Here is a 55,287-nt window from a genome sequence, read left to right as displayed (position 1 = left end):
ATCAACTTCCCGAGCCCGGACGGCGTCTACATGCACGACACGCCGCAGCAGAGCCTGTTCGGCAAGATGATGCGCTTCGATTCCTCGGGCTGCGTGCGCGTGCAGAACGTGCGCGACCTCGTCACCTGGATCCTGCGCGATACCCCCGGTTGGGACCGCCAGCATTTCGAGGCGACCATCAAGACCGGTGAGAACACGCCTGTGCAGGTCGTCAACCCGGTGCCGGTCCACTTCCTCTATCTGTCGGCATGGTCGACAGGACCTGGCGTTGTGCAGTTCCGCGACGACGTCTACGCACTCGATGGCGCCAGCGAACTGCAGATCACATCTTCGCTATAAATATTTGATATAATTAACAAAAGGCCGCCTGAAAGGCGGCCTTTTTTGTTGCGCCGCTCTGGCTGGTCTCGGCCTATATGAGCCGCTGGTTCACCAGCCTCGCCACCGCTTGGGTGCGGTTGACGGCGCCCAGCTTTGCGCCGTGCATTGTCGACATGGAAGCGCACCGTCGCCTGGGCGACGCCGAGGATCACCGAGATTTCCCAGTCGGTCTTGCCCTCGGCGACAAGCGCCAGGGGCGGCAGGAGTGGAAATAGCGGGGTTCAGGGTCGCTCTGCCGCAATCCGGCCAGCAAATTTCGCGCCGCAAACGTGGCGAGGCCAAAACAACTGTGTTAATGGCGCGGCAATGCGTGTCGCCCAGAACTGAGCAGCGGTTTTGGGGCAGCGATATGCATAGGTAAATTGCCCCGAACCGGAGGATTTTCAGGCCATGGCAACTGTAGCGGCAGCGTCGAACAAATTCGAGTCCTTCTTCGAAACCACGCTTGCCGATGCCGATCCGGATATTTTCGGCGCCCTCCGCAACGAGCTCGGCCGCCAGCGCCATGAGATCGAGCTGATCGCGTCGGAAAACATCGTTTCGCGCGCGGTGCTCGAGGCGCAAGGGTCGATCATGACCAACAAATATGCCGAGGGTTATCCGGGCAAGCGCTACTATGGCGGCTGCCAGTTCGTCGATGTCGCGGAAGAACTCGCCATCGAGCGCGCCAAAAAGCTGTTCGGCTGCAACTTCGCCAATGTCCAGCCGAATTCCGGCAGTCAGATGAACCAGGCGGTCTTCCTGGCGCTGCTTCAGCCCGGCGACACCTTCATGGGTCTCGATTTGAATTCCGGCGGCCACCTGACCCACGGCTCGCCCGTCAACATGAGCGGTAAATGGTTCAAGGTCGTCTCCTATGGCGTGCGCAGGGAAGACCATCTGCTCGACATGGATGCCATCGAGAAGACCGCGCATGAGACCAAGCCGAAGCTGATCCTGGCCGGCGGCACCGCCTATTCGCGCGTCTGGGACTGGAAGCGTTTTCGCGAGATTGCCGACGCGGTCGGCGCCTATCTGATGGTCGACATGGCCCACATCGCGGGCCTCGTCGCCGGCGGTGTGCATCCCTCGCCATTGCCGCATGCTCATGTCGTCACGACCACCACGCACAAGTCGTTGCGCGGCCCGCGCGGCGGCATGATCCTGTGCAATGACGAGGACATCGCCAAGAAGATGAACTCGGCGGTGTTCCCCGGCCTGCAGGGCGGCCCGCTGATGCATGTCATCGCCGCCAAGGCGGTTGCCTTCGGCGAAGCGCTGAAGCCGAGCTTCAAGGTGTACGCCGAGAGCGTTGCCGCCAACGCCAAGGCGCTGGCGTCGAGCCTCCAGGAAACCGGCCTCGATATCGTCTCCGGCGGCACTGACAACCATCTGATGCTGGTCGACCTCAGGCCCAAGAACGCCACCGGCAAGCGGGCCGAGGCGGCGCTCGGCCGCGCCAACATCACCTGCAACAAGAACGGCATCCCGTTCGATCCGGAAAAGCCTTTCGTCACCTCGGGTGTTCGCCTTGGTACGCCGGCCGGCACCACGCGCGGCTTCGGCCAGGCCGAATTCCGCGAGATCGGCAAGCTGATCGCCGAAGTTCTGGACGGACTGAAGGTTGCCAATTCAGACGAGGGCAATGCGGCTGTGGAGGCGGCGGTGAAGGCCAAGGTCGTGGCGCTGACCGATCGTTTCCCGCTCTATCCCTATCTCGGTTGACCGCACTCCGCGCGTCGTCTTTATATCCCGCGCTCCGCGCCGCTCCCGTTCGGGCGGCGCGGCCTACTGGAGATTTGATTGATGCGTGTGTACCGTCCTGCCATTCTGGCCCTCTTCGGCTCGCTTGCCGCTTTCACTGTGTCGGTCGCGTTTGCCCAGGAGCAGACGCAACCGAGCACGGATATGCCGGCGACCACCACCTTTGGCAGGTGGACCACCATCATCGATGCGCTCGATACCGGCCAGGATTCGCATAAGACCTGCGCCGCCTCTACCGCCTTTCTCGATGGCAGCGGCAATGCGGGCACGCTGACGCTTTCGATCTCGACCGGCGACGCCCTGCCGCCCGACGCCTATCCGGCCATCATGATCACGGTCGCCAACAAGGAGCTGCCGACGGGCAAGAAGATCGCGGCGACATTCGGCGACCCCGGCGTCAAGGTTTCCGCGACGGTCTATTCCAATGATGCCGCCGGCCGCCCGAGCTGGACGGTCGACAACCAGGCCAAGACCAGCCTCGCGCTGCTGCGTGCCATGCGCCAGGTCATCTCGCTCGATGTGACGTTCGGCAAGCAAACTGTCGCCAGCATCCCGATGGATGGCTTCACCAAGGCCTACCGCAACCTCGGAACATCCTGCGGCTTCCCGACCAAGGACGTCGCGCCCTGACCTATCTGGCGCGGCTGGCAATTTTCCTCGCGCCTCGCTATCTCTGAGGGAGCGAGCGGTCTTTGCCGAACCTTTGCCCGTCCCGGCAAAAACCTCTAAGCCTCTCGTCTAAAGCATGATCCCGAAAAGTGGGAACCGGTTTTCGGAAAAGATCATGCTCAACAAAGAGATAGATCAGGATACCGATTCGGTCATTCAACCAAACGTCATCCTGATCTAGCCAGAATCGCCAACCCGAAGGCTCTCCATGCGCTGTCCCTATTGCCAGTCCGAAGATACGCAGGTGAAGGATTCGCGCCCCGCCGAGGATGGCGCGGCGATCCGCCGGCGGCGCGTCTGCCCCGATTGCGGTGGCCGTTTCACCACCTTCGAACGCGTCCAGTTGCGCGACCTCGTGGTGGTGAAGAAGTCCGGCCGCAAAGTGCCGTTCGACCGCGACAAGCTCTTGCGCTCGGTCGAGATTGCGGTGCGCAAGCGCAATGTCGATCCCGAACGCATCGACCGCGCGGTGACCGGCATCGTGCGCCAGCTCGAAAGCTCCGGCGAGACGGAAATCGCCTCGGGCGAGGTCGGCCGTCTCGTCATGGAGGCGCTGAAGTCGCTCGACGACGTGGCCTATGTCCGCTTCGCCTCGGTCTATCGCAACTTCCGCGAGGCCAAGGATTTCCATGACGTGCTGGGGGAACTCAAAGGTGACGAGCTCAAGGGCGACGAGCTGAAGAGCGAAGAGGACGCCGGCTGAGCATGGCAGCGCCTGGCAAAGCTGAACAGGAAGCTCTCGATCGTCGTTTCATGGCGGCAGCGCTGCGGCTGTCGCGCAGAAATGCCGGCCGCACCTCGACCAACCCTTCGGTCGGCACGATCATCGTGCGCGATGACGGCGCCGGACCGATGATCGTCGGCACCGGCGTCACCGCCGTCGGCGGCCGGCCGCATGCCGAGACCGAAGCGCTGGCTGAGGCGGGCGAGCTCGCGCGCGGCGCTACGGCTTACGTCACTCTCGAGCCCTGCGCCCATCATGGCCGCACCCCGCCTTGCGCCAATGCGCTGGTCAATGCCGGCGTGGCGCGGGTGGTGGGCGCTGCCAGCGATCCCGATCCGCGCGTTTCCGGCAAGGGCTACGCCATCCTGCGCGCCGCCGGTATCGAGGTGGTCGAAAAGGTGCTGGCCGCGCAAGCCGCCGAGCAGATGGCCGGCTATCTCACTCGATCGCTGAAAAAGCGTCCGGAAGTGATTCTGAAGCTTGCGCTTTCCAGCGACGGCAAGATCGGCATGCATGGCGCCGGCCAGGTTACGATCACCGGCGATATTGCACGCCGCGAAGTCTATCTGATGCGGGCCGAGGCCGACGCCATACTGGTCGGCATCGGCACGGCGCTGGAGGATGATCCGGCGCTTACCGTGCGGCTGCCGGGGCTGGAGAACCGCTCGCCGGCGCGCATCGTGCTCGACCGCCAGATCCGGCTGCCGGAAGCCTCGAAGCTGGTCTCCGGCATCGACCGGGTGCCGCTCTATATCGCCGCCTGCCTGGAGGCCGACCCGTTGCGGCGGTCGGTGCTGGAGCGTGCCGGCGTGCGCTTCATCGGCACCGAAACCCATGAAGGCGGGGTGGCTCTGCCGGAACTGCTTGAGGATCTCGGCGCGCTCGGCATGGCCAGCGTTCTGGTCGAAGGCGGCGCCAAAGTGGCCAGCGCCTTTCTCGCCGAGGGACTGGTCGACCGCATCGTGCTGTTCCAGGGGCCGGAGGCGATCGGCGAGGACGGCATTGCATCGCCCATCGACGCCGACCATATCCCGGCAGGGTTCCGCAAGTTGCGCGAGATGCGCTTCGGCGAAGACGGCTATGCCGAATGGATACGACCATGATCCCAAAAAGCGGGAACCGGTTTTTGGGAAAGATCATGGTCAAACCGAAACATAGAGATTTCTGATGTTTACCGGGATTGTTACGGATGTCGGCACCGTCGCCTCGGTGCGGCCGCTTAGGGAAGGGGTGGGCCTGCGCATCGACACCGCATACGACCCGCAAGGCATCGCCATCGGCGCGTCGATCTCCTGCGGCGGTGTCTGCCTGACGGTGACGGCGCTGCCCGACAGCGGCTCGAATGCGCGCTGGTTCGAGGTCGAGGCCTGGGAAGAGGCGCTTCGGCTGACGACAGCAATGGGCTGGAAATCCGGTACCCGGATCAATCTGGAGCGGGCGCTGAAGATTGGCGACGAACTCGGCGGTCACATCGTCTCCGGCCATGTCGATGGCATGGCCGAGATCGTCGAACGCAAGGACGAGGGCGACGCCGTGCGCTTTACGCTCGAGGCGCCGCGCGAACTGGCGAAATTCATAGCGCCCAAAGGCTCGGTCGCGCTCGACGGCACCTCGCTCACCGTCAACAAGGTCGAGGGCACCCGCTTCGACGTGCTGTTGATCCACCATTCGCTGACCGTCACCACCTGGGGCGAGCGCAAGGTCGGCGACCGCGTCAACCTCGAGATCGACACAATGGCCCGCTACGCCGCGCGCCTGGTCGAGGCGGCGAAAGAGGGTTTATAGCGTTCAGGCGGCTTCAGCTGGCTGATGGGGCGTTGACTGCAAATTGCGCAGAGAAAGCCCTGATATAAGCGGGCCGGGCTTCTCCGCGCGCGACATAGGCAGCCAGGTTTTGATATTCGTCCAGGATGCCTGACATTCTCAGCCGCAGCAGCACAGATACCATCAACAAATCGCCCGCGCTGAACGCACCATCGAGCCAGTCGGCGGCGCCCAAATGAGCCGAAAGCTTGTCCAGCGGGGCGCGAACACGGTCCTTTACCAGGGGCAAGCGCTCCCTGCTCCAGGGCTTGTCGGCTTCGAATATCCTTGCCGTCGTCAGTTCGAGGATCGGCGGCTCGACAGTGTTGAGGGCGGCAAACATCCACGTGATGGCGCGCGCCCGCGCATCGCGATCCCCAGGCAGCAGCCCCGCATGCTGCTCGCCAAGATGAAAGACGATCGAGCCGGTCTCGAACAGGCGGAGGGAACCTTCCTCATAGGTGGGGATCTGGCCGAAGGGATGGATGGCCAGATGGTCAGGCCCCTTCATCCCCGCGAAGGACATGAGACGAACCTCATAGGGCTGCCCCACCTCTTCGAGCGCCCAGCGGACGCGCGTATCGCGTGCCAGTCCCTTGCCGCCATCGGGTGATCGTTCAAAGGCCGTGATGGTGATTGTCATCGTATCCGTTTCCTTGCCTGGGCGAATTTCTTGCGTCTCCTATCGTTAAGACGAACAAGCCTCGCAAAAGTCGACATCGGTCCTGAACTATTTCATTGCCGGGCGCAGTTCGCGAATGCCCGCACCCGAGGTGGAGGCAGCACGGAAATTGGTCTGGCCCTTCGGACAAAGCTTGCGAATGCGGCCGCTTCGGCCTAAGTCACCGGCGACCCCCGGAGACATTTATGGCTGGCACATCCCAACACGGCAAAGCGTTCATCCGCCCGAAGAAGAAGGCCCACCTTCTGATCATCGAGGCACGTTTCCATGACGATCTTGCCGACGCGCTGCTCGACGGCGCGACGAACGCACTCGACGAAGCCGGCGCGACCTATGACGTAGTCACCGTTCCCGGTTCGCTGGAAATTCCAGCCGTGATCACTTTTGCGCTCGACGGCATGGGCGAGGGCGGCAAGGACTATGACGGCTTTGTCGCGCTCGGCACCATCATCCGTGGCGACACCTATCACTTCGATATCGTCGCCAATGAATCGAGCCGTGCGCTGATGGATCTGTCGGTGCAGGAAGCGATCCCGATCGGCAACGGCATCCTGACGACCGAGAATGATGCGCAGGCCTGGACGCGCGCCAAGCGCACGGAAGGCGACAAGGGCGGCTTTGCCGCGCGCGCGGCACTCACCATGATCGCGCTCAAAGAGCAACTGGGAGCGCAATCGTGAGCGAACCCGCTTCGCCCGGTCCGCGCCATGCCAACAAGCGTGGCGCTGCCCGTCTGGCCGCCGTGCAGGCGCTTTACCAGATGGACGTGGCCGGCAGCGGCGTCTTCGAGATCACGGCGGAATACGAGGCGTTCCGGCTTGGCAAGGAAGTCGACGGCGCGCTTTACCGCGAGGCCGACGCGCAATGGTTTCGCGCCATCCTGACCGGCGTCGTCGAGAACCAGAAGACCATCGATCCGATCATCCGCCAGGCGCTGACCGAGGACTGGCCGCTATCAAGGCTCGATTCGACGCTGCGCGCCATCCTGCGCGCCGGCGTCTACGAACTGATGAAGCGCGACGACGTGCCGGTGGCCGTCATCGTTTCGGAATATGTCGACATCGCCAAGGCCTTCTACGAGGAAGACGAGCCGAAGCTGACCAATGCCGTGCTCGATCGCGTATCGCGCCGGGTGCGCGGCGAGGGGCGCGGCAAGGACGCCGTATGACTGTCGCCGCCGGGACCGCAAGGGACGCGCGCCGCACCGCGATCATCCTGGCGACATCGCAGGCAATCATCGGTTCGGCAGCACCGATCGCCATTTCGATGGGCGGGTTGGCCGGCCAATATCTGCTGGCTGCCGACAAGTCGCTGGCGACGGCGCCGATCACCGGTTTCAATGTCGGCGTGGCGCTCGGCGCGTTGCCGGCCGCCGCCATCATTCGCGGTCTCGGCCAGCGCGGCGGCTTCATGAGCGGAACGATCGTCACCGCACTCGGCGGGCTGATCGCCACGTTGGCGCTGTTCCAGGCCAGCTTCTGGCTGTTCGCTTTCGCGCTGCTGGTGATCGGCGTCGGCGGCGCCTTCGTCCAGCAATTCCGCTTCGCCGCCGCCGATAACGCACCGCCCGAATTCAAGGCGCGCGCCATTTCCTTCGTGCTGGCCGGCGGCGTCATCACCGCCATACTCGGGCCGCAGATCGTCATCTTCACCCGCGAATTGCTGGCGCCCGTGATGTTTGCCGGATCCTTCGTGGCTATCCCGGTGCTGGCTGCGGTCGGCGCCATTATCCTGTCGTTCCTTCGCATCCCGGCCAAGGCCGCCGGCCACGCCGAAGTTGCGTACAGCGACGCTCGGCCGCTATCCGACATCGTCACCCGACCGCGCTTCGTCGCGGCGCTGTTCTGCGCCGTCGGCAGCTACGCGCTGATGAGCTTCGTCATGACCGGCGCGCCGTTGGCCATGGTCGGCTGCGGCCTGTCGACCGATGACGCCACGCTCGGCATTTCCTGGCACGTGATGGCGATGTTTGCGCCGAGTTTCTTCACCGGCTCGTTGATCCATCGCTTCGGCGCCGAACGCGTCGTCGCCACCGGCCTGGTGCTGCTCGTCGGTTGCGCCGCGGTGGCGTTGTCTGGCCTGCATCTGTGGCAGTTCTGGACGGCGCTGATCCTGCTTGGTCTCGGCTGGAATTTCGCCTTCATCGGCGCCACTTCAATGGTCGCCGACAGCTACCACCCCTCCGAAAAAAGCAAGGTGCAGGGCTTCCACGATTTCGTCCTGTTCGGCTCCGTCGCTTTCGCCTCGCTGATGTCGGGCGCGGTCTACAATGCCTGGGGCTGGGAGATGCTGAATTGGCTCGTCTTCCCGGTCGTCGCACTGTGCTTCGTGGCGCTGGGTGCGCTCAGGCTGACCGGATTGCGCAAAGCCGGCGCCCGAGATCGTCTTGCTTGACACGGCCTGTCAGCATGGCGCCGGCGCGAAATCGCGGCGACGGCACAAAATTATTGCGTCTTTGCCCGTTGTTATGAAACCGTGTGCCCCGACGGAGCGTTGAAGCCATGCTCATATGCGGCCACCGCATTCCGGTTCAAAGCAAGGGATTTCACAATGTTTTCAGTCAAGGTTCTGGCCAGTGCGGCATTGGCGCTCGGCATCACAGCGGCTTCCGCCAACGCCCAGGTGGTCGTTTCCTCGAAGATCGACACCGAGGGCGGCGTCCTCGGCAACATCATCCAGCTGGTGCTGAACGCCAACAACATCAAGACCACCGACCGCATCCAGCTCGGCGGCACGCCCGTGGTGCGCAAGGCGATCACCGCCGGCGAGATCGACATCTATCCCGAATACACCGGCAACGCCGCCTTCTTCTTCGAGAAGGCCGATGATCCGGTCTGGAAGGATGCCGCCAAGGCCTATGAGACCGCCAAGAAGCTCGACTACGACGCCAACAAGATCGTCTGGCTGTCGCCGTCGCCGGCCAACAACACCTGGGCGATCGCGCTGCGCAAGGAGGTTGCCGAGACCAATAAGCTGGCGACGCTCTCCGATTTCGGCAAATACGTCGCGGGTGGGGGCAAGGTGGTTTTGGCCGCCTCGGCCGAATTCGTCAATTCGGCGGCAGCCCTGCCGGCCTTCCAGACCACATATGGCTTCACGCTGAAGCCCGACCAGTTGATCACGCTGTCGGGCGGCGACACCGCGGCGACCATTGGCGCGGCCGCCAACCAGACCAACGGCGCCAACGCCGCCATGGTCTACGGCACCGATGGCGGTATCGCGCCGTCCGGCCTGGTCGTGCTCGACGACGACAAGGGCGTGCAGCCGGTCTACCAGCCGGCGCCGATCATCCGTGAAGCCGTGCTGAAGGAGCACCCCGAGATCGAGACGCTGCTCAAGCCGGTCTTCGCCAAGCTCGACCTCGTCACGCTGCAGGATCTCAACGGCCGCGTCCAGATCGGCGGCGAGCCGGTCAAGGGCGTCGCCGAGGACTTCCTGAAGAAGAACGGGTTCTTGAAGTAGTCAGCGCGTAGCTCATAGTGACACCGGTGCAAGGCGCTCCGCTCTGGAAGCTGCTGATCTCCCCCTTTGCGGGGGAGATGTCCGGCAGGACAGAGGGGGGTGCTGTCCCGCTGACACCTCAAGCCATCACAGCTGCGCACTTTGATAGGGTTGCTTCCGAACGAACCGACGGTCGAAAGCTGGCAATCCTTCACACCCCCCTCTGGCCTGCCGGCCATCTCCCCCGCAAGGGGGGAGATTGGCTCTTACGCCGACCTGCGCCAATCGCCTCTCATGAGGGGCATTCATGACCCTTCGTTTCGACAAACTCGGCGTCGTCATCGCGGCGATCGTTGCCTATGCGGCGTTCTTCGCCTCGTTCGCCACCTTCCGCGCCAACCGCATCGTGCCGGGCGAGGCGCGCTCGATCTTCGAAGCGCTGCCGCCGACGATCGGGCCGCTGCTGCTGGCGATCGTCGTCGTGGCCGCGATCATTGCCTTGCTGAAAACCCCGCTGGTCCTGCGCTTGGCGGCGAGCGTGGTGGCGCTTGTTGCCCTTGCCATCCTGATCGGCGTTGCCGGCACCTTCCTCACGCCGGCGGGCAACACCTTCGCCCGCATCTCGCCGGCCTCCGGCTTCTGGCTGCTGATCTTCGCCTTCACGCTGCTTCTGGCCGACGTGCTGACCAGGCTCAACCTGTCGCCCTTGGCCCGCGTCGGCGTGCTTGTCATTGCCGCACTCGCCATCGGCTTGCTGTTGATCTCAGGGCGGTGGGATAGCCTGTCGATCCTCAAGGAATATGGCAACCGCGCCGACAGTTTCTGGGCCGAAGGCTCCAAGCACGTCACGCTGGCGCTGGGCTCGCTGGCGGCCGCGGTGATCGTCGGCTTGCCGCTCGGCATTCTGTGCCATCGCGTCGAACGGTTGCGGGCCGGCGTGCTCAATGTGCTCAACATCGTCCAGACCATTCCCTCGATCGCGCTATTCGGCCTGCTGATCGCGCCGCTCGGCTGGGTGGCCGCGCATGTTCCAGGTGCTGCGGCGCTCGGTATCAGAGGCATCGGCACCGCGCCGGCTTTCGTCGCTCTGTTCCTCTATTCGCTGCTGCCGGTGGTGGCCAACACGGTGGTTGGGCTCGCCGGCGTGCCGCGTGCCGCCAACGATGCCGCGCGCGGCATGGGCATGACCGACCGCCAGCGTCTGTTCGGCGTCGAGTTCCCGCTGGCCTTTCCGGTCATCCTCACCGGCATCCGCATCGTCCTGGTGCAGAACATCGGCCTTGCCACCATTGCAGCGCTGATCGGCGGCGGCGGCTTCGGCGTGTTCGTGTTCCAGGGCGTCGGCCAGACGGCGATGGATTTGGTGCTGCTCGGCGCCGTGCCGACGGTGGCGCTGGCCTTCGCCGCGGCCATCATCCTCGACGCAGTGATCGAAATGACCGCCACCAAGCGCAGGGTTGAAACGGCATGATCGAGATCGAAGGCATTACCAAGCGCTATGACGCAACGACCGTGGTCGACGACGTCTCGATGGTCATCGAGCCGCGCACGGTTTGCGTCATCGTCGGCACCTCCGGCTCCGGCAAGACGACGCTGCTGCGGATGATCAACCGGCTGGTCGAGCCGACCGCTGGTGTGATCAAGCTCGACGGCAACGACAACCGCTCGCTGCCGGGCTACGAGCTGCGCCGCAGCATCGGCTACGCCATCCAGGGCCACGGCCTGTTCCCGCACCGAACGGTGGCGCAGAACATCGCCACAGTGCCAGTGCTGCTAGGCTGGGACAAGGACCGCATCAAGGCTCGCGTCGACGAGCTGATGACGCTCTACCAGCTCGACCCTCAGGCCTATGGCCCGCGCTATCCGCACGAACTGTCCGGCGGCCAGCAGCAGCGCGTCGGCGTCGCCCGTGCGCTCGCTGCCGAGCCCAATGTGCTTCTGATGGACGAGCCGTTCGGCGCGCTCGACCCGATCATTCGCACCAAGGCGCAGGAAGATTTGCTGGCGATCCAGAAACGCTTCGGCACCACCATCATCCTCGTCACCCACGACATGGAAGAGGCGGTGCATATGGGCGACAAGATCGCCGTCATGGATGCCGGCAAGCTGGTGCAATACGCCAAGCCGGAAGAGATCCTGGCTAGGCCCGCCAGTGCCTTCGTCGAAACCCTGGTCGGCGCCAGTGAAAAGCCGTTCCGGCTGCTCTCGCTCGGCCGCGTGCGCGACGCCGTGGAGAAGGGCACCGCCGAAGGCGAGGCGATCCCCGGTGACGCCAGCCAGCGCGACGCGCTGGCGGAGCTTCTGTGGTCGGGCCGACCGGCGCTGCCGGTCAAGGGCGACGACGGCAAGCCGCTCGGCCGCGTCACCGTCGACGGGCTGGTCAAGCGCGCGGCGAGGCCGGCATGAAAGCCTGGCTGCCTTCACTGCTCAGGCTTGCCCTGGTGGTGCTGCTCATAGCCTTCGTCACCAATCCCGGGTGGTTCGAGCCGCTGCTGAAGCCGCTGACCGAAAACAATGCGCCGGCGATCTACAATCAGGGCAGCCTGCTGACGCTGACGCTGCTGCATCTCAGGACGGTGCTGATCGCTACTGTAGCCGCCACCATCGTCGCGGTTGCGCTTGCCATCCTGGTCACCAGACCGGCCGGCGCCGAGTTCCTGCCGCTGTCGCGCAGCCTGGTCAATATCGGCCAGACCTTCCCGCCAGTGGCGGTGCTGGCGCTGGCTGTGCCCGCCGTCGGTTTCGGCGAGAAGCCGACGCTGATCGCACTGTTCCTCTACGGCCTGCTGCCAATCTTCGAGAACGCGCTCACCGGGCTGACGACGCTGCCGGGCAATGTCATGGAGGCTGCGCGCGGCGCCGGCATGACCGGCTGGCAAAGGCTGATCAAGGTCGAACTGCCGCTCAGCGCTCCGATCATTCTGGGTGGTATCAGGCTGTCGGTGGTGATCAGCCTGGCCACCGCGACGATCGGCTCGACGGTTGCCGCCAAGACGCTGGGCGAGGTGATCATCGCCGGCCTGTTGTCCAACAACCTCGCCTTCGTCCTGCAAGGCGGCCTGATCGTCGCTGCCCTTGCAGTGCTGATCTATGACGGCCTGTCGGCCATCGAGCGCTACACCGCGCGCCGCATGGGGCAGGAGACCGGCGAGTGATTTGCGGCCAGGCCGCACGCCACGGTTGACTGACGCTGCGTCATTTCAATCGATCTAATAGCAGGGCGGCGGCGACCGGACTGTTCTGGTCTAACCCTTTTGGCTGAAAGCCGGGCAAAAACCGAACAATATCTTGACGTTCCGAGCCCTGTTTCGCATACACCGCTGCGAAGGACGGATTCCGCCTAGGCTTTATCCGCTCCCCGCACCAACGGCCCAGGGAGGGGTTCTTTTGGGCCACCAATCGAGGAAAATTCGGCAATGACCATCCTATACGCCGTCATCGCCTGCGGTTTGCTTTCAGTGCTCTACGCCATCTGGGCGACACGATCGGTCCTCGCGTCCGATCAGGGCAACGCACGCATGCAGGAAATCTCCGCCGCCATCCGCGAAGGCGCGCAGGCCTATCTGGCGCGCCAGTACACCACCATCGCCATTGTCGGCGTGGTCGTGCTCATTCTCGCCTGGTGGCTGCTTTCGATCACCGCAGCGGTCGGCTTCCTGATCGGCGCCGTGCTCTCGGGCGCTGCCGGCTTCATCGGCATGCACGTCTCGGTGCGCGCCAATGTGCGCACCGCGCAGGCAGCGTCCAACAGCCTTGCCGCCGGCCTCGACATCGCCTTCAAGTCGGGCGCCATCACCGGCATGCTGGTGGCGGGCCTCGCGCTGCTCGGCGTCTCGATCTACTACTTGATCCTGACCGGCCCCATGGGCCTGCAGCCCAATGACCGCATCGTCATCGACTCGCTGGTCTCGCTCGGCTTCGGCGCTTCGCTGATCTCGATCTTCGCCCGTCTCGGCGGCGGCATCTTCACCAAGGGCGCCGACGTCGGCGGCGATCTCGTCGGCAAGGTCGAAGCCGGTATTCCCGAAGACGATCCGCGCAACCCGGCCACCATCGCCGACAATGTCGGCGACAATGTCGGTGACTGCGCCGGCATGGCCGCCGACCTGTTCGAAACCTATGCGGTGACGGTCGTCGCCACCATGGTTCTCAGCGCCATCTTCTTCGGCGGCACGGCGGTTCTCGGTGCTACGATGCTTTATCCGCTGGCCATCTGCGGCGCCTGCATCCTGACCTCGATCGTCGGCACCTTCTTCGTCAAGCTAGGTTCCAACGGCTCGATCATGGGCGCGCTCTACAAGGGCCTGATCGTCACCGGCCTGCTGTCGATCGCCGGCCTCGCCGTCGCCACTTCGGTATGCCTCGGCTGGGGCGAGATCGGCACCGTTGCCGGCATGGCCATCACCGGCAAGAACCTGTTCATCTGCGGCCTGATCGGCCTCGTGGTGACCGGCCTCATCGTGGTGATCACCGAATACTACACCGGGACCAACAAGCGCCCGGTGAACTCGATCGCCCAGGCTTCGGTGACCGGTCACGGCACCAACGTCATCCAGGGCCTCGCGGTCTCGCTGGAATCGACCGCGCTGCCGGCCATCGTCATCGTCGGCGGCATCATCTCGACCTACCAGCTTGCCGGCCTCTACGGCACGGCGATCGCGGTCACCACCATGCTCGGCCTTGCCGGCATGATTGTCGCGCTCGACGCTTTCGGCCCGGTCACCGACAATGCCGGCGGCATTGCCGAAATGGCCGGCCTGCCCAAGGAAGTACGCCACTCCACCGACGCGCTCGACGCTGTCGGCAACACCACTAAGGCGGTGACCAAGGGCTATGCCATCGGCTCCGCCGGCCTCGGCGCGCTGGTGCTGTTTGCCGCCTATTCGAACGATTTGAAGTTCTTTGCCGAGAAAGCTAACGAAGCCGGCTCGACACTCTTTCCATACTTCAAGGGCATGGGCGACATCTCCTTCGACCTCTCCAACCCCTACGTCGTCGCCGGCCTGATCTTCGGCGGCCTGATCCCCTACCTGTTCGGCGGCATCGCCATGACGGCCGTCGGCCGCGCGGCGGGCGCTATCGTCGAGGAGGTGCGCAAGCAGTTCCGCGAGGATCCGGGCATCATGGCCGGCACCTCCAAGCCGAACTATGCGCGTGCCGTCGACCTTTTGACCAAGGCGGCGATCCGGGAAATGATCATCCCGTCGCTGCTGCCGGTGCTGGCGCCGCTCGTCGTCTATTTCGGTGTGCTGTTGATCTCGGGCTCGAAGGCATCCGCCTTTGCCGCGCTCGGCGCCTCGCTGCTCGGCGTCATCGTCAACGGCCTGTTCGTCGCCATCTCGATGACCTCGGGCGGCGGCGCCTGGGACAACGCGAAAAAATCGTTCGAAGACGGTTTTGTCGATAAGGACGGCGTCAAGCACCTCAAGGGTTCCGAAGCGCACAAAGCTTCGGTCACCGGCGACACCGTCGGCGATCCCTACAAGGACACCGCCGGTCCGGCGGTCAACCCGGCGATCAAGATCACCAATATCGTCGCGCTGTTGCTGCTGGCCGTGCTCGCGCACGGCTGAGGCAACGCCACTGCTTCAGGAAAAACCCGCGGGAGCGATCCCGCGGGTTCTTTTTATGAGCTGCTGGCTGACGCAGGAAGGCTGCTTCAGTCCCGTCGTATCCGGTCTGCGTCAAGATTTGCGAGCGCCATCGCACTCGCCGGCTTCCGCCTTCAGCCAGTTGATGAACGATCTGGCAGGCTCCCACGCCGAGATTGACGGGTGGATGAGCACATAGTGGTTCCAGTTCGTCGGTATGTCCGTAGCCAGCAGGCGAACCAGCCGGCCGGTACGCAAATCGTTCTCGACCAGCGACTTCCTCGCAATGGCAACGCCAAGTCCGCTCGCCGCCGCTTCGACCGCCAGCAAAGTTCCGTTCAGATTCATGCCGTCGCCAACCGTATCCAGCGGCAAATTGTTCCTCTCGAACCAGTGGCGCCAATTGGCGCCGCTCTCGTCGTTCTCGGCTGTCGTGTCGAGGATGCGAAACAGTCGCAGCACGTCGTGCTGGTCTCTGACCGGACCGTTGGCGGCGAGATAGTCGGGACTAACAACGGGAAAGATCGCGTCGGCCATCAGCCATTCGGTCTCGACGGCCGGATAGTGCCCACCGCCGAAGCGCAAGGCGATGTCGACGGTTCGCTGCGAAAGGTCGACGACCGCAAGATCGGCGTTGATGTCGATTTCCGTCTCGGGATGCTTTTTGCGAAACCTATGCAGACGCGGCGCCAGCCAGCGCACGGCGTGCGAGGGAATTGCGGTCACCCGCAGCCTCGCGCGCTCGCTGCGCGCGACACTCGCGATCGTACTCTGGATCTCCAGCAAAGCGCGTCGCACACCGGCGGAAAGTCTTTCGCCTTCAAGTGTGAGTTCGACCCGGCGGACATGGCGGGTGAACAAAAGCACGCCGAGATCGGCTTCGAGGTCGGCGATGCGATGGCTGAGCGCGCTGGCGGTGACGTTCAGTTCCTCGCCGGCGCGCTTGAAGCTGCCCAGCCGGGCGATGGCCTCGAAAGCCCGTATCGATTCCAGCTGTGGGAGCCGTCTTGTCATTATCAGGTTCGCCTGCGATCCCCTTAGCATGAATGAACATTACTCATCCATAGCTTCGTAAATAGTCTTTTGTCTGCGTGGACAAATCGCTGTAGCCATCCACTGCCCCCCGATTGCCGCCGTCGGAATGAGAGGCCGTTCATTGAACGAGCCTCGACCACGAACGACTGTGAAAAGATGACAATCGCTTGGGAGTGCCCCATGACTATTCGACCATCTGAGTTTTCCGATGCGCGCTTTTCGAGCGCCAAGTGGCCGCGAGCCGAATGGCGTGGCGTCTACTGCGACCTGGTGCGCCGGATGGTGACCGACATGGATGTCCAGGTCACGGAGGAAAAACGCTCCGTCGACGCGACGGTCCTGCGGTTGCCGGGCCTCGGCGTTTCTGATTCCAGGACCACTGCCTTCCGCACCACCCGTTCCCGGGCCATGACCAAGGGGACAGATGATTACATTTTCTTCATGTGTCTCGAAGGGGCTGCCACCTTCTCGCATCTCGGCCGCGAGACCAGCATCGAGGCCGGCCAGGCAATCCTTCTGCCCTCTTGCGACCCGCATGTGATCGAGCGGGCGATGTCGCATCATCTCTTCATCACCATTCCGAAGGCGGCCCTCGGGCCCATGGCCGCGAACGCGGATGCCGCCCTGATGACGCCGATATCATGCGTGGGCGAAAAATTCTCGCTGCTGGCCAGCTATGTGCGCCTGCTGATGCAGGAGCCGGACCTTGCCGCATCCGAACTGTGCTGGCTTGCCGCCAATCACATACAGGACCTAGTTGCTGTCGTGATCGGCGCGACTCAGGACGCCACCGAGGTCGCCACAGGGCGTGGTATACGCGCCGCGCGGCTGCGCGCCATCAAAGCCGATATCGAAAGCAATCTGGCTTCCGGCGACGTCGGCTCCGAGGTGCTGGCGGGGCGCCATCGGGTCAGCTCGCGCTATGTCAGAAAGCTGTTTGAGGGCGAGGGCACATCGCTGTCGCAATTCGTGCTCGGGCGCAGGCTGGCGTTGGTTTGCCGGAAGCTGGCCGATCCGCGCCTTGTCCATCGCACCATTGGCGCCATCGCCTTCGACGCCGGCTTCGGCGATCTGTCGACCTTCAACCATGCCTTTCGCCGCCATTTCGGCATGACGCCGTCGGAAGCGCGGCAGAGCGTGGCTGTGCAACACGCCCCGCTGGCGTCCGGCGCTCGAACCGGCCAAGCGCGGCAAAGCGCGACGGGCGAGGCGGCGACGTGACCTGAAAACAAAAGCCCGCAGGATCGCTCCCGCGGGCTTTTGGTCGCCTGAGATGATGTTGCTTCGAGGGAAGCAAAAAGCGAGAAAATTAGAGGAAGCGGCCGCTTCTTAGGCGCCGCCGCCGCCGGGGATGCCGGGCGCGAGCTTGCTGGCGCCATTGATGATCTGGCTGAGGAAGTTCTGGTCCTTGCCGCCGGTCGGCGTGGTGCGCGAAACGAAGTCGAAGATCTTGCCGTCCTTCAGGCCGTAATTGGCGATCTGGGTGACACGCCCGTCATCGCCGAAATAGACCGCCAGCACTTTCTGGTCGACCAGGTGGGGCTTGTCGAACGCGACATAGCGCTTGCGCGTCTGCGAGATGTAATAGAAGGCCTCATTATCGAAAGTTGCCGTCGTCGACGGCGTTCCGAGCGCCAGGAGCACCTGTTCGCGGCTGGAGCCTACCGGCACCGAGTCTACCGCCTGCTGGTCGATGACATAGCCCTGCGTCAGCGTCTCGCCCGGGGTAAGGTCGCCGAACATTTTGGATGAATTGCAGCCTGACAGCGCGGAAGCCACCAACACCAGCGAAACCGCCGCGGTAGCTCCGGGCAGCAAAGTCGACTTGAATTTCAGCGCGCGCAACAACAACTCCATTAGCTGACCGCAACTTGCGCTGGGCGGCAAAACCGGTAAACCAGCTTGCTTGCCGATGCAACAAGGCCAATTCAAACAAACGGTCCCCAGGAGACCACCCTCAATGTTCCAGCGCCTTTTTGGCCGCGAACGCAACGCCAACCGCGCTATCACCGAGGCGCTTTACGCACAAATCGTGGCAGCGGCGCGGCAGATTGTTTTTTATTCCGACTGGAATGTGCCGGACACGCCGCTCGGCCGTTTCGAGATGCTGTCGTTGCACATGTTCCTGTTTCAGCACAGGCTGCGCGGCGAAGAAGGCGTCGCGCAAGAGGTCGCGCAGGTGCTGATCGACGAGTTCTTTCTCGATGTCGAGCATTCGCTGCGGGAACTGGGCGTTGGCGATGTCGGGGTGCCGAAGCGCATGAAGAGGCTGGCGAAAATGTTCTACGGCCGTACCGCCGCCTATGACGATGCGCTGGAACGCAGTGATGGCGATGCGCTTGCTGCCGCCCTGGCGCGCAATGTCAGGCCCGACGCCGGCGCTTGGCCGCAGGCCGTGCCGCTAGCGTCCTATGTGATCGATGCCGCAAGGCAGCTTGAGGCACAGCCGTCCGAGTCGATCCTCTCCGGCACGGTGGCGTTTCCCGTCGCCAAGGCGCAATGAAGGAAATCAAGAGGGAGGCTGAGATGAAACATGCGGACACATCGAGCCCGGTGTCATTCAAGGCGAACGTCGGTCGCCTGCCGCACAAAGGCCTTCCGGTGGTGATCGATGCCGACCTGGCGCAGCGCGCCGCCCTTGCCGCGGAGCACGAACTGCTCTCCGTCGAAAACTACCACGTCGAACTGCTGGTGGCGCCGTGGAAGCGCAACGGCGTCAAGGTCAGTGGCCGCGTCGAGGCCGATATTACCCAAGCCTGCATCGTCACCCTCGAGCCGGTCGTGGCCCATATCGACGAGGAGGTCGAGGCGCTGTTCCTGCCCGAGCAATCCAAGCTCGGGCGCCAAGGGTTCGAAGGCGGCGGCGAGATACTGATCGATGCAGAGGGGCCCGACAGCCCGGAAACCTTCTCCGGCGACACAATCGACGTCGGCGCGCTCGCCGAACAGTTCTTCGGGTTGGCGATCGATCCCTATCCGCGCAAGTCCGGCGCCTCGCTCGAGGCGGCTGGCCCGGACGAGCCGGTCGAGAACGAATTCCAGCAAAAGCTGCGATCCTTGCTTGGAAAATCCTAAAACAGGATGCGATCCGAGAAAAGTCGGTTGTGCGGCAGCCCAAAACCGCTATTTTCCCCGAACCTTCGCGAGCCCCCTTATTTCGCGAGTTTCATATTTCGCGGGCCATGCGCCCTGGCCCAAGCTAGTGAGATAAAGACCGCGTGATCAGGATTTCCATCGATGCCATGGGTGGCGATCACGGGCCAAACGTGGTCATCCCGGCACTCATGACGGTCGCTGTCAGGCGTCCCGACATCCGCTTCGTCATCTATGGGCACGAAGAGATGGTGCGCCCCGAGCTCGCCAAATTCCCCAAACTGGCCGAGATCAGCGAGTTCCACCATTGCGAGATCGCGGTCAGGATGGACGATAAGCCGAGCCAGGCGCTGCGCCAAGGCCGCTGGAAGTCGTCGATGTGGAAGGCGGTCGAAGCGGTCAAATCTGGCAGCGCGCAGGCCTGCATTTCGGCCGGCAATACCGGCGCGCTGATGGCGATGTCGAAATTCTGCCTGCGCACCATGGCCACCATCGACCGCCCGGCGATCGCGGCGATCTGGCCGACGCTGCGCGGCGAGAGCGTGGTGCTGGACGTCGGCGCCACGATCGGCGCCGATGCGCATCAGCTGATCGATTTTGCCATTCTCGGCACCGGCATGGCGCGTTCGGTGTTCGGCATCGACCGGCCGAAAGTCGGCCTGCTCAATGTCGGCGTCGAGGAGATCAAGGGCCAGGAAGAGGTCAAGGAAGCCGGGCGCATGCTGCGCGAGGCCAATATGGCTTCGATGAATTATCACGGCTTCGTCGAGGGTGACGACATCGGCAAGGGCACGGTCGATGTGGTCGTCACCGAAGGATTTGCCGGCAACATCGCGCTCAAGACGGCGGAAGGCACGGTGCGCCAGATCTCAGGCTATCTGCGCGCCGCGATGAGTCGCACGCTGATGGCCAGGATCGGCTATGTCTTCGCCAAGGGCGCCTTTGACCGCTTGCGTGAAAAGCTCGATCCGGGCCGCTCCAATGGCGGTGTCTTCCTGGGTCTGAACGGCATCGTGGTAAAAAGCCATGGTGGCGCCGATTCGGATGGTTTTGCGGCAGCGATCGAGCTTGGCTACGATATGGTGCGCAACAATCTGATCGACCGCATCGAGGCCGATCTCGATCTGTTCCATGCGCGCAATCCGCATGCCCAGGCAAACAGGAAAGCCGACGCCGCCGTCGACGCAAAGGAATAGGAAAGACACTTTGATCAGATCAGTCGTGGGCGGCGCCGGGGGCCCCGCCGCATCATGAAGAATGCCGATTTCGAAGGCATGGTCGAGACCTCCGATGAGTGGATCGCCCAGCGCACCGGTATCCGCCAACGCCATATCGCCGCCGATGATGAAACGACGGCATCGCTCGGCGAGGCGGCCGCGCGCGCGGCACTCGACAGCGCCGGCCTGACGCCCGCAGACATCGACCTGATCGTGCTGGCGACCTCGACGCCCAACAACACCTTCCCGGCGACCGCCGTCGATGTCCAGAACCGGCTCGGCATGCATCATGGCTTTGCCTTCGACATGCAGGCGGTGTGCTCGGGCTTCGTCTATGCGGTGACCACCGCCGACCTCTACATCAGAGGCGGCCTCGCCAAACGCGTGCTGGTGATCGGCGCGGAAACCTTTTCCCGCATCCTCGACTGGAGCGATCGCTCGACCTGCGTCCTGTTCGGCGACGGCGCCGGCGCGCTGGTGCTGGAAGCGGATGAAGGCACCGGCGGCATTGCCGACCGTGGCGTACTGGCGATGAGTCTGCGCTCCGACGGCGTCCACAAGGACAAGCTTTTCGTCGATGGCGGCCCGTCGACCACCGGCACGGTCGGCCATCTCAGGATGGAGGGCCGCGAAGTGTTCAAGCACGCCGTCGGCATGATCACCGACGTCATCGAGGCAACGTTCTCGCAGGCCGGCATCACAGCCGACGACCTCGACTGGTTCGTGCCGCACCAGGCCAATAAACGCATTATTGACGCTTCGGCCAAGAAGCTCGGGATTGCTGAACAAAAGGTGGTGGTCACCGTCGACTTGCACGGTAACACCTCGGCTGCTTCCGTGCCGCTGGCGCTTTCGGTGGCCGTCGCCGACGGCCGTATCAAGAAGGGTGACCTCGTGCTGCTGGAAGCGATGGGCGGCGGTTTCACCTGGGGCGCGGTTCTGGTTCGCTGGTAAGTGCCGAACGGTCCGGTTCGGTCCTTGACCTTGCCGGATCAATTACTTAGGTTCTGCCTTTGCTTGTATCGATTTATGTTTTTGAACTGATGGGACGGTCGCATGGGGGGAAAGACACTTACGCGCGCCGACCTTGCCGAAGCTGTTTATCGTAAGGTCGGCTTGTCGCGCACTGAATCGGCAGAACTCGTCGAGGCGGTGCTGGACGAAATCTGCGAAGCCATCGTGCGCGGCGAGACGGTGAAGCTGTCGTCCTTCGCCACCTTCCATGTCCGTTCCAAGAACGAACGCATCGGCCGCAATCCCAAGACCGGCGAGGAAGTGCCGATCCTGCCGCGCCGGGTGATGACCTTCAAGTCGTCGAATGTGCTCAAGAGCCGTATCCTGCGCTCGCACCAGAACAGCAAGGCCAAGGGCGGCAAATAAATCTTCTGCAGCAATTCCAGGAAAAGTGCGCAGCGCTTTCCTAGGAAATTGCGTCAAGGATACACAAACCTTGGTAGTGTCTCAGTTTGAAATCTGAGCTCGCGCTTGTCGCCGTCCGGCTCGAACTCCTATTAGCTTAGCGGAAAGAGCATGGAGGAAATTGGGCGTGAGGTCGGCGGTCAGCAAACCTGAGGATGTCGCGACTGCCTTTGCCGATGCTTGGAATCGGCACGATATGGACGATTTCGCAGCGCTATTCGCCGACGATGCAAACTTCGTCAATGTCGTAGGTATGTGGTGGAAGAACCGCGCAGAGATCGAAGGCGCGCACCGTGCGACGCATGAAAGTATGTTTCGTGATAGCCAATTGGACGGCGACGTCTCGTCGGTTGTTGAACTAGCGCCCGGTCTTAATGCCGTTCACTACACATGGACCCTGACCGGCGCATCCGCCCCGGACGGCTCGTCCGCTGGAGTCCGAAAAGGTATCCTGCTTCTGATTGTGAAGGAAGAACGGACGGGCTGGCGAATAAAGGTGGCTCAGAACACGGACATTGTTCCGGGAATGATGGCTCCCCCTCCCAACGCAAAGAGATAATCCCGTCCTGCAAAATCGATCGCCTTCCATGAGAATTGACCCTTTCGAGTGCTGTTGCTTGGCAGGCACTGCCGGGTCTTCTTCTGCCCGTCCGACTTCTCCAGCCTGGCCGCTGTTGATCGGAAAAAGGCTTGTCACGCAAACCTTCGGTTGAAAACGGCCGCCGGTTTGACGCCGGGCTTGAATGTTGTTTCATAAACCGCTGAAATGATACCCGATTCGGCAGACTAGGCTGGATCGCCGTCCAGCGTGAGGATTTCGCCCATGGACAAGAGCCCCGACGCTTTCCGCACCATCAGCGAGGTCGCGGAGGATCTCGATCTGCCGCAGCACGTGCTGCGCTTCTGGGAAACCCGTTTCAACCAGATCAAGCCGATGAAGCGCGGCGGCGGCCGCCGCTACTACCGGCCGCAGGATGTCGAACTGATCAAGGGCATCCGCCACATGCTCTATGACCAGGGTTACACGATCAAGGGCGTGCAGAAGCTGCTGCGCGAGAACGGCAACCATTTCCTGGTTGCCATCGGCAATGGCGACATGGCAGCCGTCGAGGCGATCTCGCAGCGCAGGCAGGCCGATCAGGTGCCGCTGACGCCGGCGGCGCAGCCGCGCGGCATGGATGACGAGATGCTGGTCGGCCAGCCCAAGGTAAAACCCAGCCGCCGCTTTTTCGGCCTGGGCAAAACCGACGAGGAAGGTCCCGTCCAGCCCGGCGCGTCGAAACTGTCGCGCGACAACCGCGCCTTGCTGCAGGAGGCGCTGTTCGACCTTCTCGAATGCAAGCGTCTGCTCGATCAGGTGCGCTAGACCTCTAGGCAATTGCCAGAGGCAAGCAAAATCGGAACCGGTTCCGCAGCCATGCGTTTGGCCTTCTCTTGAAAGAAGGAAAAAAATCATGGCATCGCTTTCGACCCTCTCCGATCTCGATCTTGAAAAGCAGGTCGCGACCCTTTCCAAGGAACTTGCTGCTTTGAGGAAAGCTGTAGCCAAACGCGGCGGCGCTTACTACGAGGACGGACGCGATGCTGCCTCCGACTACTATGCGCAGCTTGCCGACCGCATCAGCGATGCGATGCCCGCAATCAGGAAGCAGGGCAGGGCGATTGAAAAGACGGCGCGCGATCATCCGGCGACGGCGGCTGCCGTCGGCCTGGTCGTGGTCGGCCTTCTCGCCAGCCTGTTGCTCAGCCGGCGCTAGAGCAATTCCAGGAAAAGTGTGAACGGTTTCCCCGGGAAAAGCGCGTAGCGCTTTCCCTTGGAAAATGGCGGCTGTCCCGCGGACGGCCGCCATTTCCTTGATCAGGGACCGATTACTTGGCGAGCTTGATCCTGCCCTGCGGCGAAACCTGCGCGGTCTGGCTGCACTTGCCATAGACCGTGCCATTCTTGTCAGTGGCATCGGTATAGGTGCCCTTGCACTCGGTCGAGAGCACCAGGCAATGGCCGGCGCCCTTGCAAACCGCGCCGCCGTCGCCAGTGGGATGCGTGCCGCCGGCGAAAGCCGAGGTCGAAACCGAAGCCGAACCGAAAGCCGAGACGACGAAAGCCGCGGCGAGCGTGATGCGCTTGAAGTTCCTCTGGATCGAGGATCGCCATCATGGCGTCCTTCTGGGTTGGGATCGCCTTCTTGGCGTCCATGCCGGGTTAGTGCGGCTCCCAGAGCAAAGGTTCATGCGTGGTTCGAATTTTCTTCGTGTTTTTTCGTGAAGGCGATTTTTAGCCTTCATCAACAGCCGGCGCCTGGCGGGAACGGCCGGCATCGATCATGCATTTGGCGTGAAGTGCGCTGGCATGGACGCGCGGCATGCCATGCGAAGATCGCAGGGTGGTGTGCCGAAAATGGCCGGCCAAGACCGAGTCCGCCCCGGCTCATGTCAGGTGGCGGCAGCAGTCATTGTCGCCATCTTGGCACCGCGCTTTCTGCCCAACCCGGCTGCGGCTATAACGCCAATCCAAAGATACCGGCGGAGGAGGCGGGGCGTGGTCGCAAATTACATCGACGAGTTCATCATGTTCTGCGTTGGGCTATGGATGACAGGCGTTGGCTTTGGGCTGCTCAAAAGTCCTTTTCAGGCTCGGTCAGGTCAGCAGCCGTGGTTGCTGCAGGTCGCGAAGCATTTCAAATGGATGGGACCGCTGTTGATTTTGATCGCGATAGTGCTCGCGTTCGCGGCGCCATCCTAGCGGGTTTTCGGCAACGCACTGAGACACTCGCGGTGTCCTGCAGCATGCCTCGCAACCGCTGTGCTCCTCGGCCTTGCGCCTGATACGTTCGTTGGTTGCTCGCCTTCTGGCGCATGGGCGCCATCAAACCCTGTCTTCATCTCGCCACGTCTCGCCTGGCAAAAGCCAATGGGAAGGCGGCCTTGGCGAGGACTCCAAAGCCAGCCTTCCCATTGGGCAAGTCAGCCGGCTCAGGCCTTCTTGGCTTCCACCTTCTTGTGGTGGTGGTGATGATGATGGCGGTGATGCTTCTTGTGGTGCTTGTGGTGATGATGGTGATGGTGGTGATGCTTCTTCGCCACCGGAGCTGCGTCCGCGCTGCTGGCGCCGATGATCGGCAGCGAGACAGCAAGGGCGAAAGCCAGCCCGAGAGCCGACAGGAGGGACTTCTTCATGACTTCGTTTCCTTTTCTGCGCGGGCTGAATTTGACCGCCACCGAGCAAGATCGGTGACGTGAACCCCGCAGCCGTGACTATCGCCTCCGAATTTTTCGACAGTTTTTCCCGACTGTAGAATTTTGTTTCTGGATTGTGTCTGGCGCTTTCGCAGGAGCAGCAACCGCTTTCACATCGGCGGAACGACGCCGTTGTTGCCGACCACGACCTGGCCGGCGGTCAGCGTGCCGTCGCTGCCACGCTCGGCGTTGACGAACACCACGGCACCGGGCTGAAGGTCGGCCGGTGTGGCCGGCGCAAAGGTCACCACCGGTGTCGTCTGCGGGATCGCGATCTGCTTTTTCTGGCCATTGTCGTAGGTGAGCGTCACCGTGCGGCCCGCAATCTCGGTGACATCGGCGACCGTGCCGTTGGTCATCCGGCTGTTGGGCTTGAGATCCCACGGGCGGTCGCCTTCGCCGGTGCCTTTGAGCGCCGCCGGGAAGATCACCACCTCCAGCGCGCCGCTGCCGCCATCGGCCTTTGAAACCGAGGCAATTCCGAGGAAATCGCCTTGCTTGATATCCCCGGCCTCGGCCTTGGCGACGCCGGAAATCTTCCAGCCGTCAGCCAGCGCGATGGCGTCGGTGGCGCCTTCACGGGTCTTCACCGTCAGCGTCGATCCGGCAAAGGCGGTAACGGTGCCGCGAATGCGCACGGCGTCGGCGGCTTGTGCCTCGACCAGGCTGGCGCCGGCGAGGCCTGAGATCGTGGCGAACACGATGGCTGATGTCTTCAATGTCATGGGTCTGATCCTCTTGGGGGAAAGCTGGCCCGATCCGGTTGCCAGCGACATCAGGCTAACGCGCGAGCGGCCCGAAACTGCTGAACACTTCGGCGTGCGGTCCTTCAAAAGAACTTGATCGCGACGTACCCGATGGCAGGCGGTTTTTAACGCCGGTTCACGATGCCGTGACGGTCGGTTTGGGTCTTGGCAAATCGCGCTTGAGCGGGCATTGTCCCGGCTCTCAGGCAACACCCTATCATTTGATCCAAAACTCTTTAGCCCCATGGAGTTGCCAATGCCCCAAAATGCAAAGCACGAACCCTTCTCCAGGCTGGCGGCCGATGTTGCGCTTGAGCACCCAGGCCTTAAAGCCATCCGGGAAACAAAGGGATACAGTATTGAAGAGCTTTCCCTGACCTGCGGTCTGTCGACCAGCGAGATTGCCGACATAGAGAGCGGCAAGGACACCGATCCGTCGAAACTTCGCCGGATCGCCGCAGCATTGCAATTGCCGGAAACGGCCCTGATCGATGCCCCGGCGCCAACAGCGCCTGTGGAAAATCGGTCCGTTTCATAACAGCGACGCCAAGCGTCGTTCAACAAGCCCGCCATGGTTTGCCCTGGCGGGCTTTTTCATGTTCGAGTGGCCAGTGTCTGTTGCCCGTGGGGAGAAATGCCGAGATGAGCCTTGAATCCGTGCGTGCCTTTCTGGCTGCCCATGCGCCCGATGTCGAAGTGCTCGTCACCGAAACCAGTTCGGCGACGGTGGCGCTGGCAGCGGCGGCGCATGGCGTGGAGCCGGCGCAGATCGCCAAGACCATCTGCCTGCGCGTCGGCGGTGAGACCATGCTGATCGTGGCCGGCGGCATGTCGAGGCTCGACAACCGCAAATTCAAGGACCGCTTCGGCGGCAAGCCGCGCATGCTTGACGCCAATGAGGTTCTCGCCGCCACAAGCCATCCTGTCGGCGGCGTCTGTCCATTCGGCCTGCCGGCGCCGCTGCCGGTCTATGCCGACGTCTCGCTGCGTGCCTTCGATGAAGTCGTCCCCGCGGCCGGCGCCACCAACGCCGCCGTACGGCTGAGCCCGCAGCGCATGACCGAGATCGTCAACGCCGAATGGGTCGATGTATGCCAGTAGCGAGCTGAGCGGCTGGTAGAAGATTGGGCGACTCACTATACGTGATGGAATGAACGACGTTTTTGGTTACATCGCCTATGGTGAGAACGAGCTTTACCATCGCGGTGCGCTACTCAGCGCCCTCAAGCTTTTGCACCATTGCCCGACCGCTAGAATAGCCGTCGCAACTGACAGGATTGAACTCTTTCGCGCTTATCCTGTTGAGACAATGCTCATAACGGCTGAGCAGAAAGAGCAGTGGTCTTTCGGAGGAAGCTACCATTTCGGCATCAAGGCCGGTGCTATGCGTGAGCTTTTGCAGCGAGCAAATCGGCTCCTTTTCATGGACACCGACATGTACCCGGTGGGGGACCCGTCGAAAGGCTTCCGCTCGATCTCCGAGACCCATTCCTTTATGCGCCTGTGCGAAGGGCCGCATCGCATCTATCAGAGCGCGCTGCCGGGCAAGAACATCAGCGTCGGTGGCCAGATCCTGAGCGGCCAGGAACCGATGTGGAACAGTGGAATCGTAGGAATCCACCGCGACAATCTCAGCGCCATGGTGGACGCCTTCGCAGCTATCAAGGCCGTTTATGAGGTGACCGACACGTGGGCGCCGGAACAGTTCTGCCTCGGGGTAGCCCTTTCTCAAAACGGCCGAACCATCAGCCCTCATGGCCTGCCGATCCGACACTACAACACCCGAGGCAAAAAGCAGTTTGCTGAGCCGCGTGTTCATGCGTTCTTTAACGCTTGTGGCAAGGTGCCAGTCGGCCAGCAGGTTGCAAAAGCCGGTCGATATCGTCTGTGGCGAACTCCCGCGGATCTCTTGCGCCAGAAGCTCAGGAGATCACCGTGACGGGGTGGCTTCGCATGAAGAATCCGTTTCGATCCAAGCTGCCCTCAAGCGTGACCCTCGGACGTCACACCTATGGAGTGAGCCGGAAGAAGGTGCTTGGAGCGTCTGACGCCACTCCGTTGACCATTGGGGCGTTCTGTTCGGTCGCCGGCAACGTCAGCTTTGAATGTTCCGGGGGAAGCCACGTGCCTTGGGCTGCAACCACTTTTCCGATCCACAGCCGCATGATGGACTCGACCGATCCCAATGCGCATGGCGGCAAAGCCGTCGGCATTACCATCGCCAACGATGTCTGGATCGGCCGTCATGCGATGATCATGCCAGGCGTCCACATTGCCGATGGCGCCATCGTTGCGGCCGGCGCCGTTGTCACCAAGGATGTGCCGCCATATGCGATCGTCGGCGGGGTTCCGGCCAGGCTTATCCGCTATCGGTTTTCGGAGGACGTCATTGCGAAATTGCTGGCGATCCGGTGGTGGGAATGGAGCGACGAGAAGATCAAGCAGGAGGCTGCTCTTCTTACAGGCCCCATCGAGCCTTTCCTGGAGCGACACGCCGGCGTGGCGCCGTAGGAAATGCATTTTGCGAGTGGCTGTAATGCGGCTGAGAAATCGCGTGGCCACTTGGGGGAAGCAGCTAAACGCCTGTGTTGTTTGGTCGGAGTGGCCGGATTCGAACCGACGACCCCTTGACCCCCAGTCAAGTGCGCTACCGGGCTGCGCTACACTCCGGACCGCGCAAAGCCATATATTTTCAAGGGTTATGGTGCAAGCGCTAAAACGGCGCGTTGGACCGGAAAAGTCGCCAGGCATCCGGCCTTGTCGACGCTACGCCAAGGCGATATGGCTCGCCCATATCGATTAGAAGGATTGCGCGTGGCGAATTCCTGTTTTTTTCTAGCGGCTGACGCCAACTATTTTCCGTATGCATGCTTGGCGGCTCGCAGAATTCTGGACGTTTCGGGAGAAGCAACGCCAGGCTTCATCCTGCATGTCGGTGCACGCGATGCCGATATGCGTGTTGCTGAGCGCCTGCTGAAGAACAGCATTCGCATAATGGACGTCTCGGCGTTGTTTGCGCAGGCCGGCCATACTTTCCGGCCGAGCAATGTCGGCACTTTTGTGCGGCTTTTCGCCGACCAATTGCCTCAGTTCGCGGACTATGATCGCATCGCCCATGTCGATTGCGATGTTCTGTTCAATCGCGATATCGGTGACCTGGTGGGCCAGACTTTGAATGCGCCGTTGTTGGCCGCCCATGACGATTATATGTATTTCCGCCCTGGCTACCGGCAGAAGTTGTCGATGCAGCCGGGAGCGCCTTACTTCAATGCCGGTATCATCGTCTTCAATATGCCGTTGGTGCGTGAACAGGGCCTCTTGCACCGCGCCAGGGACGTGGCCGTCGCAGGGCAGATGAACGACCAGAACGCGCTGAACATCGTCTTCGAGGGCAAGTGGCAGACGATGCATCCGAACTGGAATTTGATGTCCAACGATACGAAGGAATTTCGGTTCGCCCAAGCCTATGCACGGCATTTCGCCGGCGGCAAGCCCTGGGGGAGCCAGGTCGACGTGGAGCCCGAGGCGCTTGCCGTCTGGCGCGGTCTGGCAAGGGATACACCCTGGCTTCAGCCCTTTATGCAGCGCATTCCCTTCGAGCGGGGCGTCATGAGGCGCTTCGCCCGCAGGTTCGACGGCATCATGGGGATGCTGCCGAACAAGGATCGGTATCGGCGGCGCGCACGGTATGACGGCAGCAAGGTCCATAAGATGTATGCCGAGCATGCCCTTGCCGGTGCGATGGCCGTGCAATTTCCCGAAGTACTCGGCGGTTTCGCTTGAGATATCCGCGACTTCAATCCGTAAGGCGCAGGGCAGGAGAATTAGACTGTGTCGCAAACGTCATGCTTCTTTTTCGCCGCCGATCAAAGGTATTTTCCATATACCTGCTTGGCAGCGCGCCGTGTGTTGGATCTATCCGGCCCAGTCGACGGCTTTATTTTGCACACCGGCATCATTCCCAGTGAAGACCGGTCTGCCGGCGAGCGTTTGCTCGGTGGGAGGATCAGCATCATCGACGTAACGAAGTTCATGGAGGCGACGAACTTCAATCGTGGAACGCATCCCACCCTTGCGACCTACATCAGGCTGTTCGCGGATAAATTGCCTGAATTCGAGCCATATGACCGCATCGCCTATTCCGACGCCGACGTGCTCTTCAACCGATCGATAGCCGATCTCTGCAACACACCGCTCAACGCGCCGTTGCTGGCCGCTCACGATGAGCAGACCTACTTCGACGCGAAGTACAGGCGACATCTGCCGATGCAGCCCGGTGCGCCGAAATTCAATGCTGGCGTTCTTCTCTTCAACATGCCGCTACTCAGGGCTGAGGGGCTCCTGGAGCGTACGCGGCAGCTGGCGTCGGAACATGTCTACGGAATGGATCAAGGCGCGTTGAACGTGGCCTTCGAAGGCCGGTGGCAGACGATGCATCCGTTCTGGAACGTGATGACCAACTACAGCAGCCAGATCCCGTTCAGCAGGTCCTACGCCCGTCACTTCGCCTGGGGCAAACCTTGGGAGCCTCACCCGGTCGGTGTCGAGGTCGACGCCATGGCGATCTACCGCGATCTGGCGAAAGGCACGCCCTGGGCCGGCCGCTTCAGCCGCAGCTGGCCGATCAAGCGAGGCATATTGAAGAACCTCGGCCGCAAGTTCGACGCCATCAGCGGCATTTTGCTGAACGACGAGAAGCGCAAACGCAGGGCGAGGTTCGACGCGGAAAAGGTCAGTGCAATCTTTGCCAGCCACGCCGACAATTCGATGCTGGCCGTGCAATACCCCGAGCGGGTCGCCGGTATCGCGAGATAGGTGAAATCTCTGCGATCCGTCAGCATGGCGGAGTCATCCGAACTCGGCGGCTTTCCCATCGGTTCGGATTGCCGCCACCCTCAATTCCCGCTGATGCCGGTATTCCAGCGCAATTGCGCCCCAGATCAGGCCGAGCAGCAGGTAGACGTGGCGCCAGTGGTCGATGTCGATGAAGGTGCCGAGCCCGATATTGCCGATGAAGGCGACATAGGCGCAAAGCAGATAGGGCTGCCAGGGCCGGTCGCGCAAAAGGATGCGGAAGCCGGCGGCTATCGTCCACAGCGTCAGCGACAGGAATGAGACGAAGCCGAGCCAGCCATAGTCCATCAGCGTCTTCAGCCAGATGTCGTGCGTGTCTTCGCCGAAGATGGTGCCGAACACCAGCGGTCCGATGCCGAGCGGATGCTCGAGCGCCATCTGGAAGCCGATCGTGTAGCGGGCGAAACGGCCAAGCCGCGCCGTGTCATAGCTCTGTTCCAGCTGGGCGCGGCTGGAAAACATCTCGCTGACGCCCGGCAGTTGCAGGATGACGATCATGGCGACCACCAGCAGCGTGACAGCCGCAATGGTCATGATGACGACGCGCAGCCGGAACTTGCCGCTGTTGCTCTGCAGGAACAGGGCGCCGGTGAGCAGGATCGCCGAAACGGCGAACATCCCCCAGGCGCCGCGCGAGAACGAAAAGAAGATGCCGGCGGTGATGATCAGCAGCGGCACCGCCAAAAGCGGCATGCGCGCGATCGACCCGGTCAACATGAGATAGAGCAGATAGATGCCGGGCAGCACCAGGAACGGTCCGAACACGTTCGGATCCTGGAAGGCGCCCTGGGCGCGGTCGTATCTGGTGAAGATGTCGGCGCCGGGGAAGGCGTGGAAATAGCCGGCAATACCAAGCAGCGCTGTCGCCACGGCGGAGAAGACATAGGCGATGAAGATCAGCCGGTAGAGACCAGGCTGCACTGCCGTCACCGAAGAGAAGAACACCGCGGTGAAGGCGAGGAACAGTGAGACGGCGAGATAGAGCGGCGTGTTGGCGAGATCGGCCATCTGCGTCATCGCAATCATGGCGCCGATGTTCATCGTGATCAGCAGCACCAGCAGCGGCACGGCAGCGCGCGATATGCGCAGGCCAAACAGCGCCCACACCCCGATCAGCCCGACCATGAAGAGATCGTAAGGCGCCGGTTCGTCGATGACGAAGCCCGAGAGGAAGACGCCAAAAAACACCGCGCCTGAGGATATCAGCGCGATCAGCTTGGCGTTGACCGCCGAAGGCGGCAACGTGTTGACCGCCGATGGCGGCAATGTGTTGACCGCCGAAGGCGGCAACGTGTTGAGCGCAGCCTGCGGCACCTCATGGGAAATCGCGCTCAATAGGCGTTTTCCGTATTGAGCAGCCGCAGCGGCGTCAGGAACAGGATGCGCAAGTCGAACAGCATCGACCAGTTTTCGATGTAGTAAAGGTCGTACTCCGTGCGCATGCGGATCTTCTCATTGGTATCCATCTCGCCGCGCCAGCCATTGATCTGTGCCCAGCCGGTGACGCCCGGCTTGACCTTGTGGCGGGCGAAATAGCCGTCGACCACCTCGTTGTAGAGCAAATTGTGCGACTGCGCGGCGATCGCATGCGGGCGCGGACCGACCAGCGACAGCGAGCCGAACAGCGAGTTGAAGAACTGCGGCAGTTCGTCGATCGAGCTCTTGCGGATGAAACGGCCGACGCGGGTGACGCGTGGATCGTTCTTGGTCACCGTCTGCTTGGCGGTCGGGTCCGAGCGGTCGGTGTACATGGAGCGGAATTTATAGACCTCGACGATCTCGTTGTTGAAGCCGTGCCGCTTCTGCTTGAACAGCACCGGCCCCTTGCTGTCGAGCTTGATGGCGAGGGCCGTCACCAGCATCACCGGTGAAAACAGGATGATGCCGATCAGCGAAAAGACGATATCGAAAGCGCGCTTGGCGACCGAATCCCAGTCGTTGATCGGCCTGTCGAAGATATCGAGCATCGGCACCGAGCCGATGTAGGAATAGGCACGCGGGCGAAACTGCAGCGCGTTCGAATGCGCCGAGAGCCGGATGTCGACCGGCAGCACCCAGAGTTTTTTCAACAGCTGCAGCACCCGCGTTTCGGCAGTCAGTGGCAGTGACACGATGAGCATGTCGATGCGCGCGATGCGGGCGAATTCCATCAGCTCCGAAATGGTACCGAGCTTGGGGTAGCCTGCCACGATCGGTGGCGAGCGCTTGTCGCCGCGATCGTCGAAGATGCCGCAGATGCGGATGTCGTTGTAGGGCTGCTTTTCGACCGAGCGGATCAGCATCTCGGCCGCCTTGCCGCCGCCGACGATGACGGCGCGGCGTTCCATGCGGCCGTCGCGCGCCCAGCGCCGGATCAGCTTCGACATCACCAGGCGCAGGACAAACAGCAGAAGCAGGCCGATGACGAACCAGGTGCCGAACAGCAGGCGCGAATAATCCTCCGACATCTTCATGATGAAGGCCGTCAGCGCCATCAGCGCGAAGGTACCGGCCCAGACCACCAGCACGCGGCCGAGGTTGGAGATCGGCCGCATCAAGGCGGAGATCTGGTAGCAATCGCTGACGTCGAGCAACACGACGGCCAGGAACGAGGCCGCGGCGATGGTCAGCGGATATTGCCAGGCGAGGTAAGTGAAGAAGCCGACAAAATGAAAGTAGAGCACGAGCCCCGACAGGAACAGCAAGGCGAATTCGACGATGCGCAGCACGCCGCTGACCATGACCGGCGACATCGTATCGCGCCGGTATTGCGAGGCAACCTGGCGGGCAACACTGTTCATACCGCCGGGCGTGGGGCTCTCGGCAGGACCGTCGAATTTGCGCACCGCATCGGCCGAAAAGCGGCGCGTGGGGTCGGTCTCGTTCATCGGGTTTCCCACAAGCTTCCGCCATGACCATAGCAGAAGAGAGCTAAAAAAACCTTGAGACAACCTGTGGTTTTGGGAGGTAGCCTATTTGTTGAGCGCGGCGAAATAGGCCTTTTCGATTTCGGCAGCCATCACATCGGCGCCGAAGCGCGCCTTGAGGCTGGCGGTGTCGGGCATGGCGCGCCGATAGGCGTCGAGATCGCCTAGCGCCTCGCCCATCTTGTCGCCGAGGTCGCGCGAATCGGGACGGATCAGGGCAGGGGATCCCTCACCGAAGATTTCGGGTATGCCGCCGACGGCGGTGGCGATCATCGGCCTGCCGGCGGCCAGGGTCTCCAGCACGATATAGGGCATGGCTTCCGCGCGCGACGGCACGACCACGAGGTCGGCCAGTCCAAAGGCGTCCCTGGCTGGCATTGGCGGCAGGAAGCGAACCTGTTTTTCGAGCCCCAGCCGTTTCACCTGCGTGTGGTAGCGTGGCAGGTCGTCGCCGTCGCCAACCATGACTGCGGTCAAGCGACGCTCGAGCTGCGTGCCGGCCAAGGCCAGCGCGTCGATGAAGATGTCCGGGCCTTTAAGGTCACGCATCATGCCGATGTAGAGCAGGTCAGCGACATCAGGCGCGGTTACCACCGGCTCGAACTCCGCAGCGCGCAGGCCGTTGTAGACCAGCGTGTTCGGGATCGGCGGCTCGCCTACCTTCCGCCGGTAGGTGCGCCGCTCATAGTCGGAGACGAACAGCAGGCAGTCGGTGAAGCGCGCCATGAAGCGCTCCAGCGCGAAGAACAGCTTCCCGGTCGTCGTCGTTTCGTCGTAGTGGAGGGAGCCACCATGCGGCGAATAAAGGCGGGCTACGCGAGACCTTGATACCCGCAACAATGAGCCGAACAGACGGGCATAGGCGCCACCTTTGGCGCCGTGCCCGTGCAACACGTCCGGCCGCAATTCCTTGATGATTCGATAGGTACGCCAGGCCGAGGCGAGGTCGCCCGGTCCGACATGGCGCTGCATTGGTGTGCGATGGATACCCAGCGCCAGGCTGTCCTTCATCTGGTCGAACAGGTGTTCCTCGTATTCGCCGCCTGTGGTCGAATCACAGACGATGCCGACAACGTGTCCGGCGGCGAGTTGTGCCTCCGTCAGGTCGCGCACATGCCGGAAAATCCCGCCGACGGGTGAGCGAAAGCAGTGGACGATCCTGAGCTGGTCCGCCACGTTGATGTCAGAACAGGCGTTCGCGAACGTAAACGGTATCGCCAGGCAGCAAGGGGTCGGAGGTGACCACCCTGCCGGTCATCACCTTGCCGTTGATGTCGCGGGTGATGTCGACGCTTTCCTGGTTGGCGCGCGGCGAGAAACCGCCAGCGATCGCAATCGCCTTCTGCACGGTAAGCCCCGGCACATAGGAATACTGGCCGGCGGCACCCACTTCACCCATGACGAAGATCGGCCGGTAGCGGTCGATCTCGACCGACACATCGGGGTCGCGCAGATAGCCCTGGCGCAGTTTGTCGGCGATCTCTTTTTCCAGCTGCTGGGCCGTGTGGCCACGTGCCGGCACGGCGCCGACCAGCGGAAAGGACATGTAGCCGGACTGGTCGACGCTGTAGGTGTTGGTCAACCCGTCCTGCTCGAACACGGTGACGCGGACACGGTCGCCGGCACCGAGCCGGTAGGGCTGGTCGAGCACTTCGTGGAAGGCCGCCGGCGTCGGCCGGTAGCTGGAGCAGCCGGCGAGCATCGACACGGCCAGCAGAGCGCGAAACAGACCAGCAGCGCTTTTCATGATCGGACACACACCTTCGTCGCTGTGGCCGCCATGATGCGGCGGCAAACCTTAAGGATCTGGGTTTGTTATCATCCTGTTAGGGTTAATGGCCGGTAAAGGGATGCAGCCGATTTGGCGGCAATCGACAAAAAGCCGTATAGTTTTGCTGGCTTTGTTTACCGCCTATCAGCAAACCCTAACGGCTGCTTACCGCCATCTTAACACCTGAGTTACCATAGTTGTTTACGGTACTTACGAGACTCATGTTCCGGAGCAGGAATGCATGTCCGTTCAGTCCGCGGCCGCAGATGTCGATGTCGACCTGAGACAGCTCTTCGCCAGCCTGGCGAGGAACTGGCTGCGCATCCTTGTGGTCACGCTCATCGTCACCGGTCTCGCCTTCGCCTTCGCATCGCTTGCTACGCCGCACTACAAGGCGACGACGCAACTGAAAATCCAGTTGAACGAATCGGCCTATACGCGGCCTGCCGGCACCAATGAAGACGACAAACCTGTGCTCGATGCGGAAGGTGTAGCAACCGAGGTTCAGGTCATTTCCTCGTCCGACATTCTCAACAAGGTGGCTCGCGATCTGAATCTGGGCGACAAGCCCGAGTTCAACGATGCGCTCGACATGTCGCCGGTAAGCTGGCTTCTGGTCACTGCTGGCTTGAAAAGCGATCCGGCAGAGATCCCGCTCGATGAGCGCGTACTGCAGAAGATGCGCGACAAGCTCAATGTCTATGGCGTGGAAAAGACGCGTGCCATCGCCGTCGAATTTTCCTCGGAAAATGCCGAGCTTGCCGCCAAAATCCCGAATGAGATCGCCAAGGCCTACCTGGCCTATCAGGCGGACGCAAAGACCAAGTCGAACGCTGCTGCGACCGCTTTCCTGGGGCCGGAGATCGACGAGTTGCAGAAGCAGGTCAGGGATGCCGAGGCCAAGGTAGCGGCCTTTCGTTCCGCGCAGTCGGACCTGTTGATGGGCGGCAACAATTCGGTGCTGGCCACACAGCAATTGTCCGAACTGTCGACCGAACTGTCGCATGTGCGCGCCAACCGAGCCTCGGCCGAGGCGACGGCCGAAAGGGTGCGCCAGGCATTGCAGGCCGGTGGCTCGCTGGACGCTGTACCCGAAGTGCTGTCTTCCGATCTGATCCAGCGGCTGCGTGAGCGTCAGATCGAGCTCAGAACCAACATCGCCGATCTTTCCACCACCTTGCTCGACAACCATCCGCGCCTGCGAGCGATGAGGTCGCAGCTTTCCGACCTCGACGGCCAGATACGCAACGAGGCGCAAAAGGTCATGCGCGGGTTGCTGACGCAGGCGCAGACCGCCCAGGCGCGCGAAAACCAGCTCATATCGGACGTCAACAAGCTGAAGGCGGCGTCGTCGCGCGCCGGCGAGGAGCAGGTCCAGCTGGATGCGCTGCAGCGCGAGGCGAATGTCCGGCGCCAGCAGCTTGAATCCTATATGGCGAGTTTCCGCGAAGTGTCCTCGCGCAAGAACTATCTGCCGGTCGATGCCAGCGTGTTTTCCGAGGCGCGCGTGCCTTCGGAGCCCTATTTCCCCAAACTCGTCCCGATCGTCGGCGCCGCTTTCGTCGGCTCGCTGCTGCTGATGTCGATCATCACGCTTCTGCAGGAGCTGTTTTCGGGCCGCGCCATGCGTCCGGCCCCCGGCGCCCGATACGAGCGCATCGAACAGGTGGCAATGCCAGTCGCGTCGGTGCCGGTCGTCGAGCCGGAACCGGTGGCAGCTAAGACCGGGGAGGCGGAAGAGCGGCCGGCGGACATGGAGCATGAACTGGAGCCGAAGGCGGTTCCCGAGTCTGCCCCCGCAGCGCTGGAAGAAGCAGCGGCCGCAGACGCGGAACCCGAACCGGTGCGCTCCAGCCTCGGCGAGATCGACGTCGAGAAAGCGGCGGAAAAGCTGATAGCCAGCGGTGCGGCGCGCGCCATCTTCGTCTCGCCTGAAGGCGATGAGGCCGCGGCCTCGGCGGTGCTGGTGGCGCGCGAAGTCTCCGACGCCGGCCTGCGCGTGCTGCTGCTGGACCTAACTGCATCGGGTGCGGCCTCGCGGCCGATGCTGGACAGCGGACTGTTCCCCGGCATTACAAATTTGCTCGCTTCCGAAGCGCAGTTCAGCGACGTCATCCACGCCGACCTTTATTCCGACTGCCATGTCATTCCCGTCGGCACCGCCGACCCGGTCCGCGCCATGCGCGCCGCCGATCGGCTGCCGATCATCATGCAGTCGCTGACCACCGCCTATGATCTGGTCATTGTCGAATGCGGACCGGCCGACGCGCACGGCATCGGCCGACTGGTCGGCGACAGCACCGAGGTCTTTCTCTCCATGCTGCAAGCGGACGATGAGGTGGCGCAGGCCGCTGTCAAGCTGATCGAAAGCGGCTATCCCGACCTCACTCTGGTGACGCCGATTGGCCATGAGACGCCGGGAAACCCCGTGCCGGGACGACGTAGCGCCGCCTGAGACATCAGGCACTTCTACTTAGGCGGCGCTTCTACAGATTGGATCGTCCATCGCGCGCCGGTTCCCAAAAACCAAAGCCGTCAGCCGCGCCTCGCCAAGCCTGTCAGGCTGCGCCTGGATCTACCCTAACTCCAGGGTCGTCACGCCAAATATTCGGCGCGAGTCGGCCTTCGGAGGCGTGCCTTTGTACATGCGGGTGGTGGTGAAGGTCGGCCTGAAACCAATCGCTGCAAGCGCCGTAGTGAAATCGATATTGTCGGCTGGAACGTCGATATGCAGGTCGCCGCCTTCGCATGCACCAGCCAGACTGCCCAACAGTTGCATCGCTGTCTCGGTGTCGTCGGCAAACAGCGGGCCGACCTTGTAACCCGAACGGCAAGGACGAGCCACGGCGTAGCCTATGGTGCCGAGCGAACTGATCGCGGCGAACCCGACATGCGGTGGTTGCGACCAACGGTGCAGGAAGGCCCGCCGAGGTGCGGGGAAACAGCGGGCGTCATAGGCGATGATGTCGGGCACGAGTTGCGTGCTTATCGCGCGCACCCCATCGCTTCGGACGGACGGTATCGCGGTACGGCCGCTGAAGCGGATCGTTTCGTAAGCTGGCTTGAATCCCTTACGCCGATAGTTGGCCAACTGTGCGGCGACGCCGTCGAGGCCAACTGTTCGGCCGGCCAGCCTGGCCGTGCCGGCGCTCCAGACCGCTTTGCCGTGGCCTTGGCCGCGCATATCTGGTCGGCAGATGTAGAGACCGATGAAACCGAACTTGCCGCCATAGGCGACAGCCGAGATGGCGGCCACCAACTCGTTGCCGACGAAGGCGCCGATGAAGCCTTCAGGGTCGGTTGGCTGAAACGCGGCGGCATCGTCAAGGCCAGGGTTCCAGCCTTCGGCGGCCGCCCAGTCGATAAGAACGGCCAGTTCTTGCAGCGACAGCGCACGGATGGTCGGCTTCATGGCTCACTCCGCGGCGATAGTTCCGGGCGAGAAGGATTTCAGCACGCCGCGATAGGACTTGGCCAGCGGGCTGGCATAGGCACCGCGCTTCGAGGTCGACAAGCCCAATGCGATCAGCGCCTCGGCCTGCTTGACCGCCGCGCCGACGCCGTCGATGACCGGCAGGTCGAACTCGTCCTGCAATTGGTGGGCCAGGTCGGCCATGCCGGCGCAACCGAGCACGATGGCCTCGGCGCGGTCCTCCTCAATGGCGTGTGCGATCTCGCCGCGCAGTTTCTCGACGGCGCCGGATGTACTGTCTTCGAGGGCGAGCACGGGAATGTCAGCGGCGCGCACGCGGGCACGCCCGGCCATGCCGTAGCGCTGCACCAAGCCCTCGACAGGTACACGCGAGCGTTCGGTGGTCGTTACGACTGTGAAGCGCTGGGCAATGTACGAGGCGACGCTGAGTGCGGCCTCACAGATGCCGACGACCGGAATGGAGGCCATGGCGCGTGCCGCGTCCAGGCCGGTATCGTCGAAACAGGCAATGATGGCGGCCTGCGCCCCGGCACGCTCACCGGCGGCGATCTCCATCAAAAGGCCGGGCACGGCCAATGCCTCGTCGTAATAGCCCTCGATCGAGGCCGGGCCCATGGAGGAGGTGACGGCCACCACCTCTGTCCAGGCGCCGGCGACGCCGCGCGCGGCCGCCGCGATCGTCGCAGTCATGCTCGCCGTCGTGTTGGGGTTCACCACCAGTATCTGCACGATCACGTTCTCGCCCGGCGGCGGCCGACATAGAGGATAGCGCCCAGCGTCGCCAGGATCACCAGGAAGGAGAACACGGTGGTCACTGTGCCAAGCGCGTAGAGCACCGGTGTCGTGACATTGGTGGTCATGCCGTAGATCTCGAGCGGCAGCGTGTTGAAGGTGCCCGACGTCATCAGCGTGCGGGCGAACTCATCATAGGACAGCGTGAAACCGAACAGGCCGACGCCGATCAGGCTGGGCGCAATCATCGGCAGCACGACATGGGCAAAGGTCTGCCAGGAGGTGGCGCCAAGGTCACGCGCGGCTTCCTCATAGGCGGGCGAGAAGCGGTTGAAGACGGCGAACATGATGAGCACGCCGAAGGGCAAGGTCCAGGTCAGGTGCGCGCCGAAGGCCGACGTGTACCAGGCCGGGCGGAGGCCGACCTGCTGGAAGACGACGCCGATGCCCAGCGAAATGATGATCGAAGGTACGACGAGGCTGGCGACCGCCAGATAGAACAATGCGGTGGCGCCGCGAAATTTCTGTCGGAAGGCGAGCCCTGCCAGCAGCGACACGACGACGGTGACGATCATCACCATCAGACCGAGCACGAGCGAGCGCTTGAAGCTGCCGCCGAAATCGCCGACCGCCTGGCGCTCGAACAGATTGGCGAACCAGTGCAGCGACACGCCATTGAGCGGGAAGGTGAGGCCGCCGGTCTCGCCCTGGAAAGAAAGGATCAGGATCGCCGACAGCGGACCATAGAGGAACAGGACGAACAGAATGAAGAAGGCCGCAAGCACATAGAATTCGAGGGTGCGTTTTTCGTGGCTCACCTCAAAGCTCCTTGCGGATGTCGACGATGCGCAGGATGCCGGTAACCATCAACAGCACCAACACCAGCAACACCACGGCATTGGCGGCGGCGGCAGGATATTGCAGCAGCGACATCTGGTTCTTCATCATCAGTGCGACCGACGCGCTCTGGCCGCCCGACATCACCTGCACGGTGGAGAAATCGGCCATCACCAGTGTGACGACGAAGATGGTGCCGATCGCCATGCCGGGCTTGGCCAGCGGAATGATCACGTTCCACAACACCTGCCAGCCGGACGCGCCGGCATCACGCGCGGCCTCGAACAGCGAACGATCGATCCGCATCAGCGTGTTGAAAATCGGCGTTACCATGAACAGCGTATAGAGATGCACCATCGCCAGCACGACGGCGAATTCGGAATAGAGCAGCCATTCTATGGGTTTCGGCACCAGCCCCAATTGCACCAGCGTCGAGTTGATCAAGCCGTTGCGGCCAAGAACCGGGATCCACGAGATCATGCGGATGATGTTGGAGGTCAGGAACGGTACGGTGCAAACCAGGAACAGCACCATCTGCATGGCCGTGGTGCGGATGTGGAAGGCAAGGAAATAGGCCACCCAGAAGCCGATGAACAAGGTCAGCGCCCAGACGATGGCAGCGAATTTGATGGTGTTGAGATAGGTCTTCCAGGTGACCCAGGAGCCAAGCACGTCTGAATAGTTCGTCGTCAGGAAATCCGGATACATGGCGGCGAAGTCGTAATCCCAGAAGGATACGACGGCGATCATGATGATTGGCAGCAGCAGGAACGCACCGAGGATGAGTGCCAGCGGTGCGGATTGCAGGTAGGGCGTGACGGCGCCAAGGGAGACGCGGCGGCGTCTGGCGGGCTTGGCGGCGGCGATTGCGGGACGTTCGAGCGCGACTGTCATCAATGCTCCCGGTGCAGGTTCGCGGTACGGGCGGAGCGGCCTTTCCTTCTCCCCTTGTGGGAAAAGGTGGCCGAGCGAAGCTCGGTCGGATGAGCGGTGTTCCATCTTGGCAATGACGGCACTCCGTCCAACACCCCTCATCCGTCTTGGCGCTGCGCGCCAATCCACCTTCTCCCGCAAGGGGAGAAGGTGGCGGCGCCGGCTCTTCCTTACGCCGCGATGAACTCGTTCCAGCGCTTCACCATGTAGCGGTCCTCGTCCATGACCGAGTTCCAGCAGGCGACCTTCCCCATGCGTTCCTCGAACGAGCCGCCGTCGCGCACGGCGCCGGCCTTTTCCATGACGGTGCCATCCGGTGCCTTGATCTCGCCCTTGGCGGGCTTGCCCTCGATCCAGTAGCCCCATTCGTCCTCGGACATGAACTTCTTGGCCGAGACCATGTTGGCGGAATAGTAGCCCTGACGATTGAGATAGCCGCCGACCCAGCCCGACGTGTACCAGTTGATGTATTCGTAGGCCGCGTCGAGCTCGGCGCCCTTGAGATGGGCGGCAAGGCCAAGGCCGCCACCCCAGGAGCGGTAGCCTTCCTTGAGCGGCTGGAAGCGGCAGGCGATGCCCTTGGAGCGCACCGCGGCGACGGCCGGTGACCACATGGACTGAATGACCACTTCGCCCGATGCCATCAGGTTGACGCTCTCGTCGAACGACTTCCAGAAGGCGCGGAACTGGCCGGCCTGCTTGGCTTTGATCAGGAAGTCGATCGTCTTGTCGATCTCTTCCTTGGTCATGTTGCCCTTGTCGGCATATTTGATGTTGCCGGTGGCCTCCATGATCATGGCCGCATCCATGATGCCGATGGACGGGATGTTGAGGATCGCGGTCTTGCCCTTGAAGGCCGGGTCCATGATATCGGCCCAGGTGGTGATGTCGCGACCGACGAGGTCGGGCCGGATGCCCAACGTATCGGCATTGTAGATGGTCGGCACCATGGTGAACCAGTTGGTCGGCGCCTTGGCGAAGGTCTTTGAGTCCTGCGCCTCGACATAGCCGACCGTGTGCGGCGCGGTGCCCTGAGCGATGACGCTGTCGGGGGTCAGTTTGCCGGTTTTGAACAGCGGCACCAGCTCGTCGTAATATTTCAGCTTGCTGACATCCATCGGCTGCAGCACGCCGGTGGGGAACACCTTCTTGCAGATCCAGTATTCGATGTCGGCTATGTCGTAGCTGTCGGGTTGGGTGACGGCGCGCTGGGCGGCGGCGTCGGAATCGGTCGCCGTCATCTCAAGCGTGATGCCGAGGTCGGCCTTGCACTTGTCGGCGATGGCATTGAGGTTCGAGACGCCGGTGCCGAATTGGCGCAGCGTGATGTTGGACTGCGCCCAGATGGTCGGGAAGCCGGTGATGACGCCCGAGCCTGCGGCGAGGCCGACGGCGGCGGCGCCGGTCTTGAGCAGCGAGCGGCGCGACATGCCGGTCTTGGTTTGCGGTGTGTTTGTCATGCTTATTCCCCTGTTTTGTTTTGCTTCGTTGAATTCATGAATGAAGGCGCCCGAGGACGATGGCATCCTCGGAATCCCAGGCGAGCGGTACGGCGTCGCCAACGGCGACGGGTTTGGCGAAAAAGTCGGAATCGTCGAGAATGACCGTGAAATCGTCGATGCCGGCACCGGTCACCGACAGCTTCACCGTGGCGCCGCGATATTCGATGTTGGAGGCGATGCCGGTGAAGCCGAGGCCGGGCGAGGGCGCCTCACCGATGCGCACATGGTCGGTGCGGATGGCGATATCGATTGGCGTCCCCACGTCCTGGCCCTGACCGCAGGCAGCCAACGAGCCGCCGCCATTGACGTCGAAAACGACCATGCCGTCGCGCGCGCCGCTGACCCGGCCGGAGATGACATTGTGGTCACCCATGAAGCGCGCGACAAAGGCCGTGGCCGGGCGTTCGAACACATTGCGCGGAGGTGCCGCCTGCTCGATGCGGCCGTCATTCATCACCACGATCAGGTCCGCCAAGGCCATGGCCTCCTCCTGGCTGTGGGTGACGTGGACGAAGGTGATGCCGAGCGAGGTCTGCAGCTTCTTCAACTCGGCCCGCATGCGGATTTTCAGGAACGGGTCGAGCGCCGAGAGCGGCTCGTCGAGCAGCAGCGCCTCCGGGTCAGTGATTAGTGCGCGGGCGAGTGCGACACGCTGCTGCTGGCCGCCGGAAAGCTGCGCGGGGCGGCGCGTCGCATAGGCTTCCATCTGCATCAGCTTGAGCATGTCGAGCGCCTTGGCACGGCGCTTTTCCTTGTCGACGCCCTTCATCTTCAGGCTGAAAGCGACATTGTCGATGAGGTCGAGATGCGGGAACAGCGCATAGGACTGGAACATCATCGCCGTGCCTCGCTTGGCGGGCGGCAGATCGGTGACGACGGTGTTGCCAAGCCGGACATCGCCCGACGAAATGCTTTCGTGGCCGGCGATCATGCGCAGCGTCGAGGTCTTGCCGCAGCCGGAGGGCCCGAGCAGGCAGCAATAGGTGCCGGCCGGTATTTTCAGGCTGATGGCCTCGACGGCAGTCGTCGTTCCGTACACTTTCGAAACGGACACGATGTCGATCTCGGCGGCTTTGGACATTCAGGCTTCCCCGTTTGGTCGCATTAACCAAAGCATCATGCGTGCCAATTTCGGGGTCAGCGGCCAAGCGGTTGAATTGTCTGAAAAATCAGGCTTCGACGGTGTTGCCTACCTGGCGAGCTTCCTTGTGCGTTGCACAAATTATGGGCGATTGTTCGCGATTTGCACAAGAATCGTATGCAATCTTTTTTACCTTCGTGTCCACTTTGCCTCTCGTGCGCATACGACGAGTCGCGCTAGAAGGGGGCGGGAACCATCATCGCCATGAACATTGCCGATCAGATCTATTCCGCAGCCGACAGCGCCAATCAGGATCGCGCCCAGGCGATCCGCGATAATCTGCGCGACGCCATCGTCGACCGACGGCTGGCGCCGGGCACCAAGTTGTCGGAAGGCGAGGTCGGCACGCTGTTTGACGTCTCGCGCACCGTCGCGCGCGCGGCGCTGCAGATGCTATCCTTCGAGGGGTTGGTGCGTACCGAGCGAAACCGCGGCGCCTTCGTTGCCAACCCGTCGCCCGAGGAAGCGCGCCAGGTGTTCGCCTCCCGCCGGCTGATCGAGCCGGGCCTTGCCACTGCCGCCTGCGGGCGGGTCACAGCCACCGATATCGCCGCGTTCCGCGCCCAACTCGATGAGGAAGGCCGCTTCATCGCCGAACGCGGTCCGACCGCGCGGCGCTCCGAAATCAAGGCGTCAGGTGATTTCCATCTGCTGCTGGCCTCGGTCGCCGGCAACGCCATCCTGCAGCGCTTTATGGAGGAATTGGTTGCGCGCTCCTCGCTCGTTATCGCCCTTTACGGCCGCTCCGGCGTGTCAGCCTGCGGGCATAGCGAGCACACGGGGATTGTCGGTGCGCTGGAGAGCGGCGATTGCGGGTTGGTGAGCCGTTTGATGCTGCATCACATCGACCACATCGAGGCTGATCTCGATCTGCGTGTCAGGGCCGGTCCCGCGCTGCGCGAAGCTCTCAATTTCTGACGGCTAGTTTTCGTCTTCCGTGGTGGCGGGCGCCGCCTGTCCGGCCGCCTTGCGGCGCAGCATCTTGGTCAGCTTCCAGATCGTCGGGCTGTTCTTGATGAAGGCTTTCGCCCGCGCGCCTTGCCGCAGCGCCGACGCGAGGGCGCGTCCTTTCAGCGTCAAGGGCACCAGCACCTCGAAATGCTGGGTCTCGATATCGCACCAGAGGCGCTTATAGGGCTCGTCGCCGACCGAGAAATCATAGACTTCGAAACCCGTCTCGCAGGCTTCCTGGATGTTGTCGAAGAACAGGAAGTCGCCGGGGCTGGTGTGGCCGAGATCGTCCTCGGCGATGGCTCCGAATTCGCAGATCAGGCGCTTGCCCGACCGGCTCGAGCCGGTGATGGCGCGCAGCTTGCCGGCGACTTCAAGCCCATGCAGCACAAAGGCCGGTTTCTCCTCGGCCAGCGCGCCGGCGAACAAAGCGCGGAAGAAAGCACGCACCTCCGGGTCGCCGAAGACATTGGCGATGCCCATCTTGGCGAAGCGGAATTCCTTCATCTCGAAGAATGCATCGAGCAGCCTGTTCACCTCTTCCGTCGTCCGCGCTTCGATGCGGCGATGACTGCCGACAGCCTCGAACTTGCGCGTCTGCGAACGGTGCTTCTTGCGTTTGCGCTTGCCGCTCGCGCGGGAGAGCAAAGCATCGAAACCACCATCGAGGTCGACGGCGAGCGACAAATTGGGGCTGGGGAAATGCGCGAATGCCGCCAACGGATTGGCAACGCCATCGAGGTCGGGCAGCAGCCTTTCCAGCGCAACGAGGTCGATGTCGGGACGCGCCTTGCCGATCGCCGTCACCAGCCTGCGGATCGCCCCGGCATCAGTCTTTGCGAGCCAGGCCTCATCGGCGGCGGCGAAATTGCCGTTGGCATGACGTCCGCCCATGAAGCGGGCGACGCGGAGTGGACCAGTTCGCGTGATTTCCAGTGCCAGCGAGAAGACCGGCCGGTCCTCGATTTTCAGCGTGGCGACGACGGCATCCGGATTGGCCTGCGTCGTCCAGGCGCGGGCCCAGGCGGCGCTCTGCGCCGGCGCAAACAGCGCGGAACGGCAGAATTCCCCGTAAGAGGCGAGCGCGGCAGCGTCGGCGATCGACACCGACAGGCTGGTCTGGTCGGCAGCCGTTGCGCGCGCGGACGCCTTGCTAGCGGCGAGCCGATTGCCGTCAAATGACGCGGTGGCGTCAACCATACCTCAATCCTTAAGGCGTATTCGTCGCGATCAGGGAGTTCGCGTCGGCGCGTTCCGTGCTTGGATTGAGCCTAGGCGCAAAAGGTGAATGAATGATCGACGGCGGGGAGGCAGTTCGGAAACTGGCGCTTAACATCGCCCGCTTTACCGGCCTTGCACCGCTGGCCAAGTCCTTCGTCGGCGGCATCGGCGCCATCCTGATGTTGCACCGGGTCACCGCCACGCCGGAGAAGCCCGACGGCGTTAACCGCCACCTCAACATCGCCCCGCGTTTCCTCGACACTCTTGTCGCCGACATGAAGGCGAGGGGCTATGCCTTCGTCACGCTCGACGAGGCGATCGAGCGCATCAAGGCCGGTGGCAAGGACGGCCAGTTCGCTACCATCACCGCCGACGACGCCTATCGCGACAACATGACCGAAGCGTTGCCGGTGCTGGAAAAGCACGACGCGCCGATCACCATCTATGTCGCGCCGGGCCTGATCGACGGCAGCGCCGACCTGTGGTGGGATGTGGTCGAGGACATCGTCAACGCGCGCGACCGGCTGACGCTGGCGACGCCGAAGGGGCCGGTGACGATCGACTGCTCTACCCACGGCAGAAAACTCCAGGCCAATGCGCGCCTGCACGCCTATCTGACGCTGGAAGTGCGCGAGGAGGACCAGCGCGCTGTGCTGCGCGATCTCGCGCACTCGAACGGCATCGAACTCGATGGCTTGCGCTCAAGCACACTGATGACCTGGGACGATATCCGCGCCATGGCCGGGCACAGGTTGGTGACGATCGGCGCGCACACGGTCAACCATCGCAATCTGAAGCGGCTCGACGAAGCCGATGCGCGCCATGAGATCGGCGACGTCAGGCGCCAGCTGCAGGCGCAGCTCGGCGAAGAGCCGCGCCATCTCGCTTACCCCTATGGCTATGCAAGCGCTGTCGGCTGCCGCGAAGTCGGCTTTGCCCGCGACGCCGGCTACGCCTCGGCGGTGACGACCCGCCATGGCGTGCTGCATGCCGAGCATGCCGGCTTCCTGCACGCGCTGCCGCGCATCTCGGTCAATGGCCGCTACCAGAGCGTCGCCCATATCCGCACCATGCTGTCGGGGGTGACGACGCCGCTGGCCAATGCCGGCAAGATGGTGGTGACCATCTGAGATGGTTGTGACGATCTAGGGTGCGTCGATATTCAGCTGGCCTGCAAATGGCCCGCTTCAGCCCTTCGGCCGCGGCTCCAGGATCAGCCATTTGATGATGCCCATCGCCGGCAGCACCCAGAACAGGCCGCTGAACAGGAAGAACAGGAAATGCACCAGGGGGCCGGATTCCGACAGCTGCGCAACCGCTATGATCGACGCGACCAGCGCGTAGATGATGACCAGGGCCACCAGCAGGAAGGTTCCGATCAGCTTTTTCAGGCGGATGGGCATGAGGCGTTCTCGTTGATCGCCTTCGCTTAGGCCCAACGGGGCGCCTGTGCAACCCGCCAGAGCAATTCCATGGAAAAGTGTGAAACGGTTTTCCGTCCGGAATTGCGCCGAAAAACCAAAAGATAGAGCGGTTCGCCGTTTCCGTGAAACGGTGAAACGCTCTGCTTGCGGCGCGACGGCGTGCCGCGCCGTTCGGTCTTGTCAGCCTGGTTGCGATGGTTCACCAATTCGCCACTTGCAACTGCCGGGACAAACACATGGCCGCCATATCAGCTGCCGCGCCCTACACGGCCCGCGACCGCGACCTCAACAACCGGGCGCTGGTGCGCGGCTGGCTCTATGTCGTGCTTTTGGTGCTGTTTGCGCTGGTGCTGATCGGCGGCGCCACAAGGCTCACCAATTCCGGCCTGTCGATCACTGAATGGAAGCCAATCCACGGCGTGATACCGCCCCTCAACGACGCGGAGTGGCAGGAGGAATTCCAGCTCTACCAAAAAATCCCGCAGTATGCCGAACTCAACAAGGGCATGAGCCTGGACGCCTTCAAGTCGATCTTCTGGTGGGAATGGGCGCACCGTATCCTGGCCCGCAGCGTCGGCCTGGTCTTCGGCCTGCCGCTGCTGGTCTTCTGGGCGACGCGCCGCATCGAGCGCGGCCTTGGGCCAAAGCTGCTCGGCATTCTGCTGCTCGGCGGACTGCAAGGCGCCATCGGCTGGTGGATGGTGGCCTCCGGCCTTGTCGACCGCGTCTCCGTCAGCCAGTACCGGTTGGCGACGCATCTTACGCTTGCCGCACTGATCTTCACCGCCACCATGGTGGTCGCGCGTGGGCTGGCGCCGCATTCCGAGCCCGCCGCCGACCGGTCGACGCAAAGATTGGCCGGTTTCATCGTGCTCCTGGCTCTCATCCAGATCTATCTCGGCGGCCTGGTCGCCGGGCTCGATGCCGGCCTGAGCTACAACACCTGGCCGCTGATGGACGGCAAGATCATCCCCAGCGACCTGCTGCTGCTCGAACCGGCCTGGCGCAATTTCTTCGAGAACCCGAAGACGGTGCAGTTCGTTCACCGGCTGGGCGCCTATACCGTCTTTGTCGTGGCACTCTGGCACATGATCGCGACACGGATGCGCCAGCCGGGAACGACGCATGCGCGACGCGCGACGCTGCTGTTTCTGCTGGTGCTGGTCCAGGCTTCGATCGGCATCGGTACGCTGTTGATGCAGGTGCCGTTGCACATGGCGCTAACCCATCAGGCCTTCGCGCTTATCCTGCTGGGGTTTGCCGCCGCGCACTGGCGTGGCACAAAGGGCGCCTATCCGCTGCCGCACGAGATAGAAGTCAGAAGCTGAGCCGCACCTTCCGGATCCCTTCGGCTACCGACAACTCGCGGCTTTCATCGACCGCATTCTCGTCTTCGTGGTGCCACGCGGCCGACAGGCAACCCCAGGCGATTGCGTGGTCCAGAATGGCGGGCGGCGTCTGGCCGAGCGTTGCGGCGAAGACTTCCGCCATATGCGCGATGCGCTCCGGATCGAGGCAGAGATCGTCGCGCTCGAGTGGGTTGTAGAACAGGTTGGCGGCGTCGAAGCCTGGATCGCCGAGCACGCCCTTCGGGTCGATCGCCAGCCAGCCGCGCGGTCCCTGCAGGATGTTGTCGTGGTGCAGATCGCCATGCAGCGGCCTGACCGCATGCGGGGCATCGAGCAGTCGGTCCGCGATTTCGGCGGCCTCAAGATAAAGGCTCGGTTTCCCCGCGTCGCGATCGGCTTTGGCCTTTTTGAACAGGCTGGCAAACCGTGTCCGCAGCGGCTGCAGGTCCAGTGGGGCAGGGTGCTTTGACGGCGAGAACAGCCTTGCCATCACTTCGGCTGCGATTGCGGTGGCGGCGTTGTCGCCCTCTTTGTCGAGAACCGCGGCAAGCAAGGTGTCGCCGGCATATTCAAGCAGCATGCGGTGGCCGTCGCGGCCAAGCAGCCGCACCGCGCCTTCGCCGCGCCGCCAGGCGAGATAGTGTTCGCCGCGCAGTTCGTCCTCGACATCGTCGAAGGGTTTTAATGCCTTGACGATCGCCGGCGAGCCATCCTCGCGGACAACCTTCCAGATACGGCTCGAAAACGTCTCGGCAATAAGCTCGGGCGCGCTGACCTTCCAGCGCTTTGGAAATGCCGGCGCGTCCATTAGAGCAATTCCAGAAAAAGTGTGAGCGGTTTTTCCGGGAAAAGCGCGTAGCGCTTTCCCTGGGGAATTTCTCCAAACAAAGAGATAGAGCGGTTCGCCGTTTCCACGAAACGGTGAAAGGCTCTAGAGGCCGAGCATCAGGTCCATGTTCTGCACGGCCGCACCTGAAGCGCCCTTGCCGAGATTGTCGTAGACGGCAATCAGCAGCGCCTGTGCCCTGTCGTCATTGGCAAAGACGTACACCTTCATGCGGTTGGTGCCGTTATACACCTCCGGATTGATCTCCGGCATGCGCTCCATATGCACATAGGGCGCCACCTCGACCACGCCGCCCTTGATGGCGGCAAAATGGTCGGCGATCGCGGCGTGCAGTTCGGCACCGGTCGGCACGTGGTCGAGGCCGCCGAGTTGCAGAGGCACCACGGTGATCATGCCTTGGGCGAAATTGCCGACCGCCGGCTGCATGATCGGATCATGCGACAGCTTTGCGTAGGTCCTGAGCTCCGGCACATGCTTGTGCTGCAGGGTCAGCCCATAGGGCAGGAATTCCGAGGCATCCTCGCCCTGGGCGACATAGTCCTCGATCATCGGCCGGCCGCCGCCCGAATAGCCCGAAATGCCATTGACCGTGACCGGGAAATCCGGCGGCAGCAGGCCGGCCGCCACCAGCGGCCGCAGCGTCGCGATCGGTCCTTGCGGCCAGCAGCCGGGATTGGCGACGCGCTTGGCGTTGGCGATGGTCTTGGCCTGACCCTTGTCCAGTTCGGCAAAACCGTATTCCCAGCCGGGCGCGACGCGATGTGCCGTCGAGGCGTCGATCACCTTGGTGGTGTCGTTGGCAATCAGCGACACGCTTTCCTTGGCGGCGGCATCCGGCAGACACAGGATCGCGACATCGGCGGCATTGAGGAATTCGGCGCGCGCCGCCGTTTCCTTGCGGCGCTCGGTCGGGATCGAGATGATCTCGAGATCGCCACGCTCGGCCAGCAGCGCCCTGATCTGCAGGCCGGTGGTGCCGTGTTCACCGTCGATGAAGATTTTCGGTTTCATATCCCTGCAAATTCCGTTCTAATTCAAACCTATATGCCTTGGCCTTGGTTCGTAGCGCCATGGTTGCCGTTGTTCAACTCCTCGGCCCGCGCCTTTCGTTCGGCCACCAGGCCGAGATAGTGCATGGCCACCATCGAACCGGCGATCGCCGTTATATCGGCGTGATCATAGGCCGGCGCAACCTCGACAACGTCGGCGCCGACAATATCGACCTGGCCGAGCTGGCGCAGCGTCGACAGGATTTTCGCCGAGGACGGTCCGCCGGCAACCGGCGTGCCGGTGCCGGGCGCAAACGCCGGGTCGAGGCAGTCGATGTCGAAGGTGAGATAGGTCTTCCTGCCGCCGGTGCGGTCGACGATGGCATAGGCGATGTCGGACGCTCGCATCTCCTCGATCTCGTGGCCGTACAGGATCTTGATGCCGAATGTATCAGGGGCATGCGTGCGGATACCGATCTGGATCGAACGATCAGGGTCGATGATGCCTTCATTGACGGCGCGGCCGACGAAAGAACCGTGGTCGATGCGCTTGCCGTCATCCGGCCAGGTGTCCTGGTGGGCGTCGAACTGCACCAGCGCCAGCGGCCCATGGATGGCGGCATGCGCCTTGAGCAGCGGCCAGGTGACGAAATGGTCGCCGCCGAGCGAGAGCAGGAAAGCGCCCGATTTCAGGATCTTCGCCGCCTCGCGCTCGATCGTGCCTGGCGTCTTCTGGTGATTGCCTGAATCGAGCAGGCAATCGCCATAGTCGACGACCGAGAGATGCTCGAACAGGTCGCGCGAGAACGGATATTGCGGGTCGTTGTCGAGAATCGCCGAAGCGCGGCGGATCGCCTGCGGCCCAAAGCGCGCGCCCGGCCGGTTGGTCACGGCAGCGTCGAAAGGAATGCCCCATACAACGGCGTCCGCGCCCTTTACATCCTTGGTGTATTTGCGCCGCATGAACGACAGCGCGCCGGCATAGGTCGGCTCGAAGGATGCCCCCGTCTTGGAGCGCGCGGTGAAGGCGTTGTCGATGGTCTGGTTCGCCATTACGGGTCCTCTTTATTCATCGGGCTGCCACAACTACAGAACCGGGACGCAAGATGCCAGTCACAGCTTGGCGAAACGACGTAGCGCTCCAACGGGGCGACAACAGCACTGTGTCGCCAAGGCGCAAGGCCCTTCTCGATCCTGCTCCGGCGCGCTCCCGGCTTGGTTTCAGCACGACTTTGTTGCAGCGGCGCGACAATCCACTAGCCGGCTTCGTTCACCGGCCTGTCACTGACGTCGCCTATCCCCGGGTCGATCCGGCAAGGAGCGATTCTCGATGCGGACCATATGCCTTCTGTTTTGCGCAGCACTTGCCGCCTTCACCGGCGAGGCCCAGGCAAGCGAAACCCGCGCCAGGCAGATCCTCGACCGTTTCGAGCATGCCAACCAGTGGCGCGACCATGTCATGGTCGCCGCGCATCGCGCCGGCAGCATGCAGGCCGGCAAGACGCTCTATGCCGAAAACTCGCTCGCCGCCGTCGAAGGCGCGATCGCCATCGGTGCCGAAATCGTCGAGGTCGACATCCGGCGCTCGAAGGACGGCGAATTCGTCGTCATGCATGACAGCTGGCTCGACCGAACCACGACTTGCAAGGGCGAGGTGATCAACTACACGCTGGCCGAGCTTAGACACTGCAGGCTGGTGGTCGAAGGCACCGGCGCCGTCACCGGGGAAAGTGTTTCCACGCTGCGCGAAATGCTGCTGGCGACCAGGGATCGGATCCTGATCAACCTCGACAACAAGCTCGATGTCCAGGCTCTGCCCGGCATGATCGCCATCGCCCGCGATCTCGGCATGGCCGAGCAGGTGATCGTCAAGGAGAACCTGTGGAACCAGCAGCGGATCGACACCGTCAAGGCGGAGCTCGATGCTGCCGGCGGCGGCTTCCAGTTCATGCCGATCATCGCCGATGACGCGGTGCACAACGCCACCTTCGCCGAAACGGTCGGCAAGGCTTTTGCGCCCGGCGCGATCGAACTGATCAACTGGCGGGCAGGGGCGCAAACGCTGACGCAGACCGGCGGCCCGCTGTTCAGCACTCGCATGCGGGCGGTGTCGGTGCGGGGCGGCTGGCACATCTGGGCTGACACCTACGCCATCGTCAACAAGCCGGGCGGCTTCCTCTCCGGCGGCCGCGGCGACGAACTGGCGGTCGCGGCCAGCCTGCCGGCAGAGACCTACGGCTTCTGGGCCGACCGCGGCGCCACCATCATCCAGACCGATGAACCGAAGGCAGCGATTGCGTGGCTGGCGGCGAATGGGTTTCGCGTGCCTTATGCGGATGAGGCGCGGCCGGCCGAGCCGGCGAATACGGCGAGTATCAATTAGAGCGACGGCGACGCTGCTGATCTCCCCCCTTGAGGGGGAGATGGCCGGCAGGCCAGAGGGGGTCGTCGCGCGTGGAGCGCCAACCTCCTTCTGCCGCTGAGAGAAGGTCGCGCCCGGTCGGACCGACCCCCTCTGTCGCCTTCGGCGACATCTCCCGCTCGAGGGGGGAGATGGGTCCCGCTTCAAGCCGCCTTCGCAACCCCATCCAGTTCCCTCAGCACATCAACCGACAGCTCCAGCTCCGCCGCCGCCAAATTCTCCCTCAGATGCCCAACCGACGATGTCCCCGGAATCAGCAGGATATTCGGCGAGCGCTTGAGCAGCCATGCGAGAGCAACCTGCAACGGCGTGGCGCCGAGCCGCGCCGCCACATCCGACAAGGTCGACGACTGCAGCGGGCTGAAACCGCCCAGCGGGAAGAACGGCGTGTAGGCGATACCGGCGCGTGCCAATTCGTCGATCATTCCGTCATCATCCCGGTGCGCCAGATTGTACATGTTCTGCACGCAGACGATCTCGGCGATCCGGCGGCCTTCCGCGACCTGCGCTGGGGTGACGTTGCTCAGGCCGATATGGCGCACCAGCCCCTTGCGCTGCAGTTCGGCAAGCGCTGTCAGCTGCGCTTCGATCGAGCCCTCGGACGGCCCCATCGTCCCGAACATGATGCGCAGATTGACGACGTCCAGAACCTCAAGTCCGAGGTTCCTCAGATTGTCGTGCACAGCTTGCTCAAGCTCCTTGGGCGAATAGGCAGGCAGCCAGGAGGCATCGCTGCCGCGCCGCGCGCCGATCTTCGTGACGATGACGAGATTTTCAGGATAGGGGAACAGCGCTTCGCGGATCAGCTTGTTGGTGACATACGGGCCGTAATAGTCGCTGGTGTCGATGTGGTTGACCCCGGATGCCACCGCCTCGCGCAACACGGCGATGGCCGCGTCATGGTCCTTCGGCGGACCGAAAACATGGGGGCCGGCAAGTTGCATGGCGCCATAGCCGAGCCGCTTCACGGTGTGGCTGCCGAGGGTGAATGTGCCGGACTTTTGGACAGTGGACATGATGGATCTCCTTTGAGGAGGCGAAGATAGGCGCTGCTCAACCTCGGGATAATCAGCTACAATCCGTACAGCTTGTGCGGATTGGCGAACAATGATGGACCTTGGCGATCTGAACGCCTTCGTGGCGGTGGCGCGTGCCGGCGGTTTTCGCGAAGGGGCTCGCGCCAGCGGCGGCAGCGCGTCGGGCTTGAGCGAGGCGGTGCGCCGCCTGGAGACGCAACTCGGCGTCAGGCTGTTCAACCGCACGACGCGCAGCGTTGTTCCGACCGAAGCCGGCCTCAGCCTCTTGGGACGGCTTGGCCCGGCGCTGTCGGAGGTGGAGGCGGCGCTCGACGTGGTCAATGGCTTTCGCGACAGGCCGGCCGGTTCGCTGCGCCTCAATGTGCCGGTCAGCGCCGCGCGGCTGATATTGCCTGATATCATTCCGGGCTTCCTCGCCGCCTATCCCGGTATCCGGCTGGAGGTGATCGCCGATGAGAACTTTGTCGACGTTCTGGCGGCCGGCTGCGATGCCGGCATCCGCTACGACGAGCGGCTGGAGCAGGACATGATTGCGGTGCCGATCGGACCGCGCGTCCAGCATTTCGCCACAGCCGCCAGCCCCGCCTATCTCGATCGCCATGGGCGGCCGCAGCACCCGAGCGACCTGCTTGGCCACTCCTGCCTGCGCGGCCGCTTTGCCAGCGGTGCGATGCTGCCATGGGAGTTTGAGCGCGACGGCGAGGTGGTGCGGGTCGACACGACGGGACCGCTGATCGTGCGGATCGGCGGCGCGAGCGATCTTGCCGTCCATGCGGCGATTGCCGGCAGCGGCATCGTCGCTCTCTTCGAGGGCTGGCTTCGCCCTCACTTCGAGAGCGGCGCCCTCGAGCCCGTCCTCGAACCGTGGTGGCAGAGCTTTTCCGGACCGTTTCTCTATTATCCGGGACGGCGCCTGGTGCCGGCGCCGCTGCGGGCGTTTATCGATTTCGTCAAGGCCGGCAAGTTCTGAGACTTGAACCGAGGCCGGCGCCATCACCCCACCCGGCGCTGCGCGCCGACCTCCCCATCGAGGGCAGGGCTATCGCATATGAGTAAAGAGGTCATAGAAGAAGTCTTTGCTCCAGTTTGCCCTTCGCATCTTGCTGGCGATAGGTTTGTCGAGCGGATGGGCAGCCAAGATGTTTTGCGCGAGCCTT

General features: G+C 62.8%; 59 protein-coding genes, 1 tRNA gene and 2 pseudogenes (1 of these 62 only partly in view). 37 read left to right on the top strand and 25 right to left on the bottom strand.

The annotated features are described in order from the left end of the window. Positions 1-339, top strand: the 3' end of a protein-coding gene (locus JQK88_RS27430) for a L,D-transpeptidase family protein (RefSeq protein WP_203280039.1). It extends 915 nt beyond the left edge of the window; 339 of the gene's 1,254 nt are visible here — the last part of the coding sequence; its start codon lies off the left edge, out of view; its stop codon occupies positions 337-339. Here the strand turns inward: JQK88_RS27430 and JQK88_RS37035 are convergent. Next, a complete protein-coding gene (locus JQK88_RS37035; RefSeq protein ID WP_312037331.1) occupies positions 291-533 on the bottom strand; it encodes a hypothetical protein in 243 nt (80 codons plus the stop codon). The two genes, JQK88_RS27430 and JQK88_RS37035, sit on opposite strands and share 49 nt — an antisense overlap. A 238-nt stretch (positions 534-771) precedes the next feature. Here JQK88_RS37035 and glyA point away from each other — a divergent pair, with 238 nt between their 5' ends. The 5 genes from glyA to JQK88_RS27400 all read left to right on the top strand — a co-directional run bounded on the left by glyA (position 772) and on the right by JQK88_RS27400 (position 5,302). Then, positions 772-2,085, top strand: coding sequence for a serine hydroxymethyltransferase (gene glyA, locus JQK88_RS27420; protein ID WP_203280038.1), 1,314 nt, complete (start codon positions 772-774; stop codon positions 2,083-2,085). An 81-nt stretch (positions 2,086-2,166) separates the two neighbouring features. Beyond that, positions 2,167-2,754: a hypothetical protein gene (locus JQK88_RS27415; protein ID WP_203280037.1), complete on the top strand. Its 588-nt coding sequence runs from the start codon at positions 2,167-2,169 to the stop codon at positions 2,752-2,754. A gap of 247 nt (positions 2,755-3,001) precedes the next feature. Then, positions 3,002-3,496, top strand: a complete 495-nt coding sequence (nrdR, locus tag JQK88_RS27410; protein WP_023669351.1) for a transcriptional regulator NrdR — start codon at positions 3,002-3,004, stop codon at positions 3,494-3,496. A 2-nt stretch (positions 3,497-3,498) separates the two neighbouring features. Beyond that, a complete protein-coding gene (gene ribD, locus JQK88_RS27405; RefSeq protein WP_203280036.1) occupies positions 3,499-4,620 on the top strand; it encodes a bifunctional diaminohydroxyphosphoribosylaminopyrimidine deaminase/5-amino-6-(5-phosphoribosylamino)uracil reductase RibD in 1,122 nt (373 codons plus the stop codon). Between the two features lie 64 nt (positions 4,621-4,684). Further along, positions 4,685-5,302, top strand: a complete 618-nt coding sequence (locus tag JQK88_RS27400; protein ID WP_112562970.1) for a riboflavin synthase — start codon at positions 4,685-4,687, stop codon at positions 5,300-5,302. Positions 5,303-5,315: 13 nt separating this feature from the next. Here JQK88_RS27400 and JQK88_RS27395 read toward each other — a convergent pair whose 3' ends face one another. Next, positions 5,316-5,963 carry a glutathione S-transferase family protein gene (locus JQK88_RS27395; protein WP_192253250.1) on the bottom strand — a complete coding sequence of 216 codons (648 nt, stop codon included), beginning with the start codon at positions 5,961-5,963 and terminating at the stop codon, positions 5,316-5,318. Positions 5,964-6,187: 224 nt separating this feature from the next. On the opposite strand from JQK88_RS27395, the gene ribH reads away from it, so the two are divergent. The 8 genes from ribH to JQK88_RS27355 all read left to right on the top strand — a co-directional run bounded on the left by ribH (position 6,188) and on the right by JQK88_RS27355 (position 15,016). Further along, on the top strand, positions 6,188-6,682 hold the full coding sequence (gene ribH, locus JQK88_RS27390; RefSeq protein WP_203280035.1) for a 6,7-dimethyl-8-ribityllumazine synthase: 495 nt from the start codon (positions 6,188-6,190) through the stop codon (positions 6,680-6,682). Beyond that, positions 6,679-7,170, top strand: coding sequence for a transcription antitermination factor NusB (gene nusB / locus JQK88_RS27385; RefSeq protein ID WP_192253254.1), 492 nt, complete (start codon positions 6,679-6,681; stop codon positions 7,168-7,170). Before ribH ends, nusB begins: the two co-directional genes overlap by 4 nt. Then, a complete protein-coding gene (locus JQK88_RS27380) occupies positions 7,167-8,396 on the top strand; it encodes an MFS transporter (RefSeq protein WP_192253257.1) in 1,230 nt (409 codons plus the stop codon). The genes nusB and JQK88_RS27380 overlap by 4 nt, the downstream gene beginning before the upstream one ends. A 156-nt stretch (positions 8,397-8,552) precedes the next feature. Continuing rightward, positions 8,553-9,464 carry a glycine betaine ABC transporter substrate-binding protein OsmF gene (gene osmF / locus JQK88_RS27375; RefSeq protein WP_192253261.1) on the top strand — a complete coding sequence of 304 codons (912 nt, stop codon included), beginning with the start codon at positions 8,553-8,555 and terminating at the stop codon, positions 9,462-9,464. Between the two features lie 286 nt (positions 9,465-9,750). Then, positions 9,751-10,914: an ABC transporter permease gene (locus JQK88_RS27370; protein ID WP_203280034.1), complete on the top strand. Its 1,164-nt coding sequence runs from the start codon at positions 9,751-9,753 to the stop codon at positions 10,912-10,914. Further along, positions 10,911-11,849: an ABC transporter ATP-binding protein gene (locus tag JQK88_RS27365; RefSeq protein WP_203280033.1), complete on the top strand. Its 939-nt coding sequence runs from the start codon at positions 10,911-10,913 to the stop codon at positions 11,847-11,849. Before JQK88_RS27370 ends, JQK88_RS27365 begins: the two co-directional genes overlap by 4 nt. Then, the gene (locus JQK88_RS27360; RefSeq protein ID WP_192253270.1) at positions 11,846-12,598 is read left to right on the top strand and encodes an ABC transporter permease; all 753 of its coding nucleotides are present in this window, start codon (positions 11,846-11,848) and stop codon (positions 12,596-12,598) included. Before JQK88_RS27365 ends, JQK88_RS27360 begins: the two co-directional genes overlap by 4 nt. A gap of 261 nt (positions 12,599-12,859) precedes the next feature. Continuing rightward, complete coding sequence (locus JQK88_RS27355) at positions 12,860-15,016, top strand: sodium-translocating pyrophosphatase (protein ID WP_192253273.1); 2,157 nt, start codon at positions 12,860-12,862, stop codon at positions 15,014-15,016. Positions 15,017-15,127: 111 nt separating this feature from the next. Here the strand turns inward: JQK88_RS27355 and JQK88_RS27350 are convergent, their stop codons facing one another. Next, on the bottom strand, positions 15,128-16,048 hold the full coding sequence (locus tag JQK88_RS27350; RefSeq protein ID WP_203280032.1) for a LysR substrate-binding domain-containing protein: 921 nt from the start codon (positions 16,046-16,048) through the stop codon (positions 15,128-15,130). Between the two features lie 201 nt (positions 16,049-16,249). Between JQK88_RS27350 and JQK88_RS27345 the strand changes: the two genes are divergently transcribed. Then, positions 16,250-17,290, top strand: a complete 1,041-nt coding sequence (locus JQK88_RS27345; protein WP_203280031.1) for a helix-turn-helix domain-containing protein — start codon at positions 16,250-16,252, stop codon at positions 17,288-17,290. 108 nt (positions 17,291-17,398) lie between these two features. Here the strand turns inward: JQK88_RS27345 and JQK88_RS27340 are convergent, their stop codons facing one another. Next, on the bottom strand, positions 17,399-17,914 hold the full coding sequence (locus JQK88_RS27340) for an outer membrane protein assembly factor BamE (protein ID WP_246501607.1): 516 nt from the start codon (positions 17,912-17,914) through the stop codon (positions 17,399-17,401). 115 nt (positions 17,915-18,029) lie between these two features. Between JQK88_RS27340 and JQK88_RS27335 the strand changes: the two genes are divergently transcribed. The 8 genes and pseudogenes from JQK88_RS27335 to JQK88_RS27300 all read left to right on the top strand — a co-directional run bounded on the left by JQK88_RS27335 (position 18,030) and on the right by JQK88_RS27300 (position 23,555). Further along, positions 18,030-18,572 carry a ubiquinol-cytochrome C chaperone family protein gene (locus JQK88_RS27335; protein WP_203280030.1) on the top strand — a complete coding sequence of 181 codons (543 nt, stop codon included), beginning with the start codon at positions 18,030-18,032 and terminating at the stop codon, positions 18,570-18,572. 23 nt (positions 18,573-18,595) lie between these two features. Next, a complete protein-coding gene (locus tag JQK88_RS27330; protein ID WP_203280029.1) occupies positions 18,596-19,144 on the top strand; it encodes a YceD family protein in 549 nt (182 codons plus the stop codon). Positions 19,145-19,287: 143 nt separating this feature from the next. Beyond that, on the top strand, positions 19,288-20,358 hold the full coding sequence (gene plsX / locus JQK88_RS27325) for a phosphate acyltransferase PlsX (protein WP_203280028.1): 1,071 nt from the start codon (positions 19,288-19,290) through the stop codon (positions 20,356-20,358). A gap of 10 nt (positions 20,359-20,368) precedes the next feature. Then, positions 20,369-21,333, top strand: a pseudogene (locus tag JQK88_RS27320) (beta-ketoacyl-ACP synthase III). Between the two features lie 102 nt (positions 21,334-21,435). Beyond that, complete coding sequence (locus JQK88_RS27315; RefSeq protein WP_006201891.1) at positions 21,436-21,759, top strand: integration host factor subunit alpha; 324 nt, start codon at positions 21,436-21,438, stop codon at positions 21,757-21,759. A 166-nt stretch (positions 21,760-21,925) separates the two neighbouring features. Beyond that, a complete protein-coding gene (locus tag JQK88_RS27310) occupies positions 21,926-22,357 on the top strand; it encodes an SgcJ/EcaC family oxidoreductase (RefSeq protein WP_192253297.1) in 432 nt (143 codons plus the stop codon). A 264-nt stretch (positions 22,358-22,621) separates the two neighbouring features. Further along, complete coding sequence (locus JQK88_RS27305; protein WP_192253300.1) at positions 22,622-23,164, top strand: MerR family transcriptional regulator; 543 nt, start codon at positions 22,622-22,624, stop codon at positions 23,162-23,164. An 88-nt stretch (positions 23,165-23,252) separates the two neighbouring features. Then, complete coding sequence (locus tag JQK88_RS27300; protein WP_192253304.1) at positions 23,253-23,555, top strand: DUF883 family protein; 303 nt, start codon at positions 23,253-23,255, stop codon at positions 23,553-23,555. Positions 23,556-23,667: 112 nt separating this feature from the next. Here JQK88_RS27300 and JQK88_RS37030 read toward each other — a convergent pair whose 3' ends face one another. Beyond that, the gene (locus JQK88_RS37030; protein ID WP_281434902.1) at positions 23,668-23,790 is read right to left on the bottom strand and encodes a hypothetical protein; all 123 of its coding nucleotides are present in this window, start codon (positions 23,788-23,790) and stop codon (positions 23,668-23,670) included. Positions 23,791-23,809: 19 nt separating this feature from the next. Between JQK88_RS37030 and JQK88_RS36465 the strand changes: the two genes are divergently transcribed. Together JQK88_RS36465 and JQK88_RS27285 are read left to right on the top strand one after the other, a co-directional pair. Continuing rightward, complete coding sequence (locus JQK88_RS36465) at positions 23,810-24,064, top strand: hypothetical protein (protein ID WP_203280026.1); 255 nt, start codon at positions 23,810-23,812, stop codon at positions 24,062-24,064. 273 nt (positions 24,065-24,337) lie between these two features. Continuing rightward, a complete protein-coding gene (locus JQK88_RS27285; protein WP_192254307.1) occupies positions 24,338-24,541 on the top strand; it encodes a hypothetical protein in 204 nt (67 codons plus the stop codon). Between the two features lie 230 nt (positions 24,542-24,771). On the opposite strand, the gene JQK88_RS27280 is transcribed toward JQK88_RS27285, so the two are convergent. Together JQK88_RS27280 and JQK88_RS27275 are read right to left on the bottom strand one after the other, a co-directional pair. Further along, complete coding sequence (locus tag JQK88_RS27280) at positions 24,772-24,975, bottom strand: hypothetical protein (protein ID WP_192253307.1); 204 nt, start codon at positions 24,973-24,975, stop codon at positions 24,772-24,774. 170 nt (positions 24,976-25,145) lie between these two features. Next, the gene (locus JQK88_RS27275) at positions 25,146-25,760 is read right to left on the bottom strand and encodes a hypothetical protein (RefSeq protein WP_203280025.1); all 615 of its coding nucleotides are present in this window, start codon (positions 25,758-25,760) and stop codon (positions 25,146-25,148) included. A gap of 277 nt (positions 25,761-26,037) precedes the next feature. On the opposite strand from JQK88_RS27275, the gene JQK88_RS27270 reads away from it, so the two are divergent. The 4 genes from JQK88_RS27270 (at position 26,038) to JQK88_RS36460 (ending at position 28,292) form a co-directional block, all read left to right on the top strand. Continuing rightward, on the top strand, positions 26,038-26,319 hold the full coding sequence (locus JQK88_RS27270; protein ID WP_112561791.1) for a helix-turn-helix domain-containing protein: 282 nt from the start codon (positions 26,038-26,040) through the stop codon (positions 26,317-26,319). 104 nt (positions 26,320-26,423) lie between these two features. Beyond that, positions 26,424-26,882 carry a YbaK/EbsC family protein gene (locus JQK88_RS27265; RefSeq protein ID WP_192253313.1) on the top strand — a complete coding sequence of 153 codons (459 nt, stop codon included), beginning with the start codon at positions 26,424-26,426 and terminating at the stop codon, positions 26,880-26,882. Positions 26,883-26,931: 49 nt separating this feature from the next. Further along, complete coding sequence (locus JQK88_RS27260) at positions 26,932-27,720, top strand: hypothetical protein (RefSeq protein ID WP_192253316.1); 789 nt, start codon at positions 26,932-26,934, stop codon at positions 27,718-27,720. Positions 27,721-27,905: 185 nt separating this feature from the next. Beyond that, positions 27,906-28,292, top strand: a complete 387-nt coding sequence (locus tag JQK88_RS36460) for a CatB-related O-acetyltransferase (RefSeq protein ID WP_312037330.1) — start codon at positions 27,906-27,908, stop codon at positions 28,290-28,292. A gap of 82 nt (positions 28,293-28,374) precedes the next feature. Here the strand turns inward: JQK88_RS36460 and JQK88_RS27250 are convergent. Continuing rightward, positions 28,375-28,451, bottom strand: a tRNA-Pro gene (locus JQK88_RS27250). Positions 28,452-28,538: 87 nt separating this feature from the next. Here JQK88_RS27250 and JQK88_RS27245 point away from each other — a divergent pair. Together JQK88_RS27245 and JQK88_RS27240 are read left to right on the top strand one after the other, a co-directional pair. Then, a complete protein-coding gene (locus JQK88_RS27245; RefSeq protein WP_203280024.1) occupies positions 28,539-29,564 on the top strand; it encodes a glycosyltransferase family 8 protein in 1,026 nt (341 codons plus the stop codon). Between the two features lie 48 nt (positions 29,565-29,612). Continuing rightward, a complete protein-coding gene (locus tag JQK88_RS27240; protein WP_203280023.1) occupies positions 29,613-30,596 on the top strand; it encodes a glycosyltransferase family 8 protein in 984 nt (327 codons plus the stop codon). 33 nt (positions 30,597-30,629) lie between these two features. Here JQK88_RS27240 and JQK88_RS27235 read toward each other — a convergent pair whose 3' ends face one another. The 4 genes from JQK88_RS27235 to JQK88_RS27220 all read right to left on the bottom strand — a co-directional run bounded on the left by JQK88_RS27235 (position 30,630) and on the right by JQK88_RS27220 (position 35,288). After that, complete coding sequence (locus tag JQK88_RS27235) at positions 30,630-31,925, bottom strand: O-antigen ligase family protein (RefSeq protein WP_376740461.1); 1,296 nt, start codon at positions 31,923-31,925, stop codon at positions 30,630-30,632. 41 nt (positions 31,926-31,966) lie between these two features. Then, positions 31,967-33,502 (bottom strand): undecaprenyl-phosphate glucose phosphotransferase, encoded by a 1,536-nt coding sequence (locus tag JQK88_RS27230; protein ID WP_192253325.1) that lies wholly within the window; start codon positions 33,500-33,502, stop codon positions 31,967-31,969. Between the two features lie 84 nt (positions 33,503-33,586). Beyond that, positions 33,587-34,717, bottom strand: a complete 1,131-nt coding sequence (locus JQK88_RS27225) for a glycosyltransferase (RefSeq protein WP_192253328.1) — start codon at positions 34,715-34,717, stop codon at positions 33,587-33,589. Between the two features lie 7 nt (positions 34,718-34,724). Continuing rightward, positions 34,725-35,288: a polysaccharide biosynthesis/export family protein gene (locus JQK88_RS27220; protein ID WP_112561792.1), complete on the bottom strand. Its 564-nt coding sequence runs from the start codon at positions 35,286-35,288 to the stop codon at positions 34,725-34,727. 265 nt (positions 35,289-35,553) lie between these two features. Here JQK88_RS27220 and JQK88_RS27215 point away from each other — a divergent pair, with 265 nt between their 5' ends. After that, complete coding sequence (locus tag JQK88_RS27215; RefSeq protein WP_203280022.1) at positions 35,554-37,767, top strand: GumC family protein; 2,214 nt, start codon at positions 35,554-35,556, stop codon at positions 37,765-37,767. Positions 37,768-37,887: 120 nt separating this feature from the next. On the opposite strand, the gene JQK88_RS27210 is transcribed toward JQK88_RS27215, so the two are convergent. The 6 genes and pseudogenes from JQK88_RS27210 to JQK88_RS27185 form a co-directional block, all read right to left on the bottom strand. Continuing rightward, complete coding sequence (locus JQK88_RS27210) at positions 37,888-38,724, bottom strand: GNAT family N-acetyltransferase (RefSeq protein WP_203280021.1); 837 nt, start codon at positions 38,722-38,724, stop codon at positions 37,888-37,890. Between the two features lie 3 nt (positions 38,725-38,727). Further along, the gene (locus tag JQK88_RS27205; RefSeq protein ID WP_203280063.1) at positions 38,728-39,474 is read right to left on the bottom strand and encodes an aspartate/glutamate racemase family protein; all 747 of its coding nucleotides are present in this window, start codon (positions 39,472-39,474) and stop codon (positions 38,728-38,730) included. Between the two features lie 2 nt (positions 39,475-39,476). Then, the gene (locus JQK88_RS27200) at positions 39,477-40,295 is read right to left on the bottom strand and encodes an ABC transporter permease (RefSeq protein WP_203280020.1); all 819 of its coding nucleotides are present in this window, start codon (positions 40,293-40,295) and stop codon (positions 39,477-39,479) included. Position 40,296: 1 nt separating this feature from the next. After that, positions 40,297-41,124, bottom strand: a pseudogene (locus JQK88_RS27195) (ABC transporter permease); the annotation flags it as partial. 293 nt (positions 41,125-41,417) lie between these two features. Beyond that, positions 41,418-42,707: an ABC transporter substrate-binding protein gene (locus JQK88_RS27190; protein ID WP_203280018.1), complete on the bottom strand. Its 1,290-nt coding sequence runs from the start codon at positions 42,705-42,707 to the stop codon at positions 41,418-41,420. Positions 42,708-42,741: 34 nt separating this feature from the next. Beyond that, positions 42,742-43,830 (bottom strand): ABC transporter ATP-binding protein, encoded by a 1,089-nt coding sequence (locus JQK88_RS27185; protein WP_192253351.1) that lies wholly within the window; start codon positions 43,828-43,830, stop codon positions 42,742-42,744. Between the two features lie 264 nt (positions 43,831-44,094). Between JQK88_RS27185 and JQK88_RS27180 the strand changes: the two genes are divergently transcribed. Continuing rightward, the gene (locus JQK88_RS27180; RefSeq protein WP_112561350.1) at positions 44,095-44,808 is read left to right on the top strand and encodes a GntR family transcriptional regulator; all 714 of its coding nucleotides are present in this window, start codon (positions 44,095-44,097) and stop codon (positions 44,806-44,808) included. Positions 44,809-44,811: 3 nt separating this feature from the next. Here the strand turns inward: JQK88_RS27180 and JQK88_RS27175 are convergent, their stop codons facing one another. Next, positions 44,812-46,041 (bottom strand): GNAT family N-acetyltransferase, encoded by a 1,230-nt coding sequence (locus JQK88_RS27175; protein WP_192253354.1) that lies wholly within the window; start codon positions 46,039-46,041, stop codon positions 44,812-44,814. Between the two features lie 92 nt (positions 46,042-46,133). On the opposite strand from JQK88_RS27175, the gene JQK88_RS27170 reads away from it, so the two are divergent. Further along, positions 46,134-47,192 (top strand): polysaccharide deacetylase family protein, encoded by a 1,059-nt coding sequence (locus JQK88_RS27170; RefSeq protein ID WP_192253357.1) that lies wholly within the window; start codon positions 46,134-46,136, stop codon positions 47,190-47,192. A 57-nt stretch (positions 47,193-47,249) separates the two neighbouring features. On the opposite strand, the gene JQK88_RS27165 is transcribed toward JQK88_RS27170, so the two are convergent. Together JQK88_RS27165 and JQK88_RS27160 are read right to left on the bottom strand one after the other, a co-directional pair. Next, positions 47,250-47,465: a DUF2842 domain-containing protein gene (locus tag JQK88_RS27165; RefSeq protein ID WP_142868027.1), complete on the bottom strand. Its 216-nt coding sequence runs from the start codon at positions 47,463-47,465 to the stop codon at positions 47,250-47,252. A 26-nt stretch (positions 47,466-47,491) separates the two neighbouring features. Then, a complete protein-coding gene (locus tag JQK88_RS27160; RefSeq protein ID WP_192253360.1) occupies positions 47,492-47,689 on the bottom strand; it encodes a hypothetical protein in 198 nt (65 codons plus the stop codon). 33 nt (positions 47,690-47,722) lie between these two features. Here JQK88_RS27160 and JQK88_RS27155 point away from each other — a divergent pair, with 33 nt between their 5' ends. Next, positions 47,723-48,814 carry a COX15/CtaA family protein gene (locus JQK88_RS27155; protein WP_112561355.1) on the top strand — a complete coding sequence of 364 codons (1,092 nt, stop codon included), beginning with the start codon at positions 47,723-47,725 and terminating at the stop codon, positions 48,812-48,814. On the opposite strand, the gene JQK88_RS27150 is transcribed toward JQK88_RS27155, so the two are convergent. From JQK88_RS27150 to speB, 3 genes are all read right to left on the bottom strand, one after another. After that, complete coding sequence (locus JQK88_RS27150) at positions 48,804-49,643, bottom strand: aminoglycoside phosphotransferase family protein (protein ID WP_203280017.1); 840 nt, start codon at positions 49,641-49,643, stop codon at positions 48,804-48,806. The two genes, JQK88_RS27155 and JQK88_RS27150, sit on opposite strands and share 11 nt — an antisense overlap. A gap of 123 nt (positions 49,644-49,766) precedes the next feature. Continuing rightward, entirely contained in the window at positions 49,767-50,693 is a 927-nt protein-coding gene (gene argC, locus JQK88_RS27145) for an N-acetyl-gamma-glutamyl-phosphate reductase (protein ID WP_203280016.1), read from the bottom strand. A gap of 29 nt (positions 50,694-50,722) precedes the next feature. After that, entirely contained in the window at positions 50,723-51,724 is a 1,002-nt protein-coding gene (gene speB / locus JQK88_RS27140; protein WP_192253369.1) for an agmatinase, read from the bottom strand. 277 nt (positions 51,725-52,001) lie between these two features. On the opposite strand from speB, the gene JQK88_RS27135 reads away from it, so the two are divergent. Further along, the gene (locus tag JQK88_RS27135; protein ID WP_203280015.1) at positions 52,002-53,054 is read left to right on the top strand and encodes a glycerophosphodiester phosphodiesterase family protein; all 1,053 of its coding nucleotides are present in this window, start codon (positions 52,002-52,004) and stop codon (positions 53,052-53,054) included. A 182-nt stretch (positions 53,055-53,236) separates the two neighbouring features. Here JQK88_RS27135 and JQK88_RS27130 read toward each other — a convergent pair whose 3' ends face one another. Next, positions 53,237-54,109, bottom strand: a complete 873-nt coding sequence (locus JQK88_RS27130; RefSeq protein ID WP_203280014.1) for an aldo/keto reductase family oxidoreductase — start codon at positions 54,107-54,109, stop codon at positions 53,237-53,239. A 91-nt stretch (positions 54,110-54,200) separates the two neighbouring features. Between JQK88_RS27130 and JQK88_RS27125 the strand changes: the two genes are divergently transcribed. After that, the gene (locus JQK88_RS27125; RefSeq protein ID WP_192253378.1) at positions 54,201-55,100 is read left to right on the top strand and encodes a LysR family transcriptional regulator; all 900 of its coding nucleotides are present in this window, start codon (positions 54,201-54,203) and stop codon (positions 55,098-55,100) included. Positions 55,101-55,287 lie beyond the last annotated feature (187 nt).

Source organism: Mesorhizobium caraganae (assembly GCF_016836705.1).
GTDB lineage: Bacteria > Pseudomonadota > Alphaproteobacteria > Rhizobiales > Rhizobiaceae > Mesorhizobium > Mesorhizobium caraganae.
The sequence above is the reverse complement of the archived record's forward strand: the minus strand, read 5'-3'. Positions and strand labels throughout refer to the sequence as shown.

Bases quoted from the DNA above. Each gene is read 5' to 3' on its own strand.
- glyA (WP_203280038.1), top strand. From the start codon at position 772: ATGGCAACTGTAGCGGCAGCGTCGAACAAATTCGAGTCCTTCTTCGAA.
- JQK88_RS27415 (WP_203280037.1), top strand. From the start codon at position 2,167: ATGCGTGTGTACCGTCCTGCCATTCTGGCCCTCTTCGGCTCGCTTGCC.
- nrdR (WP_023669351.1), top strand. From the start codon at position 3,002: ATGCGCTGTCCCTATTGCCAGTCCGAAGATACGCAGGTGAAGGATTCG.
- ribD (WP_203280036.1), top strand. From the start codon at position 3,499: ATGGCAGCGCCTGGCAAAGCTGAACAGGAAGCTCTCGATCGTCGTTTC.
- JQK88_RS27400 (WP_112562970.1), top strand. From the start codon at position 4,685: ATGTTTACCGGGATTGTTACGGATGTCGGCACCGTCGCCTCGGTGCGG.
- JQK88_RS27395 (WP_192253250.1), bottom strand. From the start codon at position 5,963: ATGACAATCACCATCACGGCCTTTGAACGATCACCCGATGGCGGCAAG.
- ribH (WP_203280035.1), top strand. From the start codon at position 6,188: ATGGCTGGCACATCCCAACACGGCAAAGCGTTCATCCGCCCGAAGAAG.
- JQK88_RS27380 (WP_192253257.1), top strand. From the start codon at position 7,167: ATGACTGTCGCCGCCGGGACCGCAAGGGACGCGCGCCGCACCGCGATC.
- osmF (WP_192253261.1), top strand. From the start codon at position 8,553: ATGTTTTCAGTCAAGGTTCTGGCCAGTGCGGCATTGGCGCTCGGCATC.
- JQK88_RS27370 (WP_203280034.1), top strand. From the start codon at position 9,751: ATGACCCTTCGTTTCGACAAACTCGGCGTCGTCATCGCGGCGATCGTT.
- JQK88_RS27365 (WP_203280033.1), top strand. From the start codon at position 10,911: ATGATCGAGATCGAAGGCATTACCAAGCGCTATGACGCAACGACCGTG.
- JQK88_RS27360 (WP_192253270.1), top strand. From the start codon at position 11,846: ATGAAAGCCTGGCTGCCTTCACTGCTCAGGCTTGCCCTGGTGGTGCTG.
- JQK88_RS27355 (WP_192253273.1), top strand. From the start codon at position 12,860: ATGACCATCCTATACGCCGTCATCGCCTGCGGTTTGCTTTCAGTGCTC.
- JQK88_RS27350 (WP_203280032.1), bottom strand. From the start codon at position 16,048: ATGACAAGACGGCTCCCACAGCTGGAATCGATACGGGCTTTCGAGGCC.
- JQK88_RS27345 (WP_203280031.1), top strand. From the start codon at position 16,250: ATGACTATTCGACCATCTGAGTTTTCCGATGCGCGCTTTTCGAGCGCC.
- JQK88_RS27335 (WP_203280030.1), top strand. From the start codon at position 18,030: ATGTTCCAGCGCCTTTTTGGCCGCGAACGCAACGCCAACCGCGCTATC.
- JQK88_RS27330 (WP_203280029.1), top strand. From the start codon at position 18,596: ATGAAACATGCGGACACATCGAGCCCGGTGTCATTCAAGGCGAACGTC.
- JQK88_RS27315 (WP_006201891.1), top strand. From the start codon at position 21,436: ATGGGGGGAAAGACACTTACGCGCGCCGACCTTGCCGAAGCTGTTTAT.
- JQK88_RS27305 (WP_192253300.1), top strand. From the start codon at position 22,622: ATGGACAAGAGCCCCGACGCTTTCCGCACCATCAGCGAGGTCGCGGAG.
- JQK88_RS27300 (WP_192253304.1), top strand. From the start codon at position 23,253: ATGGCATCGCTTTCGACCCTCTCCGATCTCGATCTTGAAAAGCAGGTC.
- JQK88_RS27280 (WP_192253307.1), bottom strand. From the start codon at position 24,975: ATGAAGAAGTCCCTCCTGTCGGCTCTCGGGCTGGCTTTCGCCCTTGCT.
- JQK88_RS27275 (WP_203280025.1), bottom strand. From the start codon at position 25,760: ATGACATTGAAGACATCAGCCATCGTGTTCGCCACGATCTCAGGCCTC.
- JQK88_RS27270 (WP_112561791.1), top strand. From the start codon at position 26,038: ATGCCCCAAAATGCAAAGCACGAACCCTTCTCCAGGCTGGCGGCCGAT.
- JQK88_RS27265 (WP_192253313.1), top strand. From the start codon at position 26,424: ATGAGCCTTGAATCCGTGCGTGCCTTTCTGGCTGCCCATGCGCCCGAT.
- JQK88_RS27260 (WP_192253316.1), top strand. From the start codon at position 26,932: ATGAACGACGTTTTTGGTTACATCGCCTATGGTGAGAACGAGCTTTAC.
- JQK88_RS27230 (WP_192253325.1), bottom strand. From the start codon at position 33,502: ATGAACGAGACCGACCCCACGCGCCGCTTTTCGGCCGATGCGGTGCGC.
- JQK88_RS27220 (WP_112561792.1), bottom strand. From the start codon at position 35,288: ATGAAAAGCGCTGCTGGTCTGTTTCGCGCTCTGCTGGCCGTGTCGATG.
- JQK88_RS27215 (WP_203280022.1), top strand. From the start codon at position 35,554: ATGTCCGTTCAGTCCGCGGCCGCAGATGTCGATGTCGACCTGAGACAG.
- JQK88_RS27210 (WP_203280021.1), bottom strand. From the start codon at position 38,724: ATGAAGCCGACCATCCGTGCGCTGTCGCTGCAAGAACTGGCCGTTCTT.
- JQK88_RS27190 (WP_203280018.1), bottom strand. From the start codon at position 42,707: ATGACAAACACACCGCAAACCAAGACCGGCATGTCGCGCCGCTCGCTG.
- JQK88_RS27185 (WP_192253351.1), bottom strand. From the start codon at position 43,830: ATGTCCAAAGCCGCCGAGATCGACATCGTGTCCGTTTCGAAAGTGTAC.
- JQK88_RS27180 (WP_112561350.1), top strand. From the start codon at position 44,095: ATGAACATTGCCGATCAGATCTATTCCGCAGCCGACAGCGCCAATCAG.
- JQK88_RS27175 (WP_192253354.1), bottom strand. From the start codon at position 46,041: ATGGTTGACGCCACCGCGTCATTTGACGGCAATCGGCTCGCCGCTAGC.
- JQK88_RS27170 (WP_192253357.1), top strand. From the start codon at position 46,134: ATGATCGACGGCGGGGAGGCAGTTCGGAAACTGGCGCTTAACATCGCC.
- JQK88_RS27165 (WP_142868027.1), bottom strand. From the start codon at position 47,465: ATGCCCATCCGCCTGAAAAAGCTGATCGGAACCTTCCTGCTGGTGGCC.
- JQK88_RS27155 (WP_112561355.1), top strand. From the start codon at position 47,723: ATGGCCGCCATATCAGCTGCCGCGCCCTACACGGCCCGCGACCGCGAC.
- JQK88_RS27150 (WP_203280017.1), bottom strand. From the start codon at position 49,643: ATGGACGCGCCGGCATTTCCAAAGCGCTGGAAGGTCAGCGCGCCCGAG.
- argC (WP_203280016.1), bottom strand. From the start codon at position 50,693: ATGAAACCGAAAATCTTCATCGACGGTGAACACGGCACCACCGGCCTG.
- speB (WP_192253369.1), bottom strand. From the start codon at position 51,724: ATGGCGAACCAGACCATCGACAACGCCTTCACCGCGCGCTCCAAGACG.
- JQK88_RS27135 (WP_203280015.1), top strand. From the start codon at position 52,002: ATGCGGACCATATGCCTTCTGTTTTGCGCAGCACTTGCCGCCTTCACC.
- JQK88_RS27130 (WP_203280014.1), bottom strand. From the start codon at position 54,109: ATGTCCACTGTCCAAAAGTCCGGCACATTCACCCTCGGCAGCCACACC.
- JQK88_RS27125 (WP_192253378.1), top strand. From the start codon at position 54,201: ATGATGGACCTTGGCGATCTGAACGCCTTCGTGGCGGTGGCGCGTGCC.